56 protein-coding genes and 1 tRNA gene (2 of these 57 running past the window's edge) are annotated in these 57,671 nt (G+C 44.7%); 41 read left to right on the plus strand and 16 right to left on the minus strand.

Going from position 1 to position 57,671, the window contains the following annotated elements; translation table 11 throughout:
• Positions 1-364: the 3' portion of a gamma-butyrobetaine hydroxylase-like domain-containing protein gene (locus D0T92_RS06885; protein ID WP_151051434.1), read on the plus strand. The gene continues 5 nt to the left of window position 1, outside the view; only the last 364 of its 369 coding nucleotides appear in the window; its start codon lies beyond the left edge, outside the window; its stop codon occupies positions 362-364.
• Between the two features lie 30 nt (positions 365-394).
• Positions 395-1,132 (plus strand): bifunctional demethylmenaquinone methyltransferase/2-methoxy-6-polyprenyl-1,4-benzoquinol methylase UbiE, encoded by a 738-nt coding sequence (ubiE, locus tag D0T92_RS06890; RefSeq protein WP_151051436.1) that lies wholly within the window; start codon positions 395-397, stop codon positions 1,130-1,132.
• A 164-nt stretch (positions 1,133-1,296) separates the two neighbouring features.
• Here ubiE and D0T92_RS06895 read toward each other — a convergent pair whose 3' ends face one another.
• Entirely contained in the window at positions 1,297-1,821 is a 525-nt protein-coding gene (locus tag D0T92_RS06895; protein ID WP_151051438.1) for an energy transducer TonB, read from the minus strand.
• 436 nt (positions 1,822-2,257) lie between these two features.
• On the opposite strand from D0T92_RS06895, the gene earP reads away from it, so the two are divergent.
• Positions 2,258-3,409 (plus strand): elongation factor P maturation arginine rhamnosyltransferase EarP, encoded by a 1,152-nt coding sequence (gene earP / locus D0T92_RS06900; RefSeq protein WP_151051440.1) that lies wholly within the window; start codon positions 2,258-2,260, stop codon positions 3,407-3,409.
• Positions 3,410-3,455: 46 nt separating this feature from the next.
• Positions 3,456-4,016: an elongation factor P gene (efp, locus tag D0T92_RS06905; protein WP_151051442.1), complete on the plus strand. Its 561-nt coding sequence runs from the start codon at positions 3,456-3,458 to the stop codon at positions 4,014-4,016.
• Between the two features lie 109 nt (positions 4,017-4,125).
• Here efp and pyrC read toward each other — a convergent pair whose 3' ends face one another.
• The 3 genes from pyrC to D0T92_RS06920 form a co-directional block, all read right to left on the minus strand.
• Complete coding sequence (gene pyrC / locus D0T92_RS06910) at positions 4,126-5,163, minus strand: dihydroorotase (protein WP_151051444.1); 1,038 nt, start codon at positions 5,161-5,163, stop codon at positions 4,126-4,128.
• Positions 5,164-5,254: 91 nt separating this feature from the next.
• Positions 5,255-5,839 (minus strand): NMCC_0638 family (lipo)protein, encoded by a 585-nt coding sequence (locus D0T92_RS06915; protein ID WP_151051446.1) that lies wholly within the window; start codon positions 5,837-5,839, stop codon positions 5,255-5,257.
• 14 nt (positions 5,840-5,853) lie between these two features.
• Positions 5,854-6,078: a sulfurtransferase TusA family protein gene (locus tag D0T92_RS06920; RefSeq protein WP_151051448.1), complete on the minus strand. Its 225-nt coding sequence runs from the start codon at positions 6,076-6,078 to the stop codon at positions 5,854-5,856.
• On the opposite strand from D0T92_RS06920, the gene D0T92_RS06925 reads away from it, so the two are divergent.
• From D0T92_RS06925 to era, 8 genes are all read left to right on the plus strand, one after another.
• Positions 6,077-6,337 carry a hypothetical protein gene (locus D0T92_RS06925; protein WP_151051450.1) on the plus strand — a complete coding sequence of 87 codons (261 nt, stop codon included), beginning with the start codon at positions 6,077-6,079 and terminating at the stop codon, positions 6,335-6,337. The two genes, D0T92_RS06920 and D0T92_RS06925, sit on opposite strands and share 2 nt — an antisense overlap.
• Before the next feature lie 175 nt (positions 6,338-6,512).
• The gene (locus tag D0T92_RS06930) at positions 6,513-7,190 is read left to right on the plus strand and encodes a sulfite exporter TauE/SafE family protein (protein ID WP_151051452.1); all 678 of its coding nucleotides are present in this window, start codon (positions 6,513-6,515) and stop codon (positions 7,188-7,190) included.
• 89 nt (positions 7,191-7,279) lie between these two features.
• On the plus strand, positions 7,280-7,711 hold the full coding sequence (locus D0T92_RS06935) for a type II toxin-antitoxin system RatA family toxin (RefSeq protein ID WP_151051454.1): 432 nt from the start codon (positions 7,280-7,282) through the stop codon (positions 7,709-7,711).
• Positions 7,704-7,997, plus strand: coding sequence for an RnfH family protein (locus D0T92_RS06940; RefSeq protein ID WP_151051456.1), 294 nt, complete (start codon positions 7,704-7,706; stop codon positions 7,995-7,997). The genes D0T92_RS06935 and D0T92_RS06940 overlap by 8 nt, the downstream gene beginning before the upstream one ends.
• A 74-nt stretch (positions 7,998-8,071) precedes the next feature.
• Positions 8,072-8,644: an aminoacyl-tRNA hydrolase gene (pth, locus tag D0T92_RS06945; RefSeq protein WP_151051458.1), complete on the plus strand. Its 573-nt coding sequence runs from the start codon at positions 8,072-8,074 to the stop codon at positions 8,642-8,644.
• 192 nt (positions 8,645-8,836) lie between these two features.
• A complete protein-coding gene (gene adk, locus D0T92_RS06950) occupies positions 8,837-9,484 on the plus strand; it encodes an adenylate kinase (RefSeq protein WP_151051460.1) in 648 nt (215 codons plus the stop codon).
• 154 nt (positions 9,485-9,638) lie between these two features.
• Complete coding sequence (gene rnc, locus D0T92_RS06955; RefSeq protein ID WP_151051462.1) at positions 9,639-10,358, plus strand: ribonuclease III; 720 nt, start codon at positions 9,639-9,641, stop codon at positions 10,356-10,358.
• A gap of 49 nt (positions 10,359-10,407) precedes the next feature.
• The gene (gene era / locus D0T92_RS06960; RefSeq protein WP_151051464.1) at positions 10,408-11,331 is read left to right on the plus strand and encodes a GTPase Era; all 924 of its coding nucleotides are present in this window, start codon (positions 10,408-10,410) and stop codon (positions 11,329-11,331) included.
• A 68-nt stretch (positions 11,332-11,399) separates the two neighbouring features.
• On the opposite strand, the gene D0T92_RS06965 is transcribed toward era, so the two are convergent.
• The 5 genes from D0T92_RS06965 to ybaK all read right to left on the minus strand — a co-directional run bounded on the left by D0T92_RS06965 (position 11,400) and on the right by ybaK (position 14,382).
• Entirely contained in the window at positions 11,400-11,762 is a 363-nt protein-coding gene (locus D0T92_RS06965; RefSeq protein WP_151051467.1) for a DUF4870 family protein, read from the minus strand.
• A 147-nt stretch (positions 11,763-11,909) separates the two neighbouring features.
• Positions 11,910-12,182: a DUF3079 domain-containing protein gene (locus D0T92_RS06970; protein ID WP_151051469.1), complete on the minus strand. Its 273-nt coding sequence runs from the start codon at positions 12,180-12,182 to the stop codon at positions 11,910-11,912.
• Between the two features lie 270 nt (positions 12,183-12,452).
• Complete coding sequence (locus D0T92_RS06975; RefSeq protein WP_151051471.1) at positions 12,453-12,815, minus strand: DUF4870 family protein; 363 nt, start codon at positions 12,813-12,815, stop codon at positions 12,453-12,455.
• 202 nt (positions 12,816-13,017) lie between these two features.
• A complete protein-coding gene (locus D0T92_RS06980; protein ID WP_151051473.1) occupies positions 13,018-13,386 on the minus strand; it encodes a DUF4870 family protein in 369 nt (122 codons plus the stop codon).
• A gap of 510 nt (positions 13,387-13,896) precedes the next feature.
• Positions 13,897-14,382, minus strand: a complete 486-nt coding sequence (ybaK, locus tag D0T92_RS06985) for a Cys-tRNA(Pro) deacylase (RefSeq protein WP_151051475.1) — start codon at positions 14,380-14,382, stop codon at positions 13,897-13,899.
• Positions 14,383-14,503: 121 nt separating this feature from the next.
• Here ybaK and D0T92_RS06990 point away from each other — a divergent pair, with 121 nt between their 5' ends.
• Together D0T92_RS06990 and recN are read left to right on the plus strand one after the other, a co-directional pair.
• Positions 14,504-14,863: a RidA family protein gene (locus tag D0T92_RS06990; RefSeq protein WP_151051477.1), complete on the plus strand. Its 360-nt coding sequence runs from the start codon at positions 14,504-14,506 to the stop codon at positions 14,861-14,863.
• A 215-nt stretch (positions 14,864-15,078) separates the two neighbouring features.
• The gene (gene recN / locus D0T92_RS06995; protein WP_151051479.1) at positions 15,079-16,746 is read left to right on the plus strand and encodes a DNA repair protein RecN; all 1,668 of its coding nucleotides are present in this window, start codon (positions 15,079-15,081) and stop codon (positions 16,744-16,746) included.
• A gap of 29 nt (positions 16,747-16,775) precedes the next feature.
• On the opposite strand, the gene recD is transcribed toward recN, so the two are convergent.
• Positions 16,776-18,530, minus strand: a complete 1,755-nt coding sequence (recD, locus tag D0T92_RS07000; protein WP_151051481.1) for an exodeoxyribonuclease V subunit alpha — start codon at positions 18,528-18,530, stop codon at positions 16,776-16,778.
• A 227-nt stretch (positions 18,531-18,757) separates the two neighbouring features.
• Between recD and D0T92_RS07005 the strand changes: the two genes are divergently transcribed.
• From D0T92_RS07005 to D0T92_RS07015, 3 genes are all read left to right on the plus strand, one after another.
• Positions 18,758-19,954 (plus strand): amino acid aminotransferase, encoded by a 1,197-nt coding sequence (locus D0T92_RS07005; RefSeq protein ID WP_151051483.1) that lies wholly within the window; start codon positions 18,758-18,760, stop codon positions 19,952-19,954.
• Positions 19,955-20,114: 160 nt separating this feature from the next.
• Entirely contained in the window at positions 20,115-20,636 is a 522-nt protein-coding gene (locus D0T92_RS07010) for an RDD family protein (protein WP_151051485.1), read from the plus strand.
• 126 nt (positions 20,637-20,762) lie between these two features.
• Positions 20,763-22,220 carry an efflux transporter outer membrane subunit gene (locus D0T92_RS07015; protein WP_151051487.1) on the plus strand — a complete coding sequence of 486 codons (1,458 nt, stop codon included), beginning with the start codon at positions 20,763-20,765 and terminating at the stop codon, positions 22,218-22,220.
• A 165-nt stretch (positions 22,221-22,385) separates the two neighbouring features.
• Here D0T92_RS07015 and D0T92_RS07020 read toward each other — a convergent pair whose 3' ends face one another.
• The gene (locus tag D0T92_RS07020) at positions 22,386-23,255 is read right to left on the minus strand and encodes a tetratricopeptide repeat protein (RefSeq protein ID WP_151051489.1); all 870 of its coding nucleotides are present in this window, start codon (positions 23,253-23,255) and stop codon (positions 22,386-22,388) included.
• Between the two features lie 336 nt (positions 23,256-23,591).
• Complete coding sequence (locus tag D0T92_RS07030) at positions 23,592-24,599, minus strand: IS5 family transposase (RefSeq protein ID WP_151051493.1); 1,008 nt, start codon at positions 24,597-24,599, stop codon at positions 23,592-23,594.
• Between the two features lie 163 nt (positions 24,600-24,762).
• Between D0T92_RS07030 and radA the strand changes: the two genes are divergently transcribed.
• The 9 genes from radA to D0T92_RS07075 all read left to right on the plus strand — a co-directional run bounded on the left by radA (position 24,763) and on the right by D0T92_RS07075 (position 36,640).
• On the plus strand, positions 24,763-26,142 hold the full coding sequence (gene radA, locus D0T92_RS07035) for a DNA repair protein RadA (protein WP_151051495.1): 1,380 nt from the start codon (positions 24,763-24,765) through the stop codon (positions 26,140-26,142).
• A gap of 584 nt (positions 26,143-26,726) precedes the next feature.
• Positions 26,727-28,895: an ornithine decarboxylase gene (locus D0T92_RS07040; RefSeq protein WP_151051497.1), complete on the plus strand. Its 2,169-nt coding sequence runs from the start codon at positions 26,727-26,729 to the stop codon at positions 28,893-28,895.
• Between the two features lie 115 nt (positions 28,896-29,010).
• Positions 29,011-30,327 carry a putrescine-ornithine antiporter gene (potE, locus tag D0T92_RS07045; protein ID WP_151051500.1) on the plus strand — a complete coding sequence of 439 codons (1,317 nt, stop codon included), beginning with the start codon at positions 29,011-29,013 and terminating at the stop codon, positions 30,325-30,327.
• A gap of 615 nt (positions 30,328-30,942) precedes the next feature.
• Positions 30,943-31,809: a CAF17-like 4Fe-4S cluster assembly/insertion protein YgfZ gene (gene ygfZ, locus D0T92_RS07050; RefSeq protein WP_151051502.1), complete on the plus strand. Its 867-nt coding sequence runs from the start codon at positions 30,943-30,945 to the stop codon at positions 31,807-31,809.
• A gap of 146 nt (positions 31,810-31,955) precedes the next feature.
• Entirely contained in the window at positions 31,956-32,516 is a 561-nt protein-coding gene (locus D0T92_RS07055; protein WP_151051504.1) for a DUF4442 domain-containing protein, read from the plus strand.
• A gap of 153 nt (positions 32,517-32,669) precedes the next feature.
• The gene (locus D0T92_RS07060; RefSeq protein ID WP_151051506.1) at positions 32,670-33,695 is read left to right on the plus strand and encodes a hypothetical protein; all 1,026 of its coding nucleotides are present in this window, start codon (positions 32,670-32,672) and stop codon (positions 33,693-33,695) included.
• Between the two features lie 549 nt (positions 33,696-34,244).
• Positions 34,245-34,523, plus strand: coding sequence for a FeoA family protein (locus D0T92_RS07065; RefSeq protein ID WP_151051508.1), 279 nt, complete (start codon positions 34,245-34,247; stop codon positions 34,521-34,523).
• Between the two features lie 108 nt (positions 34,524-34,631).
• Positions 34,632-36,494, plus strand: coding sequence for a ferrous iron transporter B (feoB, locus tag D0T92_RS07070; protein WP_151053012.1), 1,863 nt, complete (start codon positions 34,632-34,634; stop codon positions 36,492-36,494).
• Entirely contained in the window at positions 36,494-36,640 is a 147-nt protein-coding gene (locus D0T92_RS07075; protein WP_151051510.1) for a FeoB-associated Cys-rich membrane protein, read from the plus strand. The genes feoB and D0T92_RS07075 overlap by 1 nt, the downstream gene beginning before the upstream one ends.
• A 211-nt stretch (positions 36,641-36,851) precedes the next feature.
• On the opposite strand, the gene D0T92_RS07080 is transcribed toward D0T92_RS07075, so the two are convergent.
• Positions 36,852-37,502, minus strand: a complete 651-nt coding sequence (locus tag D0T92_RS07080; protein ID WP_151051512.1) for a hypothetical protein — start codon at positions 37,500-37,502, stop codon at positions 36,852-36,854.
• Between the two features lie 117 nt (positions 37,503-37,619).
• Between D0T92_RS07080 and D0T92_RS07085 the strand changes: the two genes are divergently transcribed.
• Entirely contained in the window at positions 37,620-37,970 is a 351-nt protein-coding gene (locus D0T92_RS07085) for an arsenate reductase (protein ID WP_151051514.1), read from the plus strand.
• 224 nt (positions 37,971-38,194) lie between these two features.
• Here D0T92_RS07085 and D0T92_RS07090 read toward each other — a convergent pair whose 3' ends face one another.
• Positions 38,195-38,803, minus strand: a complete 609-nt coding sequence (locus D0T92_RS07090; protein WP_151053013.1) for a CNP1-like family protein — start codon at positions 38,801-38,803, stop codon at positions 38,195-38,197.
• Positions 38,804-39,022: 219 nt separating this feature from the next.
• On the opposite strand from D0T92_RS07090, the gene gyrA reads away from it, so the two are divergent.
• The 6 genes from gyrA (at position 39,023) to D0T92_RS07120 (ending at position 46,905) form a co-directional block, all read left to right on the plus strand.
• Entirely contained in the window at positions 39,023-41,836 is a 2,814-nt protein-coding gene (gene gyrA / locus D0T92_RS07095; RefSeq protein ID WP_151053014.1) for a DNA gyrase subunit A, read from the plus strand.
• Positions 41,837-41,923: 87 nt separating this feature from the next.
• Positions 41,924-42,640: a tRNA (guanosine(46)-N7)-methyltransferase TrmB gene (gene trmB, locus D0T92_RS07100; protein WP_151053015.1), complete on the plus strand. Its 717-nt coding sequence runs from the start codon at positions 41,924-41,926 to the stop codon at positions 42,638-42,640.
• A gap of 415 nt (positions 42,641-43,055) precedes the next feature.
• A complete protein-coding gene (locus D0T92_RS07105) occupies positions 43,056-44,387 on the plus strand; it encodes a DEAD/DEAH box helicase (RefSeq protein WP_151051516.1) in 1,332 nt (443 codons plus the stop codon).
• A gap of 110 nt (positions 44,388-44,497) precedes the next feature.
• Complete coding sequence (locus D0T92_RS07110; RefSeq protein ID WP_151051518.1) at positions 44,498-46,405, plus strand: ATP-binding cassette domain-containing protein; 1,908 nt, start codon at positions 44,498-44,500, stop codon at positions 46,403-46,405.
• Positions 46,406-46,460: 55 nt separating this feature from the next.
• On the plus strand, positions 46,461-46,760 hold the full coding sequence (locus tag D0T92_RS07115; RefSeq protein ID WP_151051520.1) for a hypothetical protein: 300 nt from the start codon (positions 46,461-46,463) through the stop codon (positions 46,758-46,760).
• Positions 46,761-46,814: 54 nt separating this feature from the next.
• Positions 46,815-46,905: transfer RNA gene (locus D0T92_RS07120), tRNA-Ser, on the plus strand.
• Positions 46,906-47,033: 128 nt separating this feature from the next.
• On the opposite strand, the gene lepB is transcribed toward D0T92_RS07120, so the two are convergent.
• Together lepB and lepA are read right to left on the minus strand one after the other, a co-directional pair.
• Positions 47,034-48,044 carry a signal peptidase I gene (gene lepB / locus D0T92_RS07125; protein WP_151051522.1) on the minus strand — a complete coding sequence of 337 codons (1,011 nt, stop codon included), beginning with the start codon at positions 48,042-48,044 and terminating at the stop codon, positions 47,034-47,036.
• Complete coding sequence (lepA, locus tag D0T92_RS07130) at positions 48,044-49,837, minus strand: translation elongation factor 4 (RefSeq protein WP_151051524.1); 1,794 nt, start codon at positions 49,835-49,837, stop codon at positions 48,044-48,046. Before lepA ends, lepB begins: the two co-directional genes overlap by 1 nt.
• Before the next feature lie 263 nt (positions 49,838-50,100).
• Between lepA and dusA the strand changes: the two genes are divergently transcribed.
• The 8 genes from dusA to D0T92_RS07170 all read left to right on the plus strand — a co-directional run.
• The gene (dusA, locus tag D0T92_RS07135) at positions 50,101-51,117 is read left to right on the plus strand and encodes a tRNA dihydrouridine(20/20a) synthase DusA (protein WP_151051526.1); all 1,017 of its coding nucleotides are present in this window, start codon (positions 50,101-50,103) and stop codon (positions 51,115-51,117) included.
• Between the two features lie 231 nt (positions 51,118-51,348).
• Positions 51,349-52,743, plus strand: a complete 1,395-nt coding sequence (locus D0T92_RS07140) for a mechanosensitive ion channel family protein (RefSeq protein ID WP_191963616.1) — start codon at positions 51,349-51,351, stop codon at positions 52,741-52,743.
• Between the two features lie 29 nt (positions 52,744-52,772).
• On the plus strand, positions 52,773-53,222 hold the full coding sequence (gene nudB, locus D0T92_RS07145; protein WP_151051528.1) for a dihydroneopterin triphosphate diphosphatase: 450 nt from the start codon (positions 52,773-52,775) through the stop codon (positions 53,220-53,222).
• 68 nt (positions 53,223-53,290) lie between these two features.
• Entirely contained in the window at positions 53,291-53,794 is a 504-nt protein-coding gene (gene hscB, locus D0T92_RS07150; RefSeq protein WP_151051530.1) for a Fe-S protein assembly co-chaperone HscB, read from the plus strand.
• A 176-nt stretch (positions 53,795-53,970) separates the two neighbouring features.
• On the plus strand, positions 53,971-54,627 hold the full coding sequence (locus D0T92_RS07155) for a membrane lipoprotein lipid attachment site-containing protein (protein ID WP_151051532.1): 657 nt from the start codon (positions 53,971-53,973) through the stop codon (positions 54,625-54,627).
• A gap of 58 nt (positions 54,628-54,685) precedes the next feature.
• A complete protein-coding gene (locus D0T92_RS07160) occupies positions 54,686-55,639 on the plus strand; it encodes a nucleoside hydrolase (protein ID WP_151051534.1) in 954 nt (317 codons plus the stop codon).
• A gap of 184 nt (positions 55,640-55,823) precedes the next feature.
• Positions 55,824-57,041: an aspartate kinase gene (locus D0T92_RS07165; RefSeq protein WP_151051536.1), complete on the plus strand. Its 1,218-nt coding sequence runs from the start codon at positions 55,824-55,826 to the stop codon at positions 57,039-57,041.
• 506 nt (positions 57,042-57,547) lie between these two features.
• A protein-coding gene (locus D0T92_RS07170; RefSeq protein WP_151051538.1) for an SEL1-like repeat protein crosses the window boundary here: on the plus strand, positions 57,548-57,671 show its 5' end (the start). 332 nt of this gene lie beyond the right edge of the window; 124 of the gene's 456 nt are visible here — the first part of the coding sequence; its start codon is at positions 57,548-57,550; the stop codon falls past the right edge of the window.

Here is a 57,671-nt window from a genome sequence, read left to right on the forward strand (position 1 = left end):
ACATAACCCCCCTCAGGAAATCCGCCTGCAAGACAGCCGCGCCACTCTTGCCTTAATATACGACGGACAAATTAAAAAACTGCCTGCCGAATATTTGCGGGTTTATTCACCCAGTGCCGAAGTTCGCGGCCATGCGCCCGGACAGGAAAAATTGCAAACAGGCAAAGCCGATGTAGTCATAATCAATCTCGAACCGGTAGGGCAGTATGCTTTAAAAATCACATTTTCAGACGGCCACGATAGCGGTTTATACGACTGGGATTATCTGTATAAATTAGCGCATGAATACGATACAATGTGGGCTGAATATATACGGAAAATTGAAGCGTCGGGCGCATCGCGCCAACCTTCAGCAAAGTTCTAATTTAAGTTATTTATTAAGAAAGCCTGCACCATGAGCAACAATAAAACCCATTTCGGCTATAAAACTATTGATGAAAGTGAAAAAGCAAAAAAAGTTGCCGAAGTGTTTCATTCCGTAGCCAAGAATTACGACATTATGAACGACGTGATGTCCGGCGGCCTGCATCGGGCATGGAAGCATTTTACGATTAATACCGCACATCTGAAAAAAGGCGATAAAGTGCTAGATATTGCCGGCGGTACCGGCGATTTGTCGCGCGGTTGGGCCAAACGGGTAGGGGATAAAGGGGAAGTATGGCTCACCGATATCAACTCGTCTATGTTGTCGGTCGGCCGTGATCGTTTGCTCAATGAAGGGGTGATTTTACCGGTATCATTGGCCGATGCAGAAAAACTGCCGTTTCCAAGCAATTATTTTAACTTGGTGTCCGTCGCATTCGGCCTGCGCAATATGACGCACAAAGAAGCGGCATTAAAAGAAATGTACCGCGTATTAAAACCGGGCGGCACTTTATTGGTGCTTGAGTTTTCCAAAGTATTCAAGCCATTGGCTCCGGCATACGATTTATATTCGTTCAAACTGCTGCCTTTGATGGGCAAAATGATTGCCAAAGATGCCGACAGCTACCAATATTTGGCCGAATCCATCCGCATGCATCCGGATCAGGAAACACTTAAACAAATGATGTTGGATGCCGGCTTTGACAGCGTGGATTACTATAATTTGACCGCCGGTGTCGTGGCTTTGCACAAAGGCGTAAAATATTAAACCGTTTTGATTTTGGGTAATTGAAACGGAAGAATATAAGAGTAGTCGGGTTGTTTATATAAGATAAACAGCTCGATTATTTTTCTGATATAAAATTTAACATAATATACATTATGCGAATTATTATTTATCCTTCTTGAGCAAAAGTTAATTTCATATTCTAATTAAAAATTGATATCTATTACATATGTAAACGGTACTTGATCATATCCTTTTTGGGCAGGTTCAAATATCGTGTTTTCTATGGTTTTTAATGCTGCCGTATCCAGCCTTTCATATCCACTGGTCTTTGCTAGTTTTACGCGTTCAGGCCTACCGTATCTACTTATGGTTACTTCGACTAATACAGTTCCATGTTCATTGTTGATTTTGGATAGCTCAGGATAAGGAACCTTGATTTCTGATAATGGCTTTGGCGGTATAAATCTATTTTTAAACTTTTCAACTCTTCGATTTTCTTGTGCCATTGATTCACTCATTTGTCTGTTCCATTCAATAAGTGCATTTTGAGCATATTTGGCAGCTTCCTCTATTTCCACACGTTCGCGATATTTACTAAATGCAAGATAAGCTATCGAAATGGCAATAACGAAAAGAAACATTAGCATTACCAATGTTCCTAAGTCTATATCATTACCTTGGCTTTTATATATTTTATCTTCAGGTTTAATTCCATCTCCCCATGCCATTTTTACATTTCCTTTTTTTATTTCATTGTATACATGCTAAGTATTTTGCAAATAATCTTATTTATTAATCACGCATAATAGTGACTCACAATATTATCATTAGTCCTTATTTTTTATCAATGACAATAAGATAAAAATGCTTTATATAATCACTTTTCAAGTTACTCACAAAAGTTGTGGATAAAGATGTGGATAGTCTGTGAAATAGCGCTATTTCCCTAGGAAAGTAAGGCATTTTCTATGATTGCACAAAAAATAAGCTTTGATAAAAAATACTTTAATATCAATTAATTAAATATATTTCAGCTTTGTCAAGCATATTAGTAGTAACGGTAGTTTCCTTGGATACTGTAATGTGGATAAATTAATTTAATGTCTTGACAAAACGCTTTTAAGCTATAATTTATGACCGTTCAAAGATTTAGCACAACCTATCATGCCATCTGAAAAAATATCGCCTCAAACCTGCTGGGTTTTTTGTAATGTTATCGATAATTTCGGTGATATAGGTGTTTCTTGGCGATTGTCAAAAATGCTGGCAAATGAATGCGGCTGGCAAATTCATCTTTGGGTAGATGATGCCGATGCCTTGCGTGCATTGTGCCCTGGTTTCAGCAGCTTACCCTGCTGTTATCAGAATATCCACGTTCATCAATGGCGTGCCGAATCGGCCGATGATGTAGATACCGCCCCTATTCCTGATGTAGTGATTGAAACGTTTGCCTGTGATTTACCTGCGAATGTGTTACAGATTATCACTGAAAACCGCCCTTTATGGCTGAACTGGGAATATCTCAGCGCGGAAAGCAGTAATGAAAAGCTGCATGCCCTACCCTCGCCCCAAGCCAACGGCATTCAAAAATATTTTTGGTTTATGGGCTTTAGCAAACAAAGCGGTGGTTTATTACGTGAACGTGATTATGAAGCCCGCAGCCGCTTTGACAATCAGGCATTTCGCGAACAACTCAAACTGCCATCCAAAACCGTGCCTGAGTGGCTGTTATTTGGTTATCAAAGCCCTATTTGGGCAGCATGGCTGACCATGTGGCAACAATTTGGCGAACCGCTTACCCTACTTCTAGCCGGCAATCAGATTATAGACAGCTTAAAAGCGGCGCAATCCATTCCCGAATCCGCACTAAACCAAGATGGCGATATTTTTCAGACGGCCAATATCACACTGATTAAAATCCCATTTATCCCTCAAGCTGATTTTGACCGTTTACTTCATCTTTCAGACGGCCTGATGATTCGGGGCGAAGACAGTTTTGTGCGCGCTCAATTTGCGGCGAAACCTTTTTTCTGGCATATCTACCCGCAAGATGAAATGGTACATATCGATAAGCTGCATGCTTTTTGGGATAAAGCCTATACCGAATATACTGCTGAAATACAAGCAGCGCACCGCTCTTTATCCGACGAATTAAACGGTGCATTAACATTAACCCCGCAACAACGCTTATCGGCATGGCAAACCTTAATGCAGCATCAGGAAAGCTGGCGGCAGAGTGCAAAAAATTGGCAACAATGCCTGTTTGCGCAACCCTCAGCAGTGGAAAAACTAGCCAAGTTTATCGAATCCCGTTAAAATAACGCGTTTATTTTTACCAAATTACAGAGATTGGAAACAGATAATGAAAACCGCACAAGAACTGCGCGCAGGTAATGTATTTATGGTCGGCAACGACCCGATGGTGGTTCAAAAAACCGAATACATCAAAGGCGGACGCTCTTCAGCCAAGGTCAGCATGAAATTGAAAAACTTGCTCACCGGCGCCGCAACCGAAACCATTTATAAAGCCGATGATAAATTCGACGTGGTGATTTTGGCTCGTAAAAACTGTACTTACAGCTATTTTGCCGATCCTATGTATGTATTCATGGATGAAGAATTCAACCAATACGAAATCGAAGCCGAAAATATCGGTGACGCTTTGAAATTCATCGTTGACGGCATGGAAGACGTTTGCGAAGTAACTTTCTACGAAGGCAACCCGATTTCCGTAGAACTGCCGACGATTATTGTTCGCGAAGTGGAATACACCGAGCCTGCCGTTAAAGGCGATACTTCAGGTAAAGTGATGAAAACCGCACGCTTGATTGGTGGCACTGAAATTCAAGTAATGTCTTATATTGAAAACGGTGATAAAGTCGAAATCGATACCCGTACCGGTGAATTCCGTAAACGTGCCTAATTGTTTATTGATTGAATTGTAATCATAAGAGGCCGTCTGAAAATTCAGACGGCCTCTTTGTACTAAGAATACTCTTTTTTTATGATTATTGCTATTCAAACTCCACCAATCAATATTGAACCGTCCAAGCCACCTGTTCGCCACCGCGCATCGGCACCAAGACCTCACCATCGCCGAAAGGAATGGCAGCTTCTACCGGACAGGGCTGTTTGATTAAGGTAATGCTGCGCGGATTTTCAGGTAAGCCGTAGAAACGGGCACCGTTTTTTGAAGCAAAGGCTTCCAATTTATCCAAAGCGCCCGCTTTATCAAACACTTCGGCATAAAGCTCAATCGCGGTTGCCGCGCTGAACATACCGGCGCAACCACATGCATTTTCTTTCAGCGAACGGGCATGCGGGGCGCTGTCGGTGCCTAAGAAAAACTTATGGGCATTATCGCCGGTAACCGCTTCAACCAATGCCTTACGGTGGCTTTCGCGCTTCAATACAGGCAGGCAATAACGGTGCGGGCGTACTCCGCCGACCAATAAATCATTGCGGTTCAACAGCAAATGCTGCGGGGTAACGCTGGCGGCGACATTGTCGCCCGCTTCCATCACCAAACGGGCAGCATCGGCGGTGGTAATGTGTTCGAACACCACTTTCAAATCAGGCACCTGTTGCAAAACGGGTTTCATCACCCGTTCGATAAACACGGCTTCGCGGTCGAAAATATCCACTTCCGGATCAGTAACTTCGCCGTGTACCAAAAATAAAACGCCCTGCTTGGCCATTTCCTGCAAAACCGGCATCAGTTTAAACAAATCGGTTACACCGGAATCGGAATTGGTGGTCGCCCCGGCCGGATACAGTTTGAAGGCTACGATGCCTGCGGCTTTTGCCTCCCGCACCAATTCGGGCGTGGATTTATCGGTCAGATACAGCGTCATCAGCGGCTCGAATGTGCTGTTCGGCGGCAAGGCATCCATAATGCGTGCTTTATAGGCCATTGCATCGGCCACACTGACCACCGGCGGTTTCAAATTGGGCATAATCACGGCACGCCCCATCTGCCTTGCGGTAAACGGCAATACGGCTTTGAGAGCTTCGCCGTCGCGTAGGTGCAAGTGCATATCGTCGGGTTGGATAATGGTCAGGGTTTGCATAATATTCCTTTATTATGTTTTATTTGTTGTTAAGTTTAAGGCCGTCTGAAAAAGTTTACCCGACCACGGGCTATTCAGGCGGCCTGTTTCATTATTCACTGTTAACGGCAGAGGTATTTGCCGGTGGGCGGATAAGCATAAGCGCCAATTGTGCCGGCAAGTGTTCCGAAGACGACATATTCGCTGCCAGCCGAATATCCCGACCGCTATCGGTTTCATGCCAAATATAGGCGATTCGCGTAAACGGGAACGGCGAAGAAACAAAACTTTTTTCCTCCAAACGCGGCTCTATACCCGGCTGCCCTGCCAATGCGATACGCTCAAACGCTTTTTCCACAACCATACTGTCTGCCTTAGCGGTTTTAACACTGCAAGCATCGGAAGTGGTGCTCAGATAAAAAGTAGCGCCCTGCCGTTCTGTCTGCCAAACCGATTGGGCATCTAATTCCATCATACCCGGCGGCAGGTTTTTTATATCATCCGCCGTCATTTTCCGAAACTGTTGCTGCGCCGCCCATTCGCCAACCGCACCGGCACTGCCGCCGGTTTGCACGCAAGCCTGTTCGAATAGTTTAACAGCTTCCGTTGCATAAGCGGCCGATTGTTCGGGCTTAACTTCTTGGCTACAAGATGCCAAAGACAATACAGCAATTGGCAACAGTAGGGATTTCAACATTTCAGACAGCCTTTTTATTTGTGCCGGACAACCAATTTAAACACCCCGTCGGCCTCGGAAGATTCGAGCAAAACGTGGCCGGTTTGGCGGCAGAAGGCGGCAAAATCATCCGGTGCGCCGTGATCGGTTGCCAGCACGGTTAACAATTCATCGGCATCCATTTGCGCCAATGCTTTTTTAGCACGCAAAATCGGTAAAGGACATTTTAATCCGGTAACGTCTAAGGTTTGTGTATTCATGATTCATTCTCGTATTTTTTTTCAGACAACACACAATATGCCGCCGCAACGCGTGAAAACAAGCCTGCCGCCCGCTTCTATCGGCGAAAAAGCATATTGGCGGTTATTATACAGCAAGCTGCGGTTTAAACAGGGGAAATCGGTGCAAACTGTTAATATACGTAGGGGCGGATTATATATCCGCCCGCTTCAACCTTACTATATCGTATACCCATATAAAAAAACTTGGTCACAACCCGACAAACGGGCGGATATATAATCCGCCCCTACATAAAATCAGGCTGTCTGAATATTATCATTCCGGCGTATATTTCCATTGAATTCACGATTTTTTTAACACCAACCATCCCATATCAGTTTTTATTGCAAACAACCGCCCGCCCCGATTCGTGCAAATGTTACAATGCACGCGGTTTTTCCTTTATGCGACGGCCATGAGCAGCGATATTACTTTTTTTACTTTGTTTTTAATCGGCTTTTTCGGCGGCGGCCATTGTGTCGGCATGTGCGGCGGTTTGAGCAGCGCGTTTGCCCTGCAACTTCCGCCGCATATCAATCGCTTCTGGCTGATTTTATTATTGAATAGCGGCCGTATCAGCAGTTATGTTCTCATTGGTTTTTTAGTAGGCCTATTGGGGCAAATCGGTATTTCATTAGACCAAACCCGTTGGCTGCAAAACGGTTTGTTTGTTGCCGCCAATCTTTTATTACTGCTTATCGGGCTTTATCTGGCCGGTTTGTCGGCATGGGCGGTAAAAGTAGAAACCATCGGCCGGCCGATATGGAAAAAGCTCAACCCTTTATTAAACAAATTGCTGCCGATACGCAGCATTCCCGCCTGTTTCGGCGTCGGCATGTTGTGGGGCTGGCTGCCGTGCGGTTTGGTATACAGCGCTTCGCTTTATGCCTTGGGCAGCGGCAGCGCATGGCGCGGCAGTTTGTATATGCTGGCGTTTGCCTTAGGCACCCTGCCCAATCTGTTGGCCATGGGCTTTTTTGCCGCACAATTAAAAAGCCTGCTGCAACGCAGGCCGGTCAGGTTAGCCGCCGGCCTGATGGTTGCCGCGTGGGCGTTATGGCAGCTGTTCCGTTTTTTTCAGACGGCCCATTAGCCACGAACGCGCCGCTGTGCCGACAAAAATATCCGTTTTGTTTATAATATCCCCTTTTTACTGCATATTACCGCGGGCAAGAAAATCCTATGAAAACTGTTGAAAAAAACGTCTTAGTGCTACACAGCGCCGAACAAATGTTCGAATTGGTCGATAAAGTGGAAGACTATCCGCAATTTCTGCCGTGGTACAGCAAAACCGAAGTGATTGAGCGCAACGGCAACGAACTGAAAGCACGTTTGTTTATGGACTATATGCGGGTGCAGCAATCGTTTGCCACCCACAATCACAATATTCCCGGCCGCGAAATCCGTATGGAGCTGCTCGACGGCCCGTTCAAAACCCTGCAAGGTACATGGAAGTTTATCCCCTTGGGCGACGACGCCTGCAAAATCGAATTCAAACTGCAATATGATTTTTCCAGCGGCCTGCTGGCAACTTTGATTTCACCGGTATTCGGGCATCTTTCCAGCACGCTGGTCGATGCGTTTGTTAAGGAAGCCGACCGCCGTTATGGTTAATATCGAAATCGCCTACGGCACGGCGGACAAGCAATTATTGCAACAAATGCAGGTTGAAGAAGGCACCACCGCCCGCGAAGCCGTTATCCGCAGCCGCATTGCCGAAGAATTTCCCGATGCCGATGTTCATCATGCGCCTTTAGGGATATTCGGCAAACAAGTGAAAGACGATACCGTTTTGCGCGATAAAGACCGTATCGAAGTTTACCGCCCGCTACTTATCGACCCCAAAGAAGCCCGCCGCCGCCGGGTGCAGGAAAAGCAAAACAAAGGCCGTCTGAAATAATCCATATCCAACCGGCAAACACTGCCTGATATTCAGACGGCCTCCATACCCTATATTGAAAGCACAATAAAACTATGGCCATTAAATTAATCGTCGGCCTCGGTAATCCCGGGCCGGAATATAAAGATACGCGCCACAATGCCGGCTTTTGGTTTATCGACGAACTGGCATGGGCGTGGAAAGCCACGCTCAAAGAAGAGAAAAAGTTTTTCGGGGAAGCGGCACGGGTGTCCCGCCCCGAAGGCGATGTTTGGCTGCTCAAGCCCAATACCTTTATGAACCGCTCCGGCCAGTCGGTTGCCGCGTTGGCATTGTTTTATAAAATCAAACCCGAAGAAATCCTAGTGGTTCATGATGAATTGGATATCCCTTGCGGCCGTATCCGCTTCAAACTCGGCGGCGGCAACGGCGGCCACAACGGTTTGAAAGACATCCAAGCCCGACTCGGCACCCCCGACTTCTACCGCCTGCGCTTGGGCATCGACCACCCCGGCGACCGTAATCTGGTGGTGGGCTATGTATTAAACAAACCCAGCATGGAAGACAGGCAAGCCATTGATGATGCCATCGCCAAATCCTTACAAGGTCTGCCTCTTATTATGGAAGGCAATCGCGAAGAAGCCGCCCGTTTTTTACACAGCAAATAAATTATCGATATCGTAGCCGTCTGAATCTTTCAGACGGCCTTTAATGATCATTGCAAGCTGCAAACAAAAAATAAAGTAGAAAATCCGTTTAAAACCGCCCGAAACCTTTTCATCAGCGGCCAACCATATTAAGATAATAGGCCTTTACAGAATCCCATTCCCTATCCATAAACTATCGTTAAGGAACACAGCATGAAAGTTTTACTGCTCGGCGCACCGGGTGCAGGCAAAGGCACACAGGCTCAATTTATTACAGCGGCTTTCGGCATTCCCCAAATCTCTACCGGCGATATGCTGCGCGCAGCCATCAAAGCCGGCACTCCTTTGGGTTTGGAAGCCAAAAAAATCATTGATGAAGGCGGCTTGGTACGCGACGACATCATTATCGGCATGGTCAAAGAGCGCATCGCCCAAGACGATTGCCGCAACGGTTTCCTGTTTGACGGTTTCCCGCGCACACTGGCGCAAGCCGAAGCCATGGTTGAAGCCGGCGTGAATTTGGATGCCGTAGTTGAAATCGATGTACCCGATGAAGTGATTGTCGACCGCATGAGCGGCCGCCGCGTCCACCTTGCTTCCGGCAGAACCTATCACATCACCTACAATCCGCCCAAAACGGAAGGTAAAGACGACCAAACCGGCGAAAATTTGGTACAACGAGACGACGACAAAGAAGAAACCGTCAAAAAACGCTTGCAGGTTTATCACGACCAAACCGCCGTATTGATCGGTTTTTACAGCAAACTCACCGGCGAAAATGCCCCGAAATACATTAAAGTAGACGGTACGCAAGCCGTAGATACCGTGAAAAACGAAGTATTGGCCGCTTTAGGCAAATAAACCGTTAAACACCTGAAATAAGGTACAATATAGGCCGTCTGAACTTTTTTCAGACGGCCTATAATATTATGATAACAACCAGTCTTAATCTTTTTCGGCATTTGAGTGCCAAGTATCGAAGAAGATTCGGGCTTAACCATGCCAGAAAATTTTCATGAAACCCAACCCGCAGAAACAACAAGCCTTCCGACACATCCAAAAAGCAATCGGCTACACCTTTAGCGATTCCACCCTACTCGAACGTGCCCTCACCCACCGCAGCTATTCCGCCTACAATAACGAACGCTTGGAATTTATCGGCGATTCCATTCTCAACTATACCATCGCCCGAATGCTGTTCGACCACTACCCCAAGCTGCCCGAAGGCCGCTTATCACGGATGCGCGCCAATTTGGTCAACCAAAACACACTGGCCGATATTGCCACCAAACTGGATTTGGGCAATGCGCTTTTTCTCGGCCAAGGCGAATTAAAAAGCGGCGGATTCCGTCGTCCCTCCATTCTTGCCGACGCAATGGAAGCCATTTTTGCCGCCATTAGTTTCGATGCCGATTTTGCCGCCGCCGAAAAAACCATTCGAAAACTGTTTGCCGACCGGGTTGCCTCGGCCGACACCACCGAATTAAACAAAGATGCCAAAACCCTATTGCAAGAAACGCTACAAGCACACCGCTTGGCCTTGCCGAAATACCGCATCGAAGAGCAACGCGGCGAAGGCAGCGAAGCCGAATTCTTAATGGCCTGCGATTTGGGCGAGCTCGGCCACATTACCCATGCCAAAGCCAACAGCCGCCGCGCCGCCGAACAAGCCGCGGCCAAAGAAGCCTTAACATGGTTGCAGGCCAAACTGGCTGCCGACAAGCCAAAAAACTAACCATCCTTTTTCAGACGGCCGTCTGAATCTATCCGACAGAATGCACAATATGAATATCGAAAACTTCTTAGATTCCACCGACTCACCCAACGGCTACCGTTGCGGTTTTGCCGCTATTGTCGGCCGGCCGAATGTGGGCAAATCCACGCTGATGAACCATCTTATCGGTCAAAAAATCAGCATCACCAGTAAAAAAGCGCAGACCACCCGCCACAAGGTTACCGGTATTTATACCGACGACACCGCGCAATTCGTTTTTGTCGACACGCCCGGCTTCCAAACCGACCACCGTAACGCCCTCAACGACCGCTTAAACCTCAATGTAACCGAAGCAATGAGCGGCGTGGATGTAGTGATCTTCGTGGTCGAAGCACTAAGGTTTACCGAAGCCGACCGTACCGTTATGAAACAACTGCCCAAGCATATCCCCGTATTACTGGTGGTCAACAAAATCGATAAAGAAAAAGCCAAAGATAAATTGATGTTAAGCAATTTTATCGAATCGGTACGCAGCGAATTTGATTTTGCCGGCGAAGAAGTCGTCAGCGCCAAGCATGGCTTGCGGATTGCCAACCTGCTGGAAAAATTAAAACCGTTCCTACCCGAAAGCGTGCCGATGTATCCCGACGATATGATTACGGATAAATCCGGTCGTTTTTTGGCAATGGAAATCGTGCGCGAAAAACTTTTCCGTTATTTGGGTGAAGAATTGCCTTATGCCATGAATGTGGAAGTGGAACAATTCCAAGAGGAAGACGGGCTATACCGCATTTATATCGCCGTGCTGGTCGATAAAGAAAATCAGAAACCGATTGTCATCGGCAAAGGTGGTGAGAAGTTGAAAAAAATCTCAACCGAAGCACGCTTGGATATGGAAAAACTATTTGATTGCAAAGTATTTCTAAAAGTGTGGGTGAAAGTGAAATCCGGCTGGGCAGACGATATCCGCTTCTTGAGAGAGTTGGGTTTATAAAACCTATTGATAAAAGGCCGTCTGAAAACCTAATATTGGGTTTTCAGGCGGCCTTTTTATATAATGGATTATAACCAACCATCAGGCGATACCGGTTTATTGTCATACAGTTTAATAAAGCCGGCTACCACACGGTAGATAAACCAAATACCGACCATAAAGAAAATAAGGATCCCTATAAAAATAATAAATGTGATGTAACTGATAATAAAACCAATCAAACTCCACCAAAAAGTTTTAATCAAATATTGCATATGGTCATAATAAAGCGTGCCCTGCATCTCATCACGTTTTATATAAGCCATAATAACACCGGCAATAACAGTAACACCCGCCAACATGGAAGCGGCATATAAAGCATAGACAATAATTGCTTGCGTGCGCAGTTTATCCGTGGCCGGTTGGTTATTATCAATAACTTCATTGCTCATAAATATTCCTTTTGCTTGGTTATGGCCAACACTTCGGATAGACCACCAACCAGGCCTTCGAAGTTAATATAGCAATGTAAATCAATTAATTGCATGATAAAAGAACCTGAATGTGGTAGGAAAGATTTTACCATAAGGATGTCTTTTTCAGACAGGCTTTTTAAGAGGCAGCTTGATATGCGGCTTGGCATGTTTGGTTTCTTTAGGTGCCGGTTTTAGGCCGAGCTCGATTTGCTGCTGTTCGCTTAATAAATTACTCCAGTCACCTTTTTTATACCAGTCGGCTCCGTCCAGCTCAATCGGGTGTTGGATTCTTTCGCTGCCGTTACCGCATTGTAAATCGGTATCTTTGCAATATTTGTCGCAACCCCAGCAGATGCGCTCGGGATTTTTTGGGTGGATAGGAAATTTTTTGGCCATAATATTTGTCCTATATATTCAGTCATGGCCTATGCCTGTTTGAAAAATACACAAAGCAGGAACGTTTGCCCGCTTTGTGTATTTTTTGTTTTGTTTATAAGGTATAGGTCGGGCGTTCGCTACGCATAATGCTGCCTAATTTTTTTCTATATTGTTACGTATGGTGGCTGATTTTATCGGAATCGAAAGTCAAGCCGATATTCAGAATATTTAAATATCCGTTGCCACAAAGGCCGTCTGAAACTTTTCAGACGGCTTTTTTATAACGAATTATAACCAACCATCGGCTGATACCGGTTTATTGTCATACAGTTTAATAAAGCCGGCTACCACACGGTAGATAAACCAAATAGCGGATATTATTAAAATAATGCTGCCTACTACAATAAATAATGTGATGGAACCAACAATAAAACCAATCAAGCTCCACCAAAAAGTTTTAATCAAATATTGCATGTGATCATAATAGAGCGTGCCCTGCATTTCATCACGTTTTATATAAGCCATAATAACACCGGCAATAACAGTAACACCCGCCAACATGGAAGCGGCATATAAAGCATAGACAATAATTGCCTGCGTGCGCAGTTTATCCGTGGCCGGTTGGTTATTATCAATAATTTCATTACTCATAAATATTCCTTTTTATTGAAGTTTATAATTATTTAAGAGAGCTTGCTAATTTCAAAGCTATTGTAAGTTATGTATATAATATTATAAATAATAAATATTTATTATGTTATATTTTATTTAAGTAAAAATTAACTAGCTTGATAAAGAAAAGGCTGTCTGAAACATTCAGACAGCCTTTTCTTATATAACAAAATAACAGAAATTATAACCAACCGTCAGCTGATACCGGTTTGTTATTATTCAGTTTAATAAAGCCGGCTACCACACGGTAGATAAACCAAATACCGGATACTACTAAAATAATGCTGCCTACTACAATAAATAGTGTGATGTAACCGATAATACAACCAATCAAGCTCCACCAAAAGGTTTTAATCAAATATTGCATGTGATCATAATAGAGCGTGCCCTGCATTTCATCACGTTTCATATAAGCCATAATAACGCCTGCGATAACAGTAACACCCAACAACACAGAAGCGGCATATAAAGCATAGACAATAATTGCCTGAGTACGTAATTTATCTTTATCCGCCGCCGGTTGGTTATTATCAATAATTTCATTACTCATAAATATTCCTTTTTAATATTAGAGGGTTAACAATTTACACGGTTTCTGCTGCACATACATCATAAAAAAATAATATTTTTAAAACTATCAATGTTACTGTCAAAAAACTGATATTTTATCAATTTTGATCCAGCACATTTTAATATATCTTTAAACCCTCATTATTTGAGATAAAGTTGGTTACATATTGATATTATTTCTGTATTTACATAGTACAGAAATGCCTGCTTAGACACCTATAAATCAATAAGGTTCAAAAAATATGCAAATTTCTTTATTTAAGACCATTTGAATTTTTATAAGGCATCTTTTTTATTTATTATGGTGATATGTATCTATGTCTAAAAATAATAAATTATTTTGATGTTTATGACATTAGCAAATATTTTACTATATTAAAATTAATACTCAATAAAAAATGCTTAAGTAATTGATATTATTTAATATATACAAATATATAATATTATTATAAATAATTAACTAATATATTATTTCATAATAAATATTACCTTAAATATCCGTTGCCACTTCAACATCTTGCGGCTTTAATACTCGCAAATCTTGCGGATGGATAGACACTAAAAAACCGCGCTTGCCACCGTTAATATAAATCTTATCCAAATCCCAAATCGTTTTCTCAACATACACCGGTAAAGCCGTTTTGGTACCGAAAGGGCTGGTGCCGCCAACCAAAAAGCCGGTCCATTTATTGGCCTGCTTCGGTTCGGCCGGCTCAATATGTTTCATACTCAACGTTCTTGCCAAGTTGCGGGTCGAAATATGTTTATCGCCGTGCATTAATACAATCATGCCCTTTTTTTGTTCGTTTTGCAGCACAATGGTTTTAATCACCTGATGTTCCGGCACGCCTAAGCAAGAAGCGGAATGTGCCGTGCCGCCGTGTTCGACATAAGGATAAAGATGGGGTTGGAATGGGATGTGATGTTGGCGTAAAAAGCGGATAGCCGCGGTGATAGGATAATCGGATTTACTCATAAGGCCGTCTGAACATTTCTATCAAAATAAAATTATCAAAACCGATTGGCATCATGATTCGGTTTTTTCGCCGATATGCTAACATAAACGCCCTATCCCAAAAACAATAAAGGAAATCACAATGAGCATCAAATATTTAGGACAAATGCCGCGTTTATCGGAAGCGGTTATAGCCAATGGTTTCATATTCCTTTCCGGCATGGTGCCCGAACGTACCGATGTCGGTATCGCCGAACAAACCCGCGACGTATTGGCACAAATCGATCATTGGCTGGCCGAGTGCGGTTCCGATAAAAAACACATTTTGGAAGCCACGATATTTCTAAGCAATATGGCATACTATACGGCTATGAACGAGGTGTGGGACAAATGGGTCGCCCCCGGACATTCGCCTGCCCGTGCCTGCGTGGAAGCCAAATTGGCAGATCCGGATATTGCGGTAGAAATTAAAGTTTCCGCCGTGCAGATTCAAAAAACGTAATTTATATATATCAGGCCGTCTGAAAATATTTCAGACGGCCTGATATTGAAACAAATACTAAGCATTAAGATTTTTTATTTATACAAATCAAATTTATAAATTAAAAATATTGAAATAGTTTAATTAAACTGATTTTAACTACGAAAAATCTTAGTTATAATTAACTTTATCGTAAAACCGTTTCAGACGGCCGCTTATTTTTTAAGGATAACCGCATGTTGTTGGCGCTTTCATTACGCGATTTCGTGATTGTAGAAAAGCTCAATCTGAATTTTCAAAACGGCTTTACCGTGCTAACCGGCGAAACCGGCGCGGGCAAGTCGATTACGCTGGACGCCATCGGCCTACTGCTTGGCGATAAAGCCGATTACAGCCAAATCAGAAGCGGTGCATCCGAAGCCGGTCTTTCCGCTTTATTCGACATCAGCGCCCTACCCGAATTGCAGCAGGAATTATACGAGCAAGGCTTATCTGAAGAAGATGCTTCCGAGCTTAGTATCCGCCGTATTATCGATATCAAAGGCAAAAGCCGCAGTTTTATCAACAACCATGCCGCCACCCTTGCCCAATTAAAAAGCATCGGCAGCCGCCTGATTGATATTCACGGGCAAAACGCCCACCAATCCCTCAACCAAGAAGCCGAGCAGCGCCGCCTACTCGATGCCTTTGCCGGCAGCCTGTCGCAAGCCGAGCAAGTTAGGCAATACTATCAGGCTTGGCACCATGCCCGCCAAGCGTTGGCCGACGCCCAAAATCAGGCGGAAAACACCGCTATCGAACGCGAACGGCTGGAATGGCAGTTTAACGAATTAAGCCGCATCAATCCGCAGCAAGGCGAATGGGAAACCTTGAACCAAAGCCACAGCACGCTTTCCCATGCCGCCGATCTGCTTCAGGCGGCCGAGCAAACAGGCGAATATATCGACGGCGACAACGGCATGCAGCGGCAGCTTTATCAATGCCAGAAACTATTGGAAAGCCTACAAAATATCGAACCGCGTTTTGCCGAAAGCCTGAATATGTTGGCCAGCATAGAAGCCGAGCTCAGTGAAATCAGCGCCAATATGCGCGACGTAGCCGGGCGGGTTGAAATCAACCCCAATGAGTTGGCCGAGCAGGAACGGCGGATGGGCGAACTCATGGCCACCGCACGGAAATACCGCATCGAGCCGCAAGATTTGCCTATCAAACTTATCGAGTTGGATACCGCTTTACAAGCCTTGGAAGCCGCCACCGATTTGGAAGCTTTGGCGGAAGAAGTGGCGCGCACCGAAAAAGAATACAGACAAGCCGCCGAAGTGTTGTCGGACATGCGCCGCGAAGCGGCCGGCCGGCTGGAACGGGAAACCACCGAACACATGCAGCATTTATCGATGAAAGGCGCGGCATTTCATGTAGCATTGATGCCGTCCGAACCGGCTGCCAACGGCTTGGAACATATTCAATATCAAATTGCCGTCAATGCCGGCAGCCCGCTGCGGCCTTTAAATAAAGTGGCTTCGGGCGGCGAATTGGCGCGTATCAGCCTTTCCTTGCAAGTGGTCACCAGTCAATACACTCAAGTCCCCACCCTGATTTTTGACGAAGTCGATACCGGTATCGGCGGCGGGGTGGCCGAAACCGTCGGCCGTGCCTTACGCGCTTTGGGCAAAGAACATCAGGTATTGGCCATCACCCACCTACCCCAAGTCGCCGCTTGCGGTGAAAACCACTGGCAGGTGTATAAATACAGCCAAAACGATCAAACCTTTAGCGAAATCAATGTATTGGACGAAACAGGCAGAGTGGGTGAAATTGCCCGTATGCTCGGTGGCGAAACCATTACCGAAACCACTCGCGAACACGCCGCCGAACTATTGGCAATGGCCGAACGTTCGGCCTAGATTAGCGAATCAAACAACTGAAAAGCGTACTATAGCTTGGTTTGCCCCATTACCTGCCCTATCATTTCACGCAATGCACTGCGACGCTTTTCATCTAAGGAACAGGCCGTCTGAAAAGCCGTTTTGCTGCCCCAGAAAACAAATTGCTCGCGGGCGCGGGTTATCGCGGTATAGAGTAAAGCCTTGTTTAAGCCATGTGTCGGTTCGTTTTCTTCTTCGGTCGGCGGCAACAGCCATACTTCACGGTATTCCGAACCTTGGCTTTTGTGTACGGTAATCGCAAAAGCGGTTTCATGTTCGGGCAGGCGGCTGAGTGCGATTTTCCGATAGCCTTCCGGCGATGGGAAATATGCCGCCAGCGCGGTTTCTTCCGCTTTATCCGTATCCGGCATAATCAGGCCGATATCGCCGTTAAACACATCCAAGGTATAGTCATTGCGCGACACCATAACCACCTGCCCGGCAAACCACGGCATATCGGCGCGGGCGCGTCCGTGTCGTTGTAAGCAATAGCGGTAGGCTTCGTTAAAGGCTTCCGCATCATACCGGCGCGCGGCCAACACCATAATATCGGTTTGGTGCTCGAATGCCGCCGCAATATCGCCCGCATCTACCGCCCGCCAGTAGTCTGCCTGCCTGCCATAAAACCTTTCCGCCTGCTGCTTTAAGCTGCCTGCATTCAAATGCAGTTCGTTTGGAAAATGATCAAATTGTGCCCAAGCTTCGCCTGACTCGCCCTTAATAACCGCACGCGCCAAAGCGCCGATACCGCTGTCGTCACCGAAACGATGGCTGACTTGCAAACGGGCGATATTTTGAGCCAACGGCGGCGGTTGGTCGGCGGTAGCCAATCCGTGTTGCGGCAATAAAGCAGCCAGTTTTGCCGCCGTATCGTTATCTAAAACCGTTGTTTGCGCCAACTGCGCCAAAACCGCACCGGCACCGACCGAAGGCAGTTGGTTTTCATCACCCAACAAAACCAAGCGGCAGCCTGTGGGAATGGCGCGCAATAATTGTAATAACAACGAAATATCCAACATAGAGGCTTCGTCCACCACCAAAATATCCAACGGCAGCGGATATTCGGCATGAAACGAGGGCATCATTTCCGGCGGACGCAATTTCAGCAAACGGTGAACGGTCTGCCCGTCGAGCTGCAATAAATGGTTGCGTATGGGTTCCGGTAAGGTAAAGGTGCCGACGGCGCGATGAAGTGCACGCGCCATATGGGCGGCAGCTTTCCCTGTGGGCGCGGCCAAAGCAATACGGGGCAAGGCTTGGCGGCCGCTGCACAATAAGCCGAGCAATTTGGCTACGGTTGTGGTTTTGCCCGTACCCGGCCCGCCGCTAATCAGCATAAACGGTTCCAATAATGCCAATGCCGCCGCATCCCGCTGCCCTTCGCTGCCTTTGCCGGCAAACCAAGTTTGCAAATATTCGGCTGCCGCCTGCCCGTCTATTCCACTTACAGGCGCACCGGTCAAGCGTACGATTTCAGTAGCGACATCATGCTCCAATTGCCAAATACGGCCGAGAAAAAGTTTTTTGCCCATCAGGATAAGCGGCGTATTGCCTTTATCGCTGACAATGGTTTCCAGTTTGCGCAGGGTGTCGGCTTCGTCGTCATCCAGCCATAAAAAAGCATGCCCTTCCTGCAAGGCGGCAAACAGGCGGTAAACATAAGCCGCAACAGCTTCCGCCTCTTGCGGTGCATGGCGTTGTAATACCTCAACCGCGGCTTCGGCGGCGGCCTGATTTAAATCTGCAACGGGAGCTGGCTGCATGGTTCCGATTCCTGACTGTGAAAAATAATCATGTGGGTAAATAATCGATAAGTACCGATTATAAGGCTTTATTTGTCGGTATAACATCAATCAGGCCGTCTGAAAGCATTGGATAAACAAAACAGGATGATATTTTCAGACGGCCTTAGATTGTTTTGTTTAAGCCTTTATGCCAAAATCCCTGAATATACGTTTACAGACCCCTTACCTCCAGATAGGAATCCGATATGTTTCAGCATGTAGCATACTATCCCGGCGACCCGATTATGGGTTTGGTTGAAGCTTTCAATCAAGACCAACGCCCGACTAAAGTGAATCTCAGCATCGGCATTTATTTTGATGAAAACGGCAAATTGCCGGTATTGGATTCGGTACGCAGTGTTGAAGTGAAACGGGCACAATCCCCTCATCCCCGCGCTTATCTGCCGATGGAGGGTTTGGAAAGCTACCGCAAAGCCGTTCAAACATTGTTATTCGGTGAAAATCATCCAGCCCTTCAAGAAAAACGTGTGGCCACCATTCAAACTATTGGTGGTTCGGGTGCATTAAAAGTCGGTGCCGACTTTCTACACAGTTGGTTTCCGAAATCTGAAGTTTATGTCAGCGATCCGACTTGGGATAACCATAAAGGCATTTTCGGAGGTGCAGGCTTTAAAGTAAGCACGTATCCGTATTACGACCCGGCTACAAATGGTGTCAAATTTGAAGAAATGTTGGCATTTTTTATGCATTTGCCGGAAAACAGCGTTGTACTGCTCCACCCCTGCTGCCACAACCCTACCGGTGTGGATTTAACCCATGCCCAATGGGATGCACTGCTGGAAATCGTGCAAACCCGCAAACTGATTCCGTTTATGGATATTGCCTATCAAGGTTTTGGCGAAGACTTCGATAATGATGCCTATGCCGTCCGTAAAGCCGTGGATATGGGCTTAACTTTGTTTGTGAGCAATTCTTTTTCTAAAAATATGTCACTTTATGGCGAACGTATCGGCGGCTTGTCAGTGGTGTGCCCGAATGCAGAAGAAGCCGAATTGGTGTTTGGCCAATTGAAATTTACTGTACGCCGTATTTATTCCAGCCCGCCGGCACACGGTGCTTTTGTGGCTGCCGAAGTGTTAAATACGCCTGAATTATTCGAACAATGGCAACAAGAAGTTTATGCTATGCGCGACCGTATCCGCACTATGCGCCGAAAACTGTATGAAATTTTGACGGAAAAAGTGCCGGGCAAAAATTTCGAATATTTTATCAGTCAAAAAGGTATGTTCTGCTATACAGGGTTGACGGTTGAACAGGTGCAGCGCTTGCAACAAGAATTTGCTGTTTATTTGTTGGAGTCGGGCAGAATGTGTGTGGCCGGCTTAAACGAATCAAATATTACTTATGTGGCGGATGCTTTTGCAGCAGTGATGAAATCATAAGTATCAGTCAAAACTTTGCTTGACCAAAACGGGTGGGGTATTTATCCGCCCGTTTTTATTTTTGAGATGTAACAATAACCGTTTTCTCTACAGGACTGCCAAAAAATAAGGCTTTCTGTTAAGATATTTTCAAATATTTCCGAATTTTAAATCATTATTTATGGCCTCTTTCCATACCGTTTCCCTTAAGCGGCGTTTTGCCGCACTTTTATATGAATTTTTATTGATTGGTGCCGTCAGCATGGTTGCCGCATTATTAGCCGGTATTATTGCCATGTTGTTAAACCCCGTTTCTTTAGTGCTTTCTAGCTTTGTTGCCACTGTAATTCTGATTGCAACCTGGTGGTTTTATTGCAAAGCCAACTGGTACAAACAGGGGCAGAGCTTGCCGATGCGGGTATGGAAAATCGGTTTGGTGAATACCGCAGGCCACCGCCCTGCCCTTAACCAATTGCGCCTGCGTTTTGTTTGGGGCTGTATTTTTATCGTATTTGTGCCCATGCTGGCTTATGCTGCTTTACGGCATCTGAGCGGCATTCCACCCAAGCCGGCATTTGGCGCCGCATTGATTTGGTGGATTTTGCCGTGGGGATTTGCGCTATTGAATCCTGATCGTCAGTTTTTATATGACTATCTGGCCGGAACGCGTTTGATTGATTTAAGGTCAGATAATTTGAAATAACTGAATAACAACAAATAAAGCGGTTATGAAAACAATATAGGCAAAAGAAAATTTATCCATTTAAATAAAAATTTAAATACTATTCAGACGGCCTTTTCTAACGGTATGCACTTGTAAGGAAGAATTATGAACATCCGTTTCCCATCTTTTCCAGTTGCATTGCTTGTTTCACTCATCACTGCGGCCTGTCAAAGCCATACCATTCCGCTTGACAGCAAGGTCGACCTCCCCACCGCTTTTAATCAAGCCCAAGCCGCACAAGGCAGCGAAGATATCCGCCATTGGTGGCAATATTGGCACGACCCGGTTTTGAATAAGCTAATCGAACAGGGCTTGCAAAAAAACTTTGATATTCAAACCGCCCGCAGTCGCTTGAATGAAGCCCGTGCCAATGCCCGCCTTGCCGGTGCCGATAAGGGGCCTACTGCCATTTTAAGCACTGATGCGAGACATTTGGAAGGCCGAATTGGTAATCCCTTAAATGACACTGTACGCAATAACTTACGCGCATTTCCACAAGCGGCTCCACTCACTGCCGATCATTTTAGACTTGATGGTAACAGTTTAAGCGGTGGTTGGTCTGTTTCATGGGAACCGGATATTTTCGGACGCAAAAGCAGTGATGCCGATGCTGCTCTTGCCGCGGCGATGGGGGCGCAGGAGCAGGTTTACGGTGCACAATTATTGGTTGCCGGCGATATTGCCGACAATTATTTCAAAGCCCGTGCCGCCGAACAACAAATGCGTACGGCCAAACGCAGCACCGACACCTTGGCGCGGTTAGTGCGTTATGTGAAAGGCCGTTTTCAGGCCGGTCATCTGACAGCTTATGAAGTCGGCGAAGCCGAAAGCCGTTTAAGCGCATTGCAAGCCAAATACAGTACCTTGCAGGCACAACGCGATGTCTATGTCCGCAATATTGCCGTATTAACCGGGCAGGCGCCGCAAACATTCCGTCTGCCCGACAGCTCTGCCGATATTCTGGCAAGCGTACCCGCAGCACCAGCCGGTCAAACCCCGCAAGGGCTACTGGAGCGCCGCCCCGATATCCGTGCACGGGCGGCACAAGTGAATGCCTATGCTGCTAAGTTGGCCAGTGCCAAAGCCGATCTACTACCTCGGTTTTCAATTGATTTTTTAGGGCAAGGCTCCATCAGTGTCGATAGCGACAGCGGGGTCAGGGGCTGGGGCAGTCTGCTGAAAGCCGGCATCAGTGTCCCCATTTTTACCAACGGCCGCATTCGTGCCAATATTGCCGCCGCAGACGCACGGCTTCAGACGGCCTTATTGGAATACGATCAAAATATCCTTAAAGCTTTGGGAGAAGTCGACAGCAGTTATCAAACCTATTATGCTTTGAACCGCCAAAGCACCCTACTCACAACTGCGCACCAACAAGCAGCCAAACAGGCTGACGATGCAGAAAAATTATTTAAATACGGTAATCAAACGCTCGATAAAACCTTAACGGCGCGTTTGGAGGAACAACAACGGCAGGAAGATTTAATACAATCGCAACTTGCTCGCGCCCAAATATTGGTTTCACTTTATAAGGCATTGGGCGGCGGTTGGACAGTCGAATAAACCAATGCGGAAAAACCATAAAAAAAATGATAACTTCCCAATCAGAAAGTTATCATTTTTTAATATTACCGAAGGCCGTCTGAAACGGTTTATAGCAACAATAAATTAATTTTATCAAAGCCTTAAATGAATCAGAAAATAAACCGCCCTGTATAAACTACGGTTTTATTTTCGAGGTTGGAACTCCGGCTCGGATTGTTCTATAAAGTTTTGTTGCGGCTGCTCCACCACTTCGGCTTCGGCATTAATCAGACGACAAGCATCGGCATCGCCACCTTTACAGGCCGACTCAAATAATGCTTGGGCTTTTTCAATATTTTTCACAACACCACGACCTACAAGATACATATTGCCTAAATTATATTGGGCAATAGTATTACCCTGATCGGCAGCTTGTGTATACCACAATGCCGCTTTTTCCGGATCGGCGGCGACTCCTTCGCCTGCATCATACATAAAGCCAATTTCCGCCTGCGCTTCAACCAAACCTTGGCGTGCTGCCTTTTCATACCATTGCGCCGCCATCGGCATATTTTTTTCAACGCCTGCGCCTTGTGCATACATATAGGCCAGATTTTTCTGAGCCGTACTTTCACCGTTCTCAGCGGCCTTCTGGAACCATGATAAAGCCTGCTGATAATCCTGCTTTACCCCATATCCGTAGAAATACAGGCGACCCAGATTGTTTTGAGCATATTTACTGCCCTGCTCGGCAGCTTTGCTATACCAAGAAAGCGCCCTTTTCAAATCGGCTTTAACACCGCGCCCTTCCTGATACATCATACCCAAATTGGCTTGGGCATCGGCATGCCCCTGCTTTGCTGCACGCAAATACATCTTCGCAGCAGCCTTATCATCTTTCTCAGTGCCCTCTCCGGTTTCATAAGCCAGCGCCAGTTCATATTGCGCCTGCTTATCGCCTGTGGCTGCCAGTTTTTGGCGTAATGCAATTTCTTCTGTTGTGGCGGCAAAGGCAGAAAAAGCCAAACCGCATAAAATCATTCCTACTGTTAAGCGAGTTTTAATGACATTCATTTCTTTATTCCCGTTACAATATACGCGGAATAAATAATAACAAACTTGATATAACGCCTAATCATAATCATGACATACGGGCATTTTCCACGCTCTAAGGTTATGCATAATGTATTTTGCAATTGATTTTCGAATATATAAGCCCAAAATCCTAACCATCCGAAACCATTTGTTTGCTTCGTTATCAAGCCGATATTTTTCAGACGGCCTGAGACCTTTGCGAAATAGTCCTTCACCCGACAGCCGAACTCCAAACACAGGATTTCGGCTGTTTTTGACCGCAATATCCCCTTTATTACTCCTCAGATGCCTAATTAATAGGCATCCGGCTGCCTTTTAGGCAGCAATAGGCGCACGTAGCCTGTTGGCCGCCTTCAACAGGTTCAAACATATCGCTTTCAGATGACTTTGCGCCGCTACTTTATCCAGCCCGAAGTAGGCTGCCCGGGCATAGCGGAATTTACGGTGCAGCGTACCGAAACTCTGTTCCACTACATAACGGGTTTTCGATAAATGTTTGTTGCGGCGGGTTTGCGCTTCCGTCAGCGGACGGTTGCGATGGGATTTACTCATAATGCCGTCTTTCAGTTTATATTCTTCCAGATGCTTTCTGTTTTCCGCACTGTCGTAACCTTTATCCGCATAGACGGTGGTCTCTTTGGCAATGCCTGCTAACAAAGGCAACAGGTGTTTGCACTCGTGGGCATTGGCCGCTGTAATATGCAGCTTCTCAATATAACCTTCCGCATCGGTACGGGTGTGCTGCTTATAGCCTAATTGATGGTGACCGTTCTTCTTCACCCAACGGGCATCTTTGTCTTTGCTCGGTGTGGTTTGACCGGTTACCTCTCCTTCGCTATCAACCTCTATAGACTGACGTTGCTTACTGCCGGCCGTCTGAATAATCGTCGCATCAATAACGGCAGCCTGTGCTTTCTCTACCTTTAAGCCTTTCTCAGTCAGTTGGCGATTAATCAAATCCAACAGCTCGGCCAATGTATTATCTTGTGCCAGCCAGTTTCGGTAACGGCAAAGGGTACTGTGATCGGGAATATTCATCTCGTCAAAATGACAAAACAGGTTGAAATCAATACGGGTAATAAGACTGTGCTCGAGTTCGGGGTCGGAAAGGCTGTGCCATTGGCCGAGTAAAACGGCTTTAAACATAGCCAATAAGGGATAGGCGGGACGGCCGCGGTGGTCTCTGATATAACGGGTTTTCTGACGGTTCAGATACTGTTCTACCGGCTGCCAATCAATCACCTGTTCGAGCTTTAATAAAGGAAAGCGGTCAATGTGTTTGGCAATCATGGCTTGGGCGGTTTGCTGAAAGAACGTACTCATGAGAAATCCCTTAAATATCTTTGGTGAAAAATTTAAGGGATTTTTAGGGTTTTTGCAAAGGTCTCGGCCTGAAAGTATTTCTCAAACCATAACGCATCAGCAGGGCTTCCGCTATAATCTCATATTCACTCAAAAGCCGATTTACCCAATCAATAGGATTTTTATGGCAAAGGCATCAAAAACCGTTTATCAATGCAGCGAATGCGGCGGCACCACACCAAAATGGCAGGGGAAATGCCCGCATTGCGGCGAATGGAACACGCTTCAGGAAAGCCTTGCCGCACCCGAACCAAAAAATACCCGCTTCCAATCTTGGGCGGCCGACAGCGCCCGTGTTCAGGCGCTCTCTGAGGTAACGGCTATTGAAGTACCACGCCAACCGACCGGTATTAACGAGCTTGACCGTGTGCTCGGTGGCGGCTTGGTCAATGGAGCGGTGATTTTGCTGGGTGGCGATCCGGGTATCGGCAAATCGACATTGCTGCTGCAAACCATCGCTATGATGGCGGCAGATCGCAAAGTGTTGTATGTCTCCGGTGAAGAATCGGCGCAACAAGTCGCCTTGCGTGCACAACGGCTGGGCTTGCAAAGTGACGGCGTCGATTTATTGGCGGAGATCCGCATAGAAGCCATTCAGACGGCCTTAAAACAGCATGAGCCTGCCGTGGTGGTGATTGATTCGATTCAGACCATGTATTCCGACCAAATCACATCGGCACCCGGTTCGGTTTCACAAGTACGCGAATGTGCCGCCCAATTAACCCGCATGGCCAAACAAATGGGGATTGCCATGATTTTGGTCGGCCATGTAACCAAAGATGGTGCGATTGCCGGCCCGCGCGTATTGGAGCATATGGTCGATACGGTTTTATATTTCGAGGGTGACCAGCATTCCAACTACCGCATGATACGCGCCATAAAAAACCGTTTTGGTGCTGCCAACGAGTTGGGCGTATTCGCCATGACCGAACATGGCTTGAAAGGCGTATCCAACCCTTCGGCAATTTTTTTGGCCAGCTATCGCGACGACGTGCCCGGTTCCTGCGTATTGGTGACACAAGAAGGCAGCAGGCCGTTATTGGTCGAGATTCAAGCCTTAGTGGATGATGCGCACGGCTTCACCCCCAAAAGGCTGACGGTCGGGCTGGAACAAAACCGCTTGGCCATGCTCTTGGCCGTCTTAAACCGCCATGCCGGCATTGCCTGCTTTGACCAAGATGTATTTTTAAACGCGGTCGGCGGCGTTAAAATCAACGAACCGGCTGCCGACTTAGCCATTATCCTCGCCATGCTTTCCAGCTTCCGAAACCGCCCGTTGCCTGAAAAAATGGTCGCTTTCGGCGAAATCGGCCTTAGTGGCGAAGTCCGCCCTGTCGCCCGCGGTCAGGAACGCTTAAAAGAAGCGGAAAAACTCGGCTTCAAACGTGCCATCGTGCCGCACGCCAACCTGCCGCGCAACCGCAAAGATTTTCCGGGCTTGCAGATAGACGGGGTGAGCAGTCTGCAAGAGGCTGTTGAAATATGTCGGAATGGTGACGGATAAATACAAGCAAGATAGCTTTTATCTTATCTTAACAATACCAATATAAATATATAATTGACATATCAAAACAAGCAGCAATATTTATTTCCCTTACACATCAGGCCGTCTGAAAATAAAATGGTTATTTTCAGACGGCCATTTTATTGTTATTTCAATTAAATTCATTATTTTTAAATGTTTACCTACTATTTGCAAACGGATTCTATTCAATATAAATGCTAAGATATCGAATATTGAAACTCGTTTTGAATGCATATGATAAAGGGCTATTGAATTATTCAATAATTAATAATTTAAGTAAAATGATGAACTTTTTTTGATATGGTTTCGTCTTATTTAAGTAAATGCCCTAAAAAATTATACTTTTTGCATTTTATTTTCTTTTTTAAATAAACCCCTGTTTTAATTGTTTATTTAATCCAAATTAATAATATATAAGAATATTTTTGTTTTGATCGGATACACACCTTAAAAATAACCTCGATACCAAATTTATCGTCATATTTTTTGTAGTGCAACCCGGTACACCTGTATTTCTTGAATGTGTACAACATAAGAAGTTTCTAACCAACAGGAGTGGCAAAATGAAATATTTGAAAATCGCAGCCTGTCCGTCCGTTCGAGACGGTTTTATTACCGATTATGAGATTGTCGATACCCACCATACGGATTTTACCAATATCGGTGCGGTTGTCGTTTCGGCGGAGCATGCCAAAGAAGTGGTAAGAAAAGTGAAGGAAACCGGTTTCGGTATTCCGATATTCATCGCTTTGCAACTGGATGAAGAAATCCCCGAAGGTATTTTGCCCGCCTTAAACGGTGTATTCCAACTCGGCTTCGGCAACCGTCATTTTTACGGCAAACAGATTACCGCTGCCGCCGAACAATACGAATCCAAACTTGCCCCTCCGTTTTTCAATGCCTTAAAAGGTTATACCGAACGCGGCTATTCGGCTTTCGACTGCCCCGGCCATCAGGGCGGACAATTTTTTTCCAGACACCCTACCGGTCGTGAATTCTTTCATTTCTTTGGCGAAAACCTATTTCGTGCCGACTTATGTAACGCCGATGTCCGATTGGGCGACCTTTTGATTCATGAAGGCCCTGCATGCGAAGCGCAGCAGCATGCCGCCAAAGTTTACAATGCCGATAAAACCTATTTCGTTTTAAACGGCACATCAACTTCCAATAAAGTGGTTACCAGCGCCTTATTGGCGAAAGACGACTTGGTTTTATTCGACCGTAATAACCATAAATCCATCCATCTCGGTGCTTTGATGATTTCAGGTGCTATTCCGGTTTATCTGCAAACCGCCCGTAATCCTTATGGCTTTATCGGCGGGATTGATTCTAATTGCTTTGAAGAACAATATATCCGCGAACAAATCCGCAAGATTGACCCCAAACGTGCCGACGAAGAGCGGCCGTTCCGACTGGCGATTATTCAGTTAGGCACTTACGACGGCACCATCTACAACGCACGTCAGGTTGTCGACCGTATCGGTCATCTTTGCGACTATATTTTGTTTGATTCCGCTTGGGTCGGTTATGAACAATTTATTCCGATGATGAGCGAATGCTCGCCCCTGTTGCTTGAATTGAATGAAAATGATCCGGGCATCATCGTGACCCAATCGGTACACAAACAGCAATCGGGCTTTTCGCAAACTTCCCAAATTCACAAAAAAGACAAACATATCAAAGGGCAAAAACGGTATTGCAACCATAAACGCTTCAATAATGCCTTTATGATGCATGCTTCCACCAGCCCGTTTTATCCGATGTTTGCCGCTTTGGATGTCAATGCCAAAATACATGACGGCACAGCCGGACGGAAATTATGGCGTGATTGCGTTGCCGTCGGTGTGGAAGGCCGTAAATTGGTATTGAGAAACTGCTCGATGATTAAACCCTTCGTGCCCGACTATGTGGACGGCGTGCGTTGGGAAGATCATCCCACCGAGCAGATGATTGACGACCTGCGCTTTTTCAAATTTGAGCCGGGCGCCAAATGGCATGCTTTCCCGGGGTATGTGAAAGACCAATATTTTGTTGATCCGTGCAAATTTATGTTGACCACCCCAGGCATTAATGTGGAAACCGGCGAATATGAATCTTTCGGTATCCCCGCCACCATCTTGGCCAACTTCTTGCGCGATAACGGCATTATTCCTGAAAAATGCGACTTGAATTCGATTCTGTTTTTGCTGACGCCGTCTGAAAACATGGCCAAAATCCAGCATTTGGTCGCCATGATTACCCGCTTCGAGCAGCATATTAAAAACGACAGTCCGATGAGTGAAGTGTTGCCGGGGGTTTACGGTCGCCATGAGTCTTATTACAAAGGCTATACCATCCGCCGCCTGTGTCAGGAAATGCATGATTTCTATGCCCGCAACAATATGAAAGAGCTTCAACGCCAGATGTTCCGCTCGGACAGTTGGCCGAAACAGGCCATGAGTGCTTATGATGCCCAACAGGCCTTAATCCGTAATCAGGTGAAACTGGTTAAGTTGAGCGAAATTGAGGGGCAAATTGCTGCAGAGGGGGCGCTGCCCTATCCGCCCGGTGTGTTGTGTACCATTCCGGGTGAAGTTTGGGGTGGTGCGGTGCAGAAATATTTCCTTGCCTTGGAAGAAGGTATCAACAGCCTGCCCGGTTTCGAACCTGAAATTCAAGGGGTTTATCTGCAAGCTCAGGAAGACGGCAGCCGCCGTGCCTTCGGCTATGTAATCGACAAAGAAGCAGACTGATACACAAACAGGCCGTCTGAATATTTGTTTTGACAAACACTGTTTTCAGACGGCCTATTCTGTCTTTCTTTTCTCAAACAATTCCTTTTAACAATTAAAAGAAAAGGATAGCATCATGGCAAATTCCAGAAGCAAAATGAGTGTTTTACAGCTCACTATCCTCACCGTGGTCAATATGATGGGTTCCGGCATTATTATGTTGCCGAGCAAATTGGCGCAGGTCGGCACTATTTCGATTTTATCTTGGCTGGTGACTGCCGTCGGTTCTATGGCTTTGGCTTATGCATTTGCCAAATGCGGCCGGTTTAGTAAAAACACCGGCGGTATGGGCGGCTATGCCGAGTATTCGTTCGGTAAATCAGGCAACTTTATGGCCAACTATACTTATGCGGTATCGCTGCTGATTGCTAATGTGGCCATCGCGATTACGGCAGTGGGCTATCTCAGTGTGTTTATGGGTTGGAATCTGTCGCCGTTGCAAGTTGCCCTGATGACGATTGCGTTTGTTTGGGCAACAATGGCGGCAAACTTCGGTGGTGCTTCCATTACCGGTAAAATCAGCAGTATTACCGTTTGGGGCGTGGTGATTCCGGTTGTCGGTATTTCCTGTATCGGCTGGTTTTGGTTTAGCGCCGATATGTATGCCAGTGCATGGAATCCGCATAATATGCCGCTAACTCAAGCTGTGCCGGCTTCTATTGCCATTACTTTATGGGCGTTTCTCGGATTGGAATCGGCTTGTGCCAACTCCGAAGCGGTGGATAATCCTGAAAAAAACGTTCCGATTGCCGTATTAGGCGGTACTTTGATTACGGCTGTTATCTATATTGTTTCCACCAATGTGGTAGCAGGTATTATTCCCAATGCGCAATTGGCCGCCTCAGACGCACCGTTCGGCTTGGTTTTTGCCACTATGTTTAACCATACCGTCGGCCAGATTGTGATTGCATTGATGATTATGTCTTGCACCGGTTCCCTGCTCGGCTGGCAATTTACTATTGCGCAAGTGTTTAAAGCCGGTGCCGACGAAGGTTATTTCATCAGACCTTTCGGCGTTGCGACCAAACACAATGTACCGATTGTCGGAATGCTGATTATTGCGTCAGTCCAAACTGCATTGGCGATGATGACCATCAGCCCTAGTTTAGGCAGACAATTTGATATTTTGGTGAATTTGGCAGTGGTGACCAATGTGATACCTTATATTTTATCGATGTCTGCCATTATCGTTTTGCAAAAATCGGCCAATGTACCACCCAGAGAAATGATAGTGACCAATATTATTGCGTTTATTGGTAATTTATACAGTTTTTATGCACTATACAGCTCAGGTATGGAAGCAATGTATTGGGGCAGCTTGGCCGTGTTTGCCGGTTGGGTACTTTATGGCAAAGTGGTTTCCAAAAAATATGATTTGAAAGAATCTTATTAATGACATTTCATTAAAATAGGCCGTCTGAAATCTTTTTAAATATTTTTTCAGACGGCCTTTTCATTTCAAAAAAATGGCGGTATCTTGATTTTTCAAGGGTTTCCCGCATTACTCACAAAAGCTGTGGATAAATCTGTGGATAGTCTGTGAAATTATCGCATTTGCCCCGATAAATCAGGCATTGTATAAAATTGCCCAAAATTTAAGCCATTTAATAATTTATATATTTATCAAATAGATATACAGTATTTTGTCTTGTCAAGCATCTTCATAACTGTTTACACAGATATCTTTGGCGATAGTGTGGATAAATATTTGACCGCTTGACAAAGCCGTTTGAAACAATAACCTTGGCAAGCCAAGTATTTATCATAACGAAACCACAATATGATTTTCAGACGGCTTGAATTTATGCCGGATCATAGCGCAGTTTATTACTATTCGAAACGGTATATCTGAAAACATATCGATATGATTTTTTCTTTATCATACTCATAAACATAGGCGGATTTTATTTGACAATATCATTGTGGCGCAAATAATGCCACTCTTGGTTATTCGAGTCATTTGGCGATAGAATACCAATATATAACCCCACACACGAAGGACAGTTTCATGCAAACCCGTTTACCTTTTTTCGGTATCGTGCGCGTAACCGGAGACGACCGCGCTACATTTCTACACGGACAGCTTTCCAACGATATTAACAATCTGCCGCCCAACCAAGCCTGCTATGCTACTTATAACACGCCTAAAGGCCGCGTAATCGCCAATATGCTGGTGCTCAACCGTGGCGAAGATTTATTATTGATAATGGCTGCCGATTTGGTAGAAACCGTTGTAAAACGTTTGCGCATGTTTGTATTGCGGGCGAAAGCGGTTTTTGAACCGCTGCCGAGCTATGCCGCGGCAGGCAACTTATCAGACGACACCGCCCCCCTTGCTGCCGAAGCACCTTCACTGGCTTTTCCCGCTACCGAAGAAAATGGTGTTTGGCAGATTACCCTACCCCATCAAGGCCGTCTGAATATTGGTGCTGAAGAAGATCTGCCCGCATACGATAAAGGCGTGGAAAATCTTTGGAATGTACACGAAATCACCAGCGGCTATCCGTGGATTAGCGCGGCGACCACGGAAACTTGCGTCGCCCAAATGCTCAATCAACACACTATCGGCGGCGTACATTTCAAAAAAGGCTGTTATCCCGGCCAAGAAATTATTGCACGGGCGCAATACCGCGGGCAGGTAAAACGTGGTTTGGCGGTATTGTCGGGCACGGCATTGGAAGCGGCCGGCGCAGCTGTGATGCACAATGATGAAGATGTCGGTTTATTTATTAATAGTGCCCTCACCGAAACCGGCAGTATCAGCTTGGTGGTTATCAAGTTCTCAGCTGCCGATATCGATCTCACCGATTCAGACGGCCATATCTTGAAACAAGAACAGCTGTTTTTCCAGCCGGAAGCCAAAGCATCATCATAAAAAAATAAACATTCTGTTTCAGACGGCCGTCTGAAACAGAATGTCTTTATCATTAGAAAAACAATCAAAAAATTATCCCATAATATTTGAACAGCATTCACCTTTTTACTATTAACCACATCAACCGGATATTTACACAAACCATTATGTTTAATATGAGAATCCGCACCGATAGTGCTAAATTTACCAAATTTTTATTGAATATCTGGCCGCCGTTATTTTTCAGCGGTATCCATATTACCGAGCTTTCCGATGATTTCCGACACATGAAAGTCACCCTCAAAGACTGGGCCAGCACACGCAATGTACACGGTGCCCAATTCGGTGGCAGCCTGTTTGCACTAACCGATGCCTCTTATTCCGCCATGCTCAACGGCATGATAGGCAAACGTTATTATGTTTGGGATAAATCCGCCCATATCGACTTTATCAAACCCGGCCGCGGTGCAGTGTTTATCGAATGCCATATTACCGACGAAATGTTGCATGATATTTACGAGCACACGAAAAACGGCGAGAAATACCTACCCGAAATGCCTGTCCGCATTTTCGACAAACAAGGTGAAACCGTTGCCATTGCCAAACGGACGCTTTATATCCGCCTCAAACCGACTTTCAGACCCAATCCGCCAACCACCGAAAAAGAAGAAGCAAACAACGGTGAAGCAAATACATCAAAAAGTCATACCGATAACGCAGCGGTTTAAATACGCCAATTATCTGGTTTTTTTCAGACGGCCACAGGTTTTGCATACATCATCAGCCGTTAGGTTTACCCGCATCTTTTCCATACGGCTTGTAAAGAGTTATTGCACACGGTTATGATGGCAACGTGTTTTTAAATACAGGCCGTCTGAAAAATGAAACAAGCGTTTATCCTCAGCGATTGCGAACCACCCGTCTGCGAAGAAAAGCCTTACGCCCTACTCACGGCCAATGTTACCAAAGGCCACCACTTTATCGCCCAAACCGAACAACGCCAGCACGCCTTCAACACCAATGTTAATCCGCAAAATCAAAACGTTTACCGCTTCGGTTTGGAAATGTTCAGAAAGCCTTATCGTGGTCAGGCCAATAGTGTAAATATTGAAAACAATTTAGAAGTCAACAATCTCTATACGCTTTCCTTTGTCGAAGGCAGCGGCGGCAGCCAATATAATCTGGAAAACTGGTTCAGCCGTTATGAAAGCGGCTATGAAGATGCTTGTAATATGCTGAAAACCATCCGCAGCGGCAAACAAAAAGTCCCACAAGCCTTATGGCGGGTTTTGCAGCTTAAAATGCTCGGTATTTTTCGCAATCCCTATAATCACAACAGCCTGTTTGCCAACCATCTACATAAGGCGATATGGCGGCAGCTACCGCACATCAGCACCGAATTTATATCGCTGATTGCCGCACGTCCTCAACCGCGCTTATCTCGGATACTGCAAACGTTTGCTTTTTCACCCGACGGCTACACCCGCTGGCTGGCCAATCTTTACGGCATGCTCAGCGACGGGGTGATGCAGCCTTCGGTATTCGAACGCTTGTTTGCCGCCGTATTTGCCGATTCCGACAGCGTGAAAATCGAATTATTTCGTTATGGCGAAGAATCGGATTGCTGTTTTTTTGCCGATACCGGCTTTTGTGTACAATCGTCTAAAGAAATGTCCAGCGTCGGCCTCAGTATTTCCGCCGATATGTTTGCCATTGTTCATATTAAAAACCGTTATTGGTCGGCCATTAAAAATCATTTTGCCGAACAAGTCAGCAAACGGGCAGAAATGGATGTGACCGTATTCGACAACAATCAACAGCAACGGATAACCTACAACCGGCTCTGCGTCCGTGAAGCACGTGAAGCAGTATTTGGGAAAAGTAATCATCGGGAAGATTATTTCTAAAAATTCTCCATGCTGTAAATAAAGCACCGGTATATATCCGGTGCTTTTCTGTGCATGCTTTCTGATAATTATGACTTCAAACTGTGGTATTGAAAGATACATTAAAATCTTTAATTTAAGTAAATAAAATCAAACCGACTTGGATGACTAGGCTCACCTTTTTCATACGCAAGATATTTATCATGGCAACAAAAGAAGTAAAAACAATATTATCAATATTCATTATTTGACTAATATCAAATAATTTTCATTTTCTTTTATAGGTATGGATACTCTAATTGCATTTACTGTCTAAATTAAATCACTAATCAATTGATTTTAAATTACTAATATTTCATTCTCAAAAAATCAAATTACATCAATAATAGTCATACGTAGTAATGTTTCCAGCTTGGATTGAATATAAATTTCAAAGGCATTAATATAAAAAACAAATAAGAAAAAATATCAATATCAATATCATCAATATTAATTACTTTTGTAACAATCAGAATTACTGTTGCAACCTTGTTTTGATTAATATGATTAACATAAAGAAAGTAAGATTCTATGTCTGCCATTCCTCTATCAAATCTTCAAAAAGGCACTTCTGCCTATATTGAATTCATTCAGGAAAATCCTGAGTTTGGTGAGCTTGACTTCTTGGTTACCCGCCGCCTGACTGATTTGGGCTTCTCTAACGGGATGTCTTTAAAAGTAATGGCTATCGGCGGCTTGGGTAAAGGGCCGTTTGCCGTACGCTTGGGTAATCAATCCCAATTTGCCCTACGCGAGCCGGAAGCTTCCAAAATTATGTGTCGGATCGCAAAAGAAACCCAACAACAATAAGCATTGTTTTCAGACGGCCTAATGTCCGTTTTCAAGCCTATTGTTGCAATGAATATCAAGCATAAACGAATTTAGTTTCAGGAGAGAATCCAAATGAGTGCCGAAGCAGTGTCTTTAAGTTATTTTGCCCTGATTGGCGCGCCGAACTGCGGTAAAACCGTATTGTTTAACGGCTTAACCGGCGCACACGCCAAAGTCGCCAACTATCCCGGTGTAACCGTAGACCGCCGTGAGGGGGTGTTTGTCGACGATAAATCTATCCATATTATTGATTTACCCGGCACATACAGCCTGCGTACCACCAGCCCTGATGAAGCCGTGGTGCGCAATGTGGTTTTAGGCAGGCTCGGTCAACAGCCCGACGCCATTATTGCCGTAGCCGATGCGACTAACCTGCGGATGACCCTGCGGATGATGTTGGAATTGAAAACGCTCGGTTTGCCGATGGCGATTTCATTGAATATGAGTGATGTGGCGCGCGCCCGCGGTTTGAAAATTGATGCCCAAAAATTAAGCGAGCTTTTAGGTGTGCCTGTTTTGGAAACTGTTGCCGTTAGTAAAGACGGTATTCATGCCGTCCGTGAAGCAGTTGCCAAATTACCGCGCCGCTTGGAAAAACCGATTGATCCCGAAGAAGTTGAGCGCGTATTAAACGGTTTGGACAGTAACCAACTATATCAGCAAGTGGAAGATATTCTGCATCAGGTGGTGCGCACAGAAATGCATATGCCCAACTGGCACCGTCGCTTAGATGCAGTGGTGTTGCATCCGGTATGGGGGTTTGCCATTTTATTTGTGATTTTATTGCTCGTTTTCCAAGCAGTTTATTCTTGGTCGGCACCGCTGATGGATATGATTGAAGGCGGGTTCGGCTCGTTGGGTGAATGGGTCACAACAGTCATGCCTGAGGGTATTTTGCAAGATATGATTGTTGAGGGTGTGATTGCCGGTTTGGGTAGTGTGTTGGTGTTTCTGCCTCAAATTGCGATTCTGTTTGCATTTATTCTATTATTGGAGGATTCCGGCTATCTGCCCCGTGCAGCGTTTCTTCTGGATAATATGATGTCAAAAAGCGGCTTATCCGGTAGATCATTTATTCCACTGCTTTCCAGCTTTGCCTGTGCCGTTCCGGCTGTAATGTCGGCACGAACCATTCAAGACCCGCGCGAACGTTTGGTCACCATTATGATTGCGCCAATGTTGACCTGTTCTGCCCGTCTGCCGATTTATGCTTTGATTATTGCGGCGGTGATTCCGGAAAGAACAGTATGGGGTGTATTCAACCTGCAAGGTTTAACCTTATTTGGTTTATATGTGGCTGGTATTGCATCTGCTGCACTGACCGCTTATGCGATGAAGCTGATTGCCCGTGGCAAAGGCAGAATACAACAGTTCCCATTGCTAATGGAATTACCGACTTACCGTATGCCTAACTTCAAACACATTATGATCAGTTTGTGGGATCGAGTGAAAGCATTCTTAAAACGCGCCGGTACTATTATTTTCGCGTTAACCGTCGTATTGTGGGCATTAGTCAGCTTCCCTGCCGCCCCTGAGGGTGCTACCGGAGCCGCTATTGATTACAGTTTTGCCGGTATTATCGGTCATTATCTCGAACCCATCTTCGCACCTATCGGCTTTACTTGGCAGATGTGTATCGCCATGATTCCGGGTATTGCTGCCCGTGAGGTGGTGGTGGCCGCATTGGGTACGGTTTATGCCGTAGGTGCCAGCTCTGAAGATGCCGTACAAAATGCGTTAATTCCGATTGTTCATAGTAACTGGGGGTTGCCGACAGCATTCGCCTTCCTAGCTTGGTATATCTATGCACCGATGTGTATGGCCACGTTAGCCGTGATTAAACGTGAAACCAAGTCTACTGCACAAACGGTGATGATTACCATGTATCTGTTTGCGTTGGCTTATCTGTTTGCATTTATCGTGTATCAAGTAACATCGAGGATATTCTAATGGGACAATATATTATCGTCGGCATTATTGTTGCCGCATGCGCATGGTACATATTGCGTAGATACGTATTCAAACCGAAAAATGCAGGTTCCTCAGCTTGCGGTGGTTGTGATCGCTGCGGTGGTAAAAGTGGCTCTTGCCATTAATCTGCAAAACTACCGATACAATATCTACCTCTTTCTTATCAGGTAGCAAACCGGAGCACCGACTCCGGAACATATAAAGGCCGTCTGAAAAATTTTCAGACGGCCTTTATATTATAAAAACAGTTTAGAAGATTGAAATAACCGCTTGGTTTGATTATCAGACACGTTTTTATGTTTCCCCACAAAAACAGCCATCTGAAAATCTGTACACTTAACGCAACTCGCGAATATTGTGCCAACCGTCGTTGGTTTTTACCATTGTTGCAGTCATAGTGCGCGACATATCGGGATGATCCCAAGGTCTGCCGCCTTTTTCGAGCATTTTTTCCGCCCATTTTTCGGCATCGACTTTAACTTCATAAGATACTTTGGAAATAGTTAAACCGTTAGAGACTGTCGGTTCGGTAAACCAATTCACTTTCACGACTTTTTGTTTACCGACACAAACCAACGGTCTCATACGGCCGCGTCTTATCTGTTTTTTACCTTTTTCAGTCAACTCATAAACAACTACTTTCACATCGCCACTGCCATTCGGTGCGGCAACAGTTTCTGTTGTTGCTTTTTGATAAAAACCTTCGTCATCCAACACGCCTATCTGATCAAGCACTTGCTTATTGACTTTTTTACCGTCTGCATCGCGCTGAACAATTCTGATTTGCGGCGCACCAACCACCACACGATTATTGGTAATACCGCTATTTTGTACATTAAACATTAACGGCACACAGATGCGTTGTTGTTCGGCATAGCGGTTAATGGCTTTTTCAAAAGCACGTGTACTTGCACCGTTATTATCAGAACAAGCAGACAATAATAAAACAGCGGAAACAGCAGAAACAGTAAAAACGGGCTTAAACATTTCATACTCCTCAAGCATCTACATAAATGGGCACAGCATAGCTGTTTTTCCTGTTCATGACAAACCCTATGATTGCCCTTACAATGGAGCCGTCTGAAAAATATAAACGGATAAATTATGACTACCCTATACGGCATCACCAATTGCGATGCAGTTAAAAAAGCCCGTACATGGCTGAGTGAAAATCATATTGACTATGAATTTGTCGATTTCAAAAAAAGCCCGCCTGACGAAGCCTTGATTAAGAGCTGGTTGAAAGATATCGACCTTGCCGTCTTGCTCAACAAACGCGGTACCACTTGGCGTAAACTCAGCAGCGAACAACAGGCTTCCGCAGCCACACAAGAAGGTGCCATCAAACTAATGGTTGAAAATCCTAGTTTGATTAAACGACCGGTGTTAAACCATAGTGGTCACAATCAAGTCGGTTTTCAGGCTGCATCATATCAAGAAACTTTTTCCAAATAAATCAAACCCTCCGATTTTTCATGCCGGTGCCAAAGGCTACCTGATAAGCAGCCCGATACAGCACCCTACCGCCATGGCAACGTTCGGCCTACCCGAAAACTTACGACGGCAGGAAGTTTTTCAGCTTTAATTTATTGTATTCATTTAAAAGGCCATCTGAAAATTTTCAGATGGCCTTTTAAAATTAATTATTTAACCCATAAAAACTAAAAAACAGGAGGTTTTTATTTAGTCAAATTACGCAAAGAGAGATTTCGGTCTCCGGCACGTTGTATCACCCGTTCACGTAATGCTTCAGCCGTTTCCGGCTTACCATCCTCACAGAATGCGCTATACAACACGCCACGTACCGGATCAGCATCATTTAAAATGGCCCCTATCGGTTTCCATTCGCTTTTTCTCAGGGGAATCCAACGTTTATTTACCGTATCGCCGTATGCATACACTTTGAATGACGAACGCTTACTTGCATCTTTTGAAAATGATGTTGTGTTCGCACAGAAAAGACCTTCGCTACTCAAATTGTCATAGCCACGGTTTGAACGAACATTCAATACATAACGGATACTACCGTCTTCAGCAGGGATAATACTTTCTAATAAAATTTTCGGCTGTTTATTAAAAGTATTGCCCACATAAATATCAAACCAGCCATTGCTGCCGACATCGGGAAAATCGGGTAAAGCCAGATTGGCTTCTTTAAATTCACGAGCTTGTTTTTCTGCCTCGCTTTCCTGATAGCGGCTATTAACCAGAGTATCTTTATCATGATGCGGTGCGGCAAAAGCCTGAGCAGCCATTAAGGCTGCAACACATAAAAGAATACGGCGCATCGCGTGTTCTCCTAAAGTTGATATGGTAGGCATTGTAAAGGGGTTAGGCTGAAAGGTGCAACCGAATAGGCCGCCTGAAACAGATGTTTACGATAAATAACCGTCCGATTATGGCGGTCTAACATCTTCATCATAAAGATTCTTTGCTATCCACCAATCCAAGCCGGTTTCATGTTAAAATTACGCCAAATTATTCTGAATAAAAAAACTCAACTGATTATGACCGACGCAACCATCCGCAACGACCATCACTTCGCAAAAGAAACCATCCCCATCAGCCTTGAAGACGAAATGCGCCGCAGCTATCTCGATTACGCTATGAGCGTTATCGTCGGCCGCGCACTGCCTGATGTTCGAGACGGTTTGAAACCTGTGCACCGCCGTGTTTTATACGCCATGCACGAGCTGAAAAACAACTGGAACAGTGCTTATAAAAAGTCTGCCCGTATTGTCGGCGACGTCATCGGTAAATACCACCCTCATGGTGACAGCCCCGTTTATGAAACCATCGTGCGTATGGCGCAGCCTTTCTCTTTGCGCTATATGTTGGTTGACGGACAGGGTAACTTCGGCTCGGTCGACGGCGACGGCGCCGCAGCCATGCGTTATACCGAAATCCGTATGGCGAAAATCGCCCATGAAATGTTGGCCGATATCGAAGAAGAAACCGTTAATTTCGGCCCCAACTACGACGGCAGCGAACACGAACCGCTGGTTTTACCCACCCGTTTCCCCGCCCTGCTCGTCAACGGTTCTTCCGGCATTGCCGTCGGCATGGCCACCAATATCCCCCCGCATAACCTAACCGATACCATCAATGCCTGCCTACAGCTATTAGAAGATCCGGAAACCGATATCGAAGCGCTGATTAGCACCATCAAAGCGCCCGATTTTCCCACCGGCGCGACTATCTACGGCTTAAGCGGTGTACACGAAGGCTACAAAACCGGTCGCGGCCGCGTCGTGATGCGTGGTAAAACCCATATCGAGCCTATCGGCAAAAACGGTGAGCGTGAAGCCATTATTATTGATGAAATCCCTTATCAGGTGAACAAAGCCAAGCTGGTTGAAAAAATTGGTGACCTGGTACGCGAAAAAACATTAGAAGGCATTTCAGACCTGCGCGACGAATCCGATAAATCGGGTATGCGTGTTGTTATCGAATTAAAACGCAACGAAAACGCCGAAGTCATCCTAAACCAGCTCTACAAACAAACCCAGCTGCAAGACAGTTTCGGTATCAATATGGTGGCTTTGGTCGACGGCCAGCCGCGCCTGCTCAACCTGAAACAGATTTTGTCGGAATTTTTGCGCCACCGCCGCGAAGTGGTAACCCGCCGCACCTTATTCCGCCTGAAAAAAGCCCGTCATGAAGGCCATATCGCCGAAGGTAAAGCCGTTGCTTTATCGAATATCGATGAAATGATCCAACTGATTAAAGAGTCGGCCGACGCCCCCGAAGCCAAAGAAAAACTATTGGCACGCCCTTGGCAGTCCGGCTTGGTGAGTGACATGCTTTCGCGTACCGATTTGGATTTGCAAATGGCGCGCCCCGAAGATTTACCCAAAGGCTTAGGCTTGCAAAACGGCGGTTATTTTTTAAGTGAAATACAGGCCGATGCCATTTTGCGGATGAGTCTGCGCAACCTAACCGGATTGGATCAAGATACGATTATTGCCGACTATAAAAATATCATGGAACACATCATTGATTTTCTGGATATTTTGGCAAAACCCGAACGTGTTACCCAAATCATTCACGAAGAATTGGAAGAAATCAGAAGCGGTTTCGGCGATGAGCGCCGCAGCGAAATCAATCCGTTCGGCGGCGATATTGCCGATGAAGATTTGATACCGCCGCGTGAAATGGTGGTTACCCTCACTCATGACGGCTATATCAAAACCCAACCGACCACCGATTATCAGGCGCAACGCCGTGGTGGTCGCGGTAAACAAGCCGCCGCCACCAAAGACGAAGACTTTATTGAAAGTTTATTCGTTGCCAATACGCATGACTATCTGATGTGCTTTACCAACTTCGGCAAATGCCACTGGATTAAAGTCTACAAACTGCCAGAAGGCGGTCGCAACAGCAGGGGCCGGCCGATTAATAATGTTATCCAACTGGATGAAGACGAAAAAGTCAGCACCATTTTGGCCGTGCGCGATTTCCCTGAAGACGAATATGTATTCTTCGCTACCGCCCAAGGTATGGTGAAAAAAATCCAGTTAAGCGCATTTAAAAACGTTCGCAGCCAAGGCATTAAAGCGATTGCCTTAAAAGAAGGCGATTCGTTGGTCGGCGTGGCCAAAACATCGGGAACCTGCGACATTATGCTGTTCTCGAATTTAGGCAAAGCCATACGCTTCAATGAATACTACGAGCGCAGCAATGAGGCCGAAGACGAATTGGATAACGAAGATTCAGACGGCCTGAACGATAACGGCAGCGATGAAAACGAAACCGATGACGGCAACGATACACTGGTACTCAAAGGCAACGGCGTTCGCCCATCCGGTCGCGGTAGCGGCGGCCTACGCGGTATGCGCCTGCCTAAAGATGGCCGTATCGTCAGCCTGATCACTTTCCCGCCTGAGTCTGAAAATGAAGCACTGCAAGTATTAACTGCTACCGCCAACGGTTATGGTAAACGCACACCGATTAGCGATTACAGCCGTAAAGGTAAAGGTGGACAAGGCAATATCGCCATTAATACGGGCGAGCGCAACGGCGATTTGGTTGCAGCCACGTTGGTTGCCGAAGCCGATGATTTAATGCTGATTACCAGCGGCGGCGTACTGATTCGTACCAAAGTGGATCAAATCCGCGAAACAGGTCGTGCCGCAGCCGGTGTGAAGCTGATTAACTTGGATGAAGGCGAAACCTTAGTCAGCTTGGAACGTGTTGCCGAACCTGAAGAAGACGAAGAAAGCGAAACCGATGTGGCTGCCGAAAACAGCCATGAAGAAAATCAAAACGGTGAAGCCGCCTCTTCCGATTCTGATGATGAAACCAACGAATCCGAAGAATAACAAACAATAATGTTTGCAGAGGCCGTCTGAAAGCATTCCCAAACTTTCAGACGGCCTTTAAGATTAATAAAGACAATATATAAAATGATGACTGAAAACAACGAAAACCAGCCCCAACATTCAGATGCCGAAAGTCCTAAACGCGGCATTCGTAGTTTCGTATTACGCCAAGGCCACATGACCGCCGCCCAACAACGTGCCATTGATGCCATGTGGCCGCAATTCGGTGTTGACTATCAAACACAAACACTGGATTTAAACACCTTATTCAACCGCCCTAATCCCAAAGTATTGGAAATCGGTTTCGGTATGGGCACGGCCACTTTAGAAATCGCCAAAAGGCTGCCCGAAAAAGATTTTCTGGCTATTGATGTGCACGGCCCCGGTGTCGGTAATTTATTAAAGCTAATTGAAGAAGAAAAAGTCAACAATATCCGCGTGATGCGTCATGATGCTGTCGAAGTAGTCGATAATATGCTGGCAGATAACGTCCTGGATGGTATTCATATTTTCTTCCCCGACCCATGGCATAAAAAGCGCCATAACAAGCGTCGTCTGATTCAAGTCCCTTTTGTTGCCAAACTATTGCCCAAATTAAAACCGGGCGGTTATATCCACTTGGCAACTGATTGGGAAGAATACGCCGTGCAAATGCTTGAGGTGTTAAACAGTTTTGAAAATTTGAAAAATACCGCCGAAGAATATGCCCCCACACCGGCATACCGCCCGGAAACCAAGTTTGAAGCCCGTGGCAAACGATTAGGACATGGCGTTTGGGATTTGGTATTTGTTCATCACGAATAAATCCTATTTTATGAATAAAGGCCGTCTGAAAAGCCGTTTAATTGGATGGTTTCAGACGGCCCTTATTGAAATATTTCAAAAATTACCAGCTTATTACTTTAAAATTTTAAACACCCCTCTTGTTTTGCTTGACTAACCATTTATAAAAATTTATCATAGCAACCTTTGCTTTGAAGCCATCGTCTTCAGCCAACTTCCTTCGAGCCTGATTAAAGGCTTTCTGATTTGCTTTTATCATTGTGTATCTAAAGCAATACCTTGCAGGTTGTCGCCGATGTTAACTACAGACCAAACAGTGTCTGCGACAACCTTGCGTATATCGTTTCCTATGTACATACGTTATCTTTAGCTTCAAGACCGTTTCGAATATTTCATTCAAACGGGAAAAGTGTTGTTGTGTCCGCCCAGGAAAAACATGTCTTTAAAATTTGCCGATTTAAACCTCGATAAAAACCTCTTATCTGCTCTAACCTCTGCCGGTTACACATCCCCTACTCCCGTTCAAGCCCAAGCCGTTCCCTATGCCTTAGAAGGCCGCGATATTATGGCTTCGGCACAAACCGGTTCGGGTAAAACCGCCGCTTTTTTATTGCCGACTTTACAGCGTTTGATGAAACGCAGCGAAAAATCCGGTAAAGGTCCGCGCGCATTAGTACTTACCCCTACCCGCGAATTAGCCGCACAAGTTGAAAAAAATGCCCTAACTTATTCCCAAAATATGAAATGGTTCCGCACGGTCAGCATTGTCGGCGGCTCTTCTTTCGGCTATCAATTGCGCGCCTTAAGCAAACCGATTGACTTGGTCGTGGCCACTCCGGGCCGTTTGATGGATTTAATGAGAAGCGGAAAAGTCGACTTCGACCGTCTTGAAGTGCTGATTCTCGATGAAGCCGACCGTATGTTGGATATGGGCTTTATTGAAGATATCGAAACCATTGTTGCCGCCACTCCGGAAGACCGCCAAACCTTATTGTTCTCTGCAACATGGGATGGTGCGGTAGGCAAGTTGGCACGCAAGCTGACTAAAAATCCGGAAGTTATCGAAGTAGAACGGGTAGACGATCAAGGTAAAATCGAAGAGCAGCTTATCTATTGCGACGATATGCGCCATAAAAACCGCCTGCTCGACCATATTCTGCGTGATGCCAATATCGACCAGTGCGTTATCTTTACCTCGACAAAAGCCATGACCGAAGTTTTGGCCGACGAATTATATGAAAAAGGCTTTGCCGCCAACTGCCTGCACGGTGATATGCCGCAAGGCTGGCGTAACCGCACGCTGATGGACTTGCGCAAAGGCCGCTGTAAAATTTTGGTGGCGACGGACGTTGCCGCACGCGGTATCGATGTGCCGACCATTACCCACGTTATCAACTACGACTTGCCCAAACAGGCAGAAGATTATGTTCACCGTATCGGCCGTACCGGCCGTGCAGGCCGTACCGGTTTGGCTGCGACTTTTGCCGAAGTGAATGAATACATTAAGGTTCATAAAATTGAAAGATACCTCAATAGAAAACTGCCTGAAGTAACCATCGAAGGTATGGAGCCGACCAGAAAACGTTCCAAACCTGCCGGTAAAGGAAAAGGCAATTGGGGCGGACGCAAATCCAGCAGCGATAAACGCTTCGGCGAGAAAAAATTCGGCGACAAGAAATTCTCAAGCAGAAAGCCTGCTTCCGGTAAACCTAAAAGCCAAAGTTTCAGCGGTAAAAGAAAGCCGGCCGCCGGTAGCTTTATGAAATAATGATACTTGATATAAACCAAAATCATTAGATTTAAGGCCGTCTGAATATTCAGACGGCCTGTTGTTTTAAAATCAGTTAAAATATAGTACTTTTATTATCCGAAAAAATTATGAATATCCTGCAAGCAGAAAACCTTTCCTTTGCCGTCGGCCATGTCGCCCTACTCGACAAAGCCTCATTTCAACTCGATAGCGGTGAAAAAGTCGGTCTTATCGGACGAAACGGGGCAGGAAAATCATCATTTTTAAAAATTTTAGCAGGCGTTCAAAAACCGGATGACGGCCAATTAATCTTACAAAACGGCTTAAAAACCGTTTATGTGCCCCAAGAAACTTTCTTTGATGCCGAAGCTTATGTGTTTGATGTGGTCGCGGAAGGATTGGGTAAACTGCATAACCTCCTCAGCCGTTACCACCAAGTCAGCCGACAACTGGCAAACGGCAATGATGAAAAATTATTAGAAGAACTTCATACATTACAAACCGAAATCGAAGCGCACGACGGTTGGCAATTTGATGCCGCCATCAAGCAAGCCATTAGCGAATTAGGACTGCCTGAAAACGAGCGTATCGGCAATCTTTCCGGCGGCCAGAAAAAACGTGTCGCACTGGCACAGGCATGGGTGCAAAAACCGGATATATTATTGCTCGACGAGCCGACCAACCACCTTGATATTGAAGCCATTATCTGGCTGGAAAATTTATTACAACAATTCAGCGGCAGCTTGATTGTGATTACCCACGACCGCCGTTTTCTCGATAATACCGCCAGCCGTATTGTCGAACTCGATCGCGGCACTTTACGCTCTTACCCCGGCAGTTTTTCCAAATACACCGAGAAAAAAGCCGAAGAATTGGCGGTAGAAGCCGAGCACAATCGTTTGTTTGATAAATTCCATGCACAAGAAGAAGCATGGATACGCAAAGGCATAGAAGCCCGCCGTACAAGAAATGAAGGGCGTGTTAAACGTTTGGAAGAATTGCGCAAACAACGTGCCGCACGCCGTGAACGGCAGGGACAGGTTAATTTCAAACTCAATAGCGGCGAGAAAAGCGGCAAAATTATTGCCGAATTGGAACATGCTTCATTCGGGTATGGCGATAAAGTGATTATGAAAGACTTTTCCGCCATTATCCAACGTGGCGACAAAATCGGTTTAATCGGCCCGAACGGTATCGGCAAAACCACTTTCTTAAAACTGATACTCGGCGAATTGCAACCTGATAGCGGTAAAATCCGTTTGGGCAGCAAGCAGGAAGTCGCTTATTTCGACCAGTTCAGAAGCGCACTCAATGAAAACGATACTGTGTTTTATACCCTCGGCCAAGGTAATGATTATGTGGAAGTCGGCGGTAAGAAAAAACATGTAATGAGCTATCTGGAAGACTTTTTATTTCACCCTGCCCGCGCCCAAAGCCCTGTTTCTTCGCTTTCCGGCGGCGAGCGCAACCGCCTGTTGTTGGCCAAACTATTCACCCGCCCAGCCAATATACTGGTGCTTGACGAACCGACCAACGATTTGGATATTGACACCCAAGAATTATTGGAAGAGCTGTTGCGCGATTATTCGGGCACCGTTTTCCTAGTGAGCCATGATAGGATGTTCTTGGATAATGTAATCACACAAAGCATTGTTTTTGAAGGTGAAGGCCGTCTGAAAGAATATATCGGCGGCTATCAGGATTATATGGATGCCAAACAGCGGGAACAAAGTATCCAGACGGCTGCAAGCACGCCAACCGCTGATAACCAACCTGCTAAAAACAAATCCAAAGCCAATCGAACGGTTAAACTTTCCTATAAAGAACAACGTGAATTAGATGCCCTGCCTGAAGAAATTGCGGCCTTAGAAAACGAGCAGGCACAAATCAACAGCCAACTTTCCGATCCTGAAATTTTCAAAGATTACGAAAAAGCCGGCACACTACAAAACCGTGCCGAAGAAATCGAAATGGAACTATTGGAAAAGCTGGAACGTTGGGAGCTATTGGAAAACAAGCAAAATGGCATCGCATAGAGAGTTAACCCACCAGCGGCCATTTTTTCTCAATTGATGAAAAAGTGATTTAGATATGGCAAATAACGCAATAAAAACGTCAAAAAATATGCTGATTCGTTGGCTGGTTATCTGTCTCATTCCTGCGGCCACCATTGCAGTATCGGTTTTAACCGAACCGCATGATCAGGCAGATTATTTAATTTTCGGTATTGCCATTGCCTGTGAAATCGTTTTTCTATTTAAGTTTGTTTTATTTGAGGTAATCAAGCATCGTTTGAAAAACGAAAATGCCTTGGCCAAACAAACCACCGTTCTATTTTTGCCCTTATTGGTATTTATTGTTTATTTGTTTCATTATTTCGGGGCGTTTTAGACAAAAACGCATGTTGCCAGTATAAAATAAACACCGTATAATCCGACCTTCCATAGAGAGGTGGATGAGTGGTTTAAGTCGCACGCCTGGAAAGCGTGTATACGTTCATAGCGTATCGAGGGTTCGAATCCCTTCCTCTCTGCCAGATACCTTATCCCAAGCACCAAAGCTTGGGATTTTTATTTAGCCATTCAAAACAAAATATCCAATAAAAAGCCGAAGGCCGTCTGAAAAAATCAGATAACCTTCGGCTTTTTTATTTTAAAGAGTGATTTAATGAATAGTTTGACCAACACGGCTCATATCGTTGAAATTCATCCAAATCAGGAAAGCTTTGCCGACAACCAATCTGTCATCGATAAAGCCCCAATAGCGCGAATCGGAGCTGCCGTCGCGGTTGTCGCCCAAAGCGAAATAGCTTCCTTCCGGCACTTTGCATACAAAACCGCTGCCATCTTCGGCATAACGGCAGTTTTCAGCCAAGCCGCTATCAATGCCAGCATCTTCCATGCGGCGTTGTACAAAATTCAGCGAACCGATATCTACAGACGGAAAACCTTCCATTTTTAATACGGCAAACTCACGGTTATCCAAATTGGATTGATAATATTGTGCTTCGCGTGTTATTTCGGGATTCTGATCTTCCGGATAACGGTACATTCCATCGGGAATATCTTTTTCCTCAACCCCGTTCACCGTTAAGACCTTATCTTTATATTCAACTGTATCACCGGGAAGTCCGACAACCCGTTTAATATAATTGATTTTTGTGTCTTCCGGATAATTAAACACAATTACATCGCCGCGTTCTACTTTGCCGGTAGGAATCAAAACATTATTGATAATCGGTGTGCGGATACCGTAGGCAAATTTATTCACCAAAATAAAATCACCTACAACCAAACCAGGCCGCATAGAGCTAGATGGAATTTGGAAGGGTTCTGCCACAAAGGTTCTCAATACGAATACCAATAAGATAATCGGGAAAAAACCGCTCATATAATCGAAAAAGTGATTTGCGCGTGCCTGCCCGGCCTGTTTTTTCAGACGGCTTTTGTGAATAAACCAAACCACCCCGGTAAACAAAACAAAGATCAATAAAACGGCGGTAAAGCTCATAAAGGCAGAAAGCATCCCGAAAACGCCGACCATCATCAGCAAATAACCCCATTGCAGGCTATTGCTCCACTCGCCGGTTTCTTCACGCTCTTTATTACTCTTCGCAAACATCAATAAGCCGATAATAAAAGCAGCAATCGCACCATATAACAGGCTGTTCGTCATTATTTATCCCCCACTTGCAAAATAGCCAAAAATGCACTTTGCGGAATTTCCACATTGCCCACCTGCTTCATACGGCGTTTACCGGCTTTTTGCTTTTCAAGCAGCTTTTTCTTACGGGTAATATCGCCGCCATAACATTTCGCCAATACGTTTTTACGCAGGGCTTTAACGGTTTCACGGGCGATAATCTGACTGCCTATGGCCGCCTGAACGGCAATATCAAACATTTGGCGCGGAATCAGCTCACGCATTTTCGCCGCCAATTCACGCCCCCGATATACGGCATTGGAACGGTGGACAATCAAGCTTAACGCATCCACTTTTTCACCATTCACCATAATATCGAGTTTAATCAGATCGGCCGCCTGAAATTCTTTAAATTCGTAATCTAATGAAGCATAGCCGCGCGAAGTGGATTTTAATTTGTCGAAGAAATCCATAACGACTTCGTTCATCGGCAAATCATAAGTCAGCATAACCTGCCGCCCCATGTATTGCATATTTTGCTGAACACCGCGCTTTTGATTACATAAAGTCATCACGGCACCGACATATTCCTGCGGCACCAAAATGGTTGCCGTAATAATCGGCTCGAAGATGGTTTCGATAGTGCCGATATCAGGCAATTTGGAGGGGTTTTCCACTTCTATTTTTTCGCCGTTTTTCAATAACACCTCATAAACCACAGTCGGCGCCGTGGTAATCAGATCCATATCGAATTCACGTTCCAACCGTTCTTGAACGATTTCAAGGTGCAGCAAACCTAAGAAACCACAACGGAAACCGAAGCCTAGAGCTTGGGAAACTTCCGGTTCGAATTTTAATGAGGCATCGTTAAGCTGTAATTTTTCCAGCGCATCGCGCAAGGCTTCGTAGTCGTGGCTTTCTACCGGATAAAGTCCGGCAAAAACTTGAGATTGCACTTCTTGGAAACCCGGTAACGGTTTTTCCGCCGGATTGGCCGCTAAGGTGATGGTATCGCCGACTTTGGCGGTATGCAGCTCTTTCAGGCCGGTAATCAAGAAACCCACCTCACCGGCGGATAATTCTTGTTTTTGAACCGATTTAGGCGTGAAAATCCCCAATTGCTCGACTTGAGTTTCCGCTTTAGTGCTCATAAACAGCAGCTTGTCTTTTAATTTCAGACGGCCTTCTTTCACTCGGATAAGCATCACAACGCCGACATAGTTATCAAACCACGAATCAATAATCATCGCTTGTAATGGTGCATTTTCATCGCCTTCGGGCGCCGGAATTTTGGCAACAATTTCTTCCAACACATCTTCGACGCCCAAGCCGCTTTTAGCCGAGCATTTAACTGCCTCTGTCGCGTCAATACCGATAATGTCTTCAATTTCTTGCGATACCCGATCGGGGTCGGCAGCAGGCAGATCAATTTTATTCAATACGGGCACGACTTCGACGCCTAAATCAATCGCGGTATAGCAGTTGGCGACGGTTTGCGCTTCAACACCTTGCGAAGCATCGACCACCAATAAAGCACCTTCGCAGGCTGAAAGCGAGCGGGATACTTCGTATGAGAAATCGACGTGTCCGGGGGTATCGATTAAGTTAAGCCGGTAGGTTTGGCCATCTTTGGCAGTGTAATTCAGAGCGGCAGTCTGTGCTTTAATGGTAATACCGCGCTCTTTTTCAATTTCCATTGAATCCAGCACCTGCGTGCTCATTTCGCGCAAATCCAAACCGCCGCAATATTGGATAAAGCGGTCGGCCAGAGTGGATTTACCATGGTCGATGTGGGCGATAATAGAGAAATTTCTAATATTTTTCATTGAATTAGACATGCTGCTTTTTATTCTGTGTGAGGCCGTCTGAAAAAGTTAAAAGCCCTTTTCAGACGGCTTGATAAATCGGAAAGAAATAGCGGCATATTTTAGCTGAAAAAAGTGATTTCTGCTAATTCAAACAGCATTAAGCAGCCATATAAACCAAAATATTCCACTTTATCTGAATAACAATCGGGCTTTACACTGTATCTGCCGAATAAAAAAACTTATAATGCGCCCGTTCACATTTTATTTTGCCTATTACTTTTATGCCTGAAGCACTTCCTCCCCGCCGTCTCTCAGTTGCCCCAATGCTCGATTGGACGGACACTCACTATCGTTATATGGCCCGCCAAATTACCCGACACACATGGCTTTACAGCGAAATGATTAATGCCGGCGCCATTATTTATGGTGATGCGGATCGTTTTTTGGCATTTAATGACGGTGAACAACCGCTTGCTCTGCAGTTAGGGGGTAGCGATCCTCATGATTTGGCTAAAGCTTCTGCCATCGCAAGCGGGTATGGTTACAATGAAATTAATCTGAATTGCGGCTGCCCCAGCCCACGGGTTCAAAAAGGAGCCTTCGGCGCCTGCTTAATGAATGAAGTCAGCTTGGTTGCCGATTGTGTGAATGCCATGCAGGATGCCGCGCAGGATATTCCGGTTACGGTTAAACACCGCATTGGTGTTGACCGTCAAACCGAATACGAAAGCGTACGGGATTTTGTCGGTACCCTCTCAGAAAAAACCGCATGCCGTACTTTTATCGTACACGCACGCAATGCTTGGCTGGACGGCTTGTCTCCGAAAGAAAATCGGGAAATCCCGCCTTTAAAATACGAATATATTTACCAACTAAAACGTGATTTCCCAACATTGGAAATCATTATTAACGGCGGCATTACCACCAATGAGCAAATTGCCGAACATCTGCAATATGTAGACGGCGTGATGATTGGCCGTGAGGCATATCATAATCCGATGGTTATGCGCGATTGGGACAGACTGTTTTATGGCGATAGCGGGCGGCCAATCGAATACGAAGAGTTGGTAGAAAGGCTTTTTCAATATAGCCGTCTGAAAATCAAGGCCGGTAACGGCGTTATCCTACCCCACATTGTCCGCCATGCCCTTGGCTTGATGCACGGCTTGAATAAAGCCCGTATATGGCGGCGCATGCTTTCGGATGCTAACTTGTTAAAAAACAATGACGGTAGTCTGATTTTAGAAGCTTGGCAGGAAGTGAAAAATGCCAATAGCCGCACAACCGAAATTTTATAAATATCTGCATCTCCAACTAAGGCCGTCTGAAACATAGCAGGATAAATAATATACAAAGCCATGTTACTGCTTATTTAATTATATTTATCTTGATATACCAATGACTTCACAAATAGTGATAATGTAAAAACTACTTTTTTCTTTATCCATTCAGACGGCCTCAATAAACGAATGGCTTAATTTAAGCTATAATCCCCCTCTTTATTTATTTTAAAATTTTCATTACACACTATGTCAAACGTATCTTCAACTGCACATCAAATTCTTGAGCACTCGGGTATTTTAAGTTTATTTGCCCGACAAAAATTTACTTCACAACTATTGGAACGTAGCTTTAGTAGTACAGAGGGCTGGATTGAACTCGCCATTGTTGCCGGAATTATGATTTTGACTTTTTGGCTATCTGGCTATCTGGCAAAAAAATACCCGCTTTCCGAATCAGGCAAATGGGGCTTTTTACATCATGTTGTACTACGCATCCTTTGGCCATTCATGATGCTGGTAACTTCAATTATTGTACTATCCGCATGGAGCCTTTCAGGAAAAAGTGCTCTATGGTTACAGTTGCTGGCAATGGCTTCCAGATGGATGATTTTGATTCGGGTTGCTTTAGCCATATTTCATGCCGCACTACCCAATAATAAAATGACAGATTGGTTAGAAAGATTTTTATCCGGTGCGCTTTGGTTAGCTTTTGTACTTTGGGTATCCAGTATCGATAAAATTATTATTAACGGATTAAAATCAATTGAATTCCCTATTGGTTCGTCTACTTTGAACCTCTACACAATACTTACAGGGCTAATATGGGTTATTGTTATTCTAGTGCTTGCATTATGGGCAGCACGTTTTATTGATGCCAGATTAATGGCCAGTACCCGCCTTGACATTAACCTACGTATCGTATTATCCAAAATAATCAAAACTGCAATGGTTATCTTATCGGTTTTGATTGCTCTGCCGTTAGTTGGTATTGATTTAACCGTGTTATCCGTATTCGGTGGTGCCGTCGGTGTCGGTATCGGTTTCGGTTTGCAAAAAGTAGCCAGTAATTATATTTCCGGTTTTATTATTTTAGGAGACCGCTCAATCCGCCCCGGAGACCGTTTAACCGTTGATGGTTTTACTGGTTATGTCACCAAAATCACTTCCCGCTTTGTCGTACTTAAAAGCCTTACCGGATCAGAAGCATTGATTCCGAATGAAACTTTCGTAACATCTACTGTTATTAACGAGTCTTACAGTAGCAATTCTTTATGGCAGAATTTAGATGTCCAAGTGGCTTATTCAACCGATCTTACTCAGGCAATGCAGATTTTAGAAGAGTGTGCCGCGGCACAAGATCGTGTAGACACCTCACCCGTTCCTAGAGCACTGGTATTGGGGTTTGGCGACAACGGCATTGATTTACGCATTGGTTTTTGGGTCAAAGATCCTGAAAACGGATTCTCTTTACTGTTTTCCAATATCTTATTTTCTATTTGGCAGCGATTTAACGAAGAAGGTATTGAGTTTCCGTTCCCACAAAGGGAAGTACGTATTCTTAATGAATATCAAGCATTGGATGGTTCGGTTAATACTCAAGCATCTCAACCAATACAATCTGCTAACCATCCAGATGCCTAACCCAACCTGAGAAATATTGGTTAAATATCATGTCTCAAAAACCATTAAAACAACCTATCTCGGTATTGGTTGTTTTGCATGACGGTAATGGCAATATACTACTTATTAAACGGGCGGATTACCAAAACTTTTGGCAATCCGTTACCGGTAGTATAGAACCTGATGAGCAGCTTATTGAAACGGCTATTCGAGAAGTCTATGAAGAAACAGGCATTCTATTGCCAGATACTCAAATAATAGACTGGAACGAAAGCAGCCAATATGAGATTTACCAGCATTGGCGGCACCGTTATCCTGAAGGGGTGACGCACAATACGGAACATGTGTTTTCTGCAAAAATAAGTCGTAATAGCCCGATTAAGCTTAACCCTAAAGAGCATACAGCTTATGATTGGATGCCCGTCAAAGAAGCCGCAGATAAAGTATTTTCACCTTCTAATAAAATGGCTATTTTAAATTTGCATAAGCATTTGTTTTAATATTCGTTTTATAGGATAATTTTAAAAAATGTAAACCCCTACGGTATTTTGAACCATTTTTAAGAGCTATGAGCCAATATTTTACTTTATTTCAACTTGAAGAGCGTTTCGATATTGACGTTTCAACGCTTGAACAAACCTATCACGCGCTTGCAGCCCGCTTCCATCCGGATAAATTTGCAGCGGCATCCACTTTCGATCAAAAACAAGCCATGATGATGGCATCAACAATTAATGAAGCCTACCGTATTTTAAGAAATCCAACTGACAGAGCCGCCTATTTGCTCCAACAAAAAGGGATAGATGCTGATGCACCGGAACATACCTCTTATGCACCTGAATTCCTGATGCAACAGATGGAATGGCGGGAAACACTAGAAGAAGCACGGGCAGAAAAAAATCAAACCCGTCTAAATGACCTTCAAACAGAAATCGCAACAGCACAACAAAAGTTATATAACTTACTTAAAACTGCTTTTATTGAAGAGCAATATGACGATGCAGCCAAATATGTCAGACAAAGTCGATTTTTAGATAAATTGTATAATGAAATACAAATTGCCTTATCTTAATCAAACAAGTTGTAAAAAGTATTATAAATATATTATAAATCAGGTAAACTTATACTAACCATATTATTACAAATCCAATACTGGAATTTCACCAATTTTAAATTAATTATAAAATTCAATAATTTTGCAGTTATTTTGATTAACCTGATACATTTAATTTTAATACAGTGGAAAAAATGAAACGGATTACTTTACTGATTACTGCCGCACTCGCTTTGTCGGCCTGCAATATATATCAAGATGAAAGTCGGCAAAGCCGCATTCTTCGTTTTGCAGCAGCACACCCAATTGCAGCACAAGCCATTGGTTTGAAAAATGAAAAATCCTCTAATATTACCAGCATTTCTACTCGTATCTCGACCCGAATCGGCTTAGACGATCAAGCAAACGGTGGAGGACGGGGTACACAGGTAAACGCCTTTCGCCATACACTTTGGCAGGCAGCAATTTCTTCTCAATTCGGTCCAGAAATTGCAGAAGAAATTGGTAATGCCTATGAAACGGATCCTTCCGTACGAGAAGTTAAAGTCAAATACTTTAGCCGTTTCGCCGCGGATCAAGCCGTGGATTTACGGAATAATCGTATTGGCAGATTCATTGGAATATCTAATCCAGATGCTGATATAAAAACACTGTCGCAAATCATATTAAAAAGATTTTATGAAGACGGTTTATGGACAGCTAAGCTCATTAACGAAAATGGTCGGAGCTCTTGGCGTATTAGCTTAACAAAACTAAAACGAAATGAGTATGAAGCCGCTTTAAATAAATTAAAAAAATTGGATAATGATGGTTTTACAGAAGATGAGCAACAAAGCGGATTGATACAATAAACTTTGCCGATACCCGACATAAAATATTAATAGTGTTTTAAAACAGCAAGGAGTTATCATGAGCACAAAGCCAAGGCTAATTATCGATACCGATCCCGGTCAAGATGATGCTGCTGCTATTCTTATGGCACACGGACTGGCAAAGCGTGGTCTGATAGACTTTATTGCACTAACAGTAGTGGCAGGGAATGTTGACTTACACCATACGGCAACCAATGCCAGAATTATCTGTGATTGGGCGGGTGAAAAAAATTTTCCTGTTTATGCAGGTGCTATCAAACCGCTATTGCGTCCCTTAGTAACCGCCGAAGAAGTACACGGAAAAACGGGACTGGATGGTGTTGAATTACATGATCCCGAATGTCCGTTGCAACCCGTCCATGCTGTTCCTTTTCTCATAGATACCTTACGCAAAGCAGATGATGCCAGTATTACTATCTGCCCTATCGGCCCGTTAACCAATATCGCTCAAGCCTTAACGCTTGCTCCCGATATCGTTCGTGCTGTTAAAAATATCGTTTTAATGGGTGGTAATTATTTTGAAGCCGGCAATATTACCCCCGCAGCCGAATTTAATTTTTATGTCGATCCCCATGCCGCCCAAATCGTATTACAAAGTGGCGTGCCTATTACTATTTTACCCTTAGATGTTACTCATAAAGCCTGTATTACGACAAAGCGTATGGATGTTTTACGCCAACAGGATAATATTAACGGTTCCCGTTTGGCCGACATATTGCAAAGTTATGAACGCTTTGATATACAAAAATTCGGCCTTGACGGCGGGCCTTTGCATGACCCGTGTGCCATTACTTGTGCGGTCTTTCCTGAAATGTTTAGTGGTAAAAATTGTCATGTTGCTGTTGAAACACAAAGTGAGCTAACAATGGGAGCATGTGTTGTTGATTGGTGGAACAGCACCGGAAAATCTGCCAATGCCTATTGGGTAACACAAGTTGATGCAGATAAAATGTTTGCTGAATTAGCCGAATCTATTCGATATCTTCCCTAATGGATAGTTTGCATACCGTAATTAAATGGCCTCTTTATTAAAATATCACCATTTTAAAATCTTGTTTTATGCCAAAAAACTGGTGATAATATTACGCTTTAAAAATAATCGACTGAAGTTTAATTCTAGCTCTACTATATCAAACTGTTATAACTCAAAAATTTAAAAAAGAAAGCACGAAACAATGGCGTTAATCGTACAAAAATACGGTGGTACTTCAGTAGGTTCTGCCGAACGAATTAAAAATGTAGCCAACCGTGTTGCCAAAGCCCATGCCGAAGGGCATGACGTAGTTGTGGTGGTCTCAGCCATGAGTGGTGAAACCAACCGTCTGGTAGCATTGGCACATGAAATGCAAGATTTCCCCGATCCACGTGAATTAGACGTGGTTCTTTCTACTGGCGAACAAGTGACTATCGGCTTATTGGCCATGGCTTTAAAAAATATCGGCGTACCGGCCAAAAGCTATACAGGCTGGCAAGTTGCCGTTAAAACCGACAATGCCCACACGAAATCCCGTATTGAAGAAATCGATGACGAAGCAATGCGAAGTGATTTGAAAGAAGGTAAAGTAGTTATCGTTGCCGGTTTCCAAGGTGTAAATAGTCAAGGTGATATCACCACATTAGGACGAGGTGGTTCCGATACTTCGGCCGTAGCTCTAGCTGCCGCATTGAAAGCGGATGAATGCCAAATTTACACCGACGTTGACGGTGTTTATACCACCGACCCACGTGTTGTTCCCGAAGCCCGCCGCCTTGACACGGTTACTTTTGAAGAAATGTTGGAATTGGCGAGTTTGGGCTCAAAAGTTTTACAGATCCGTTCGGTAGAATTTGCCGGTAAATACAAAGTACGCCTGCGCGTTTTAAGCAGCCTTCAGGAAGGCGGCGAAGGTACACTAATCACCTTTGAAGAGGATAATAATATGGAAAGAGCTGCCATCTCCGGTATTGCATTTGATAAAAACCAAGCACGTGTTAACGTACGCGGAGTTCCCGACAAACCAGGCGTTGCTTATCAAATTTTAGGTGCGGTTGCAGAAGCGAATATTGAAGTGGACATGATTATTCAAAATGTTGGTGCGGAAGGAACGACCGACTTCTCGTTTACCGTACCAAGAGGTGAATATAAACCGGTATTAGACCTTCTTAATGGTCTAAGAGACAGCATTGGTGCCGCTGAAATAGATGGTGACGATACCGTATGTAAAGTTTCCATTGTTGGCTTGGGTATGCGCTCTCATGTTGGTGTTGCATCCAAAATGTTCCGCACACTGGCTGAAGAAGGTATCAATATTCAAATGATTTCCACATCCGAAATCAAAGTTTCCGTATTGATTGATGAAAAATATATGGAATTGGCTACCCGTGTGCTGCATAAAGCATTTGATTTAGCTTAAAGCCAAGTTTAATATTAAAAAACAAGGCCGTCTGAAAATTGAACTGCACCCCAAAAGTTGGACTTCTCCAACCCATTAAGGTGCAGTTTTCTTATGAGCAAATATACATTCAAATTTAGAAAGTTTTTAGTTAGTTGTACATCTCTCAACACATTTTTATGCGTCAAATTTCGTTAATAGTATATTTTTGTAAAGGTCTCTTCCAGCGCAAAAAATTTCAGCAGTTTTTCTGAGTAGATTTTCTTAATTTGCAACGAGTTATCTTCATCTTTTGAGTCTAACTTGTTTACTAATCTACGTTAGCCCAAAATTCTATTATTCAGCAACTTGCTAACGAATTGAATACCACGGTTAGAGCCCCTAATCAATATTTATGGTATTACAGCAATGGGAAATTGGTCCCAATAGGTATGAAAACAGATGGGAGTCAAGATACCAATCAACCTGGAATTATGAGAAGTTTTAACCCACAAAAAATAAATAGATACAAGTAAAAGGATTGTAAAATGAAATATTTACTATTTTTACTGCTGATAAATATTACTTTTAATAGCGTATCTGCTCAAAACGAACACCAATTCTCAAATGACAAGGATACTATTAAAATGTCTACCCCTATATCAACTGGAA

The organism is Neisseria zalophi (assembly GCF_008807015.1).
GTDB classification, from domain to species: domain Bacteria; phylum Pseudomonadota; class Gammaproteobacteria; order Burkholderiales; family Neisseriaceae; genus Neisseria; species Neisseria zalophi.

Bases quoted from the DNA above. Each gene is read 5' to 3' on its own strand.
- D0T92_RS07010 (WP_151051485.1), top strand. From the start codon at position 20,115: ATGGCCTCTTTCCATACCGTTTCCCTTAAGCGGCGTTTTGCCGCACTT.
- efp (WP_151051442.1), top strand. From the start codon at position 3,456: ATGAAAACCGCACAAGAACTGCGCGCAGGTAATGTATTTATGGTCGGC.
- adk (WP_151051460.1), top strand. From the start codon at position 8,837: ATGAAAGTTTTACTGCTCGGCGCACCGGGTGCAGGCAAAGGCACACAG.
- ubiE (WP_151051436.1), top strand. From the start codon at position 395: ATGAGCAACAATAAAACCCATTTCGGCTATAAAACTATTGATGAAAGT.
- lepB (WP_151051522.1), bottom strand. From the start codon at position 48,044: ATGACGAACAGCCTGTTATATGGTGCGATTGCTGCTTTTATTATCGGC.
- D0T92_RS06895 (WP_151051438.1), bottom strand. From the start codon at position 1,821: ATGGCATGGGGAGATGGAATTAAACCTGAAGATAAAATATATAAAAGC.
- recN (WP_151051479.1), top strand. From the start codon at position 15,079: ATGTTGTTGGCGCTTTCATTACGCGATTTCGTGATTGTAGAAAAGCTC.
- lepA (WP_151051524.1), bottom strand. From the start codon at position 49,837: ATGAAAAATATTAGAAATTTCTCTATTATCGCCCACATCGACCATGGT.
- D0T92_RS06935 (WP_151051454.1), top strand. From the start codon at position 7,280: ATGAAAACTGTTGAAAAAAACGTCTTAGTGCTACACAGCGCCGAACAA.
- ybaK (WP_151051475.1), bottom strand. From the start codon at position 14,382: ATGAGTAAATCCGATTATCCTATCACCGCGGCTATCCGCTTTTTACGC.
- D0T92_RS07015 (WP_151051487.1), top strand. From the start codon at position 20,763: ATGAACATCCGTTTCCCATCTTTTCCAGTTGCATTGCTTGTTTCACTC.
- D0T92_RS07155 (WP_151051532.1), top strand. From the start codon at position 53,971: ATGAAACGGATTACTTTACTGATTACTGCCGCACTCGCTTTGTCGGCC.
- D0T92_RS07085 (WP_151051514.1), top strand. From the start codon at position 37,620: ATGACTACCCTATACGGCATCACCAATTGCGATGCAGTTAAAAAAGCC.
- D0T92_RS06940 (WP_151051456.1), top strand. From the start codon at position 7,704: ATGGTTAATATCGAAATCGCCTACGGCACGGCGGACAAGCAATTATTG.
- pth (WP_151051458.1), top strand. From the start codon at position 8,072: ATGGCCATTAAATTAATCGTCGGCCTCGGTAATCCCGGGCCGGAATAT.
- D0T92_RS06930 (WP_151051452.1), top strand. From the start codon at position 6,513: ATGAGCAGCGATATTACTTTTTTTACTTTGTTTTTAATCGGCTTTTTC.
- D0T92_RS07080 (WP_151051512.1), bottom strand. From the start codon at position 37,502: ATGTTTAAGCCCGTTTTTACTGTTTCTGCTGTTTCCGCTGTTTTATTA.
- dusA (WP_151051526.1), top strand. From the start codon at position 50,101: ATGCCTGAAGCACTTCCTCCCCGCCGTCTCTCAGTTGCCCCAATGCTC.
- D0T92_RS06970 (WP_151051469.1), bottom strand. From the start codon at position 12,182: ATGGCCAAAAAATTTCCTATCCACCCAAAAAATCCCGAGCGCATCTGC.
- gyrA (WP_151053014.1), top strand. From the start codon at position 39,023: ATGACCGACGCAACCATCCGCAACGACCATCACTTCGCAAAAGAAACC.
- potE (WP_151051500.1), top strand. From the start codon at position 29,011: ATGGCAAATTCCAGAAGCAAAATGAGTGTTTTACAGCTCACTATCCTC.
- D0T92_RS07020 (WP_151051489.1), bottom strand. From the start codon at position 23,255: ATGAATGTCATTAAAACTCGCTTAACAGTAGGAATGATTTTATGCGGT.
- D0T92_RS07065 (WP_151051508.1), top strand. From the start codon at position 34,245: ATGTCTGCCATTCCTCTATCAAATCTTCAAAAAGGCACTTCTGCCTAT.
- D0T92_RS06990 (WP_151051477.1), top strand. From the start codon at position 14,504: ATGAGCATCAAATATTTAGGACAAATGCCGCGTTTATCGGAAGCGGTT.
- trmB (WP_151053015.1), top strand. From the start codon at position 41,924: ATGACTGAAAACAACGAAAACCAGCCCCAACATTCAGATGCCGAAAGT.
- D0T92_RS06980 (WP_151051473.1), bottom strand. From the start codon at position 13,386: ATGAGTAATGAAATTATTGATAATAACCAACCGGCGGCGGATAAAGAT.
- D0T92_RS07140 (WP_191963616.1), top strand. From the start codon at position 51,349: ATGTCAAACGTATCTTCAACTGCACATCAAATTCTTGAGCACTCGGGT.
- recD (WP_151051481.1), bottom strand. From the start codon at position 18,530: ATGCAGCCAGCTCCCGTTGCAGATTTAAATCAGGCCGCCGCCGAAGCC.
- nudB (WP_151051528.1), top strand. From the start codon at position 52,773: ATGTCTCAAAAACCATTAAAACAACCTATCTCGGTATTGGTTGTTTTG.
- era (WP_151051464.1), top strand. From the start codon at position 10,408: ATGAATATCGAAAACTTCTTAGATTCCACCGACTCACCCAACGGCTAC.
- earP (WP_151051440.1), top strand. From the start codon at position 2,258: ATGCCATCTGAAAAAATATCGCCTCAAACCTGCTGGGTTTTTTGTAAT.
- radA (WP_151051495.1), top strand. From the start codon at position 24,763: ATGGCAAAGGCATCAAAAACCGTTTATCAATGCAGCGAATGCGGCGGC.
- rnc (WP_151051462.1), top strand. From the start codon at position 9,639: ATGAAACCCAACCCGCAGAAACAACAAGCCTTCCGACACATCCAAAAA.
- D0T92_RS07160 (WP_151051534.1), top strand. From the start codon at position 54,686: ATGAGCACAAAGCCAAGGCTAATTATCGATACCGATCCCGGTCAAGAT.
- hscB (WP_151051530.1), top strand. From the start codon at position 53,291: ATGAGCCAATATTTTACTTTATTTCAACTTGAAGAGCGTTTCGATATT.
- D0T92_RS07105 (WP_151051516.1), top strand. From the start codon at position 43,056: ATGTCTTTAAAATTTGCCGATTTAAACCTCGATAAAAACCTCTTATCT.
- D0T92_RS07030 (WP_151051493.1), bottom strand. From the start codon at position 24,599: ATGAGTACGTTCTTTCAGCAAACCGCCCAAGCCATGATTGCCAAACAC.
- pyrC (WP_151051444.1), bottom strand. From the start codon at position 5,163: ATGCAAACCCTGACCATTATCCAACCCGACGATATGCACTTGCACCTA.
- D0T92_RS07005 (WP_151051483.1), top strand. From the start codon at position 18,758: ATGTTTCAGCATGTAGCATACTATCCCGGCGACCCGATTATGGGTTTG.
- D0T92_RS07090 (WP_151053013.1), bottom strand. From the start codon at position 38,803: ATGCGCCGTATTCTTTTATGTGTTGCAGCCTTAATGGCTGCTCAGGCT.
- ygfZ (WP_151051502.1), top strand. From the start codon at position 30,943: ATGCAAACCCGTTTACCTTTTTTCGGTATCGTGCGCGTAACCGGAGAC.
- D0T92_RS07075 (WP_151051510.1), top strand. From the start codon at position 36,494: ATGGGACAATATATTATCGTCGGCATTATTGTTGCCGCATGCGCATGG.
- D0T92_RS06920 (WP_151051448.1), bottom strand. From the start codon at position 6,078: ATGAATACACAAACCTTAGACGTTACCGGATTAAAATGTCCTTTACCG.
- D0T92_RS06965 (WP_151051467.1), bottom strand. From the start codon at position 11,762: ATGAGCAATGAAGTTATTGATAATAACCAACCGGCCACGGATAAACTG.
- D0T92_RS07115 (WP_151051520.1), top strand. From the start codon at position 46,461: ATGGCAAATAACGCAATAAAAACGTCAAAAAATATGCTGATTCGTTGG.
- D0T92_RS07055 (WP_151051504.1), top strand. From the start codon at position 31,956: ATGTTTAATATGAGAATCCGCACCGATAGTGCTAAATTTACCAAATTT.
- D0T92_RS06915 (WP_151051446.1), bottom strand. From the start codon at position 5,839: ATGTTGAAATCCCTACTGTTGCCAATTGCTGTATTGTCTTTGGCATCT.
- D0T92_RS06975 (WP_151051471.1), bottom strand. From the start codon at position 12,815: ATGAGTAATGAAATTATTGATAATAACCAACCGGCCACGGATAAACTG.
- D0T92_RS07060 (WP_151051506.1), top strand. From the start codon at position 32,670: ATGAAACAAGCGTTTATCCTCAGCGATTGCGAACCACCCGTCTGCGAA.
- D0T92_RS07110 (WP_151051518.1), top strand. From the start codon at position 44,498: ATGAATATCCTGCAAGCAGAAAACCTTTCCTTTGCCGTCGGCCATGTC.
- D0T92_RS06925 (WP_151051450.1), top strand. From the start codon at position 6,077: ATGATTCATTCTCGTATTTTTTTTCAGACAACACACAATATGCCGCCG.
- D0T92_RS07165 (WP_151051536.1), top strand. From the start codon at position 55,824: ATGGCGTTAATCGTACAAAAATACGGTGGTACTTCAGTAGGTTCTGCC.
- D0T92_RS07040 (WP_151051497.1), top strand. From the start codon at position 26,727: ATGAAATATTTGAAAATCGCAGCCTGTCCGTCCGTTCGAGACGGTTTT.